Origin of the sequence: Streptomyces sp. NPDC021225 (assembly GCF_044332865.1) — a bacterium.
GTDB lineage: Bacteria > Actinomycetota > Actinomycetes > Streptomycetales > Streptomycetaceae > Streptomyces.
Window position 1 is genome coordinate 57,016 of the sequence record NZ_JBIRPV010000016.1, and the last position, 57,671, is coordinate 114,686.

General features: G+C 73.5%; 43 protein-coding genes and 1 pseudogene (2 of these 44 only partly in view). 23 read left to right on the plus strand and 21 right to left on the minus strand.

Annotated features, from left to right (window positions below):
• Positions 1–404, plus strand: partial view of a nuclear transport factor 2 family protein gene (locus ACH4S9_RS41495; RefSeq protein ID WP_311723031.1) — the 3' portion only. It extends 70 nt beyond the left edge of the window; 404 of the gene's 474 nt are visible here — the last part of the coding sequence; the start codon falls outside the window, past its left edge; it ends in the stop codon at positions 402–404.
• 128 nt (positions 405–532) lie between these two features.
• Positions 533–937, plus strand: coding sequence for a VOC family protein (locus tag ACH4S9_RS41500; RefSeq protein WP_311723030.1), 405 nt, complete (start codon positions 533–535; stop codon positions 935–937).
• Positions 938–996: 59 nt separating this feature from the next.
• On the opposite strand, the gene ACH4S9_RS41505 is transcribed toward ACH4S9_RS41500, so the two are convergent.
• From ACH4S9_RS41505 to ACH4S9_RS41525, 5 genes are read right to left on the minus strand one after another with little or no spacing between them, the layout of a single operon-like run.
• Positions 997–1,755 (minus strand): DUF6182 family protein, encoded by a 759-nt coding sequence (locus tag ACH4S9_RS41505; protein ID WP_398376872.1) that lies wholly within the window; start codon positions 1,753–1,755, stop codon positions 997–999.
• Complete coding sequence (locus tag ACH4S9_RS41510; RefSeq protein WP_398376873.1) at positions 1,752–2,981, minus strand: hypothetical protein; 1,230 nt, start codon at positions 2,979–2,981, stop codon at positions 1,752–1,754. The genes ACH4S9_RS41505 and ACH4S9_RS41510 overlap by 4 nt, the downstream gene beginning before the upstream one ends.
• Positions 2,978–3,838, minus strand: a complete 861-nt coding sequence (locus tag ACH4S9_RS41515; protein ID WP_398376874.1) for an SAM-dependent methyltransferase — start codon at positions 3,836–3,838, stop codon at positions 2,978–2,980. The genes ACH4S9_RS41510 and ACH4S9_RS41515 overlap by 4 nt, the downstream gene beginning before the upstream one ends.
• Positions 3,835–5,586, minus strand: a complete 1,752-nt coding sequence (locus ACH4S9_RS41520) for a GH3 auxin-responsive promoter family protein (protein WP_398376876.1) — start codon at positions 5,584–5,586, stop codon at positions 3,835–3,837. The genes ACH4S9_RS41515 and ACH4S9_RS41520 overlap by 4 nt, the downstream gene beginning before the upstream one ends.
• Complete coding sequence (locus ACH4S9_RS41525) at positions 5,573–6,217, minus strand: hypothetical protein (protein ID WP_398376877.1); 645 nt, start codon at positions 6,215–6,217, stop codon at positions 5,573–5,575. The genes ACH4S9_RS41520 and ACH4S9_RS41525 overlap by 14 nt, the downstream gene beginning before the upstream one ends.
• Positions 6,218–6,842: 625 nt before the next feature.
• Here ACH4S9_RS41525 and ACH4S9_RS41530 point away from each other — a divergent pair.
• The 7 genes and pseudogenes from ACH4S9_RS41530 to ACH4S9_RS41560 all read left to right on the plus strand — a co-directional run.
• Positions 6,843–8,711, plus strand: a pseudogene (locus ACH4S9_RS41530) (BTAD domain-containing putative transcriptional regulator); the annotation flags it as partial.
• An 84-nt stretch (positions 8,712–8,795) separates the two neighbouring features.
• Complete coding sequence (locus ACH4S9_RS41535; protein WP_385349965.1) at positions 8,796–9,917, plus strand: CapA family protein; 1,122 nt, start codon at positions 8,796–8,798, stop codon at positions 9,915–9,917.
• Positions 9,918–9,987: 70 nt separating this feature from the next.
• A complete protein-coding gene (locus ACH4S9_RS41540) occupies positions 9,988–10,782 on the plus strand; it encodes a DUF2127 domain-containing protein (RefSeq protein ID WP_385349968.1) in 795 nt (264 codons plus the stop codon).
• A gap of 148 nt (positions 10,783–10,930) precedes the next feature.
• Complete coding sequence (gene opcA / locus ACH4S9_RS41545; protein WP_311723021.1) at positions 10,931–11,869, plus strand: glucose-6-phosphate dehydrogenase assembly protein OpcA; 939 nt, start codon at positions 10,931–10,933, stop codon at positions 11,867–11,869.
• Positions 11,870–12,023: 154 nt separating this feature from the next.
• On the plus strand, positions 12,024–13,121 hold the full coding sequence (locus ACH4S9_RS41550) for an LLM class flavin-dependent oxidoreductase (protein ID WP_311723020.1): 1,098 nt from the start codon (positions 12,024–12,026) through the stop codon (positions 13,119–13,121).
• A gap of 8 nt (positions 13,122–13,129) precedes the next feature.
• Positions 13,130–13,792, plus strand: a complete 663-nt coding sequence (locus ACH4S9_RS41555) for an FMN reductase (protein ID WP_398376878.1) — start codon at positions 13,130–13,132, stop codon at positions 13,790–13,792.
• A gap of 26 nt (positions 13,793–13,818) precedes the next feature.
• Positions 13,819–14,241 (plus strand): tetratricopeptide repeat protein, encoded by a 423-nt coding sequence (locus ACH4S9_RS41560; RefSeq protein WP_311723018.1) that lies wholly within the window; start codon positions 13,819–13,821, stop codon positions 14,239–14,241.
• 110 nt (positions 14,242–14,351) lie between these two features.
• On the opposite strand, the gene ACH4S9_RS41565 is transcribed toward ACH4S9_RS41560, so the two are convergent.
• Complete coding sequence (locus ACH4S9_RS41565; RefSeq protein WP_398376879.1) at positions 14,352–15,500, minus strand: CapA family protein; 1,149 nt, start codon at positions 15,498–15,500, stop codon at positions 14,352–14,354.
• A gap of 379 nt (positions 15,501–15,879) precedes the next feature.
• Here ACH4S9_RS41565 and ACH4S9_RS41570 point away from each other — a divergent pair, with 379 nt between their 5' ends.
• The 5 genes from ACH4S9_RS41570 to ACH4S9_RS41590 all read left to right on the plus strand — a co-directional run bounded on the left by ACH4S9_RS41570 (position 15,880) and on the right by ACH4S9_RS41590 (position 23,537).
• Positions 15,880–18,420 (plus strand): ATP-dependent Clp protease ATP-binding subunit, encoded by a 2,541-nt coding sequence (locus tag ACH4S9_RS41570; RefSeq protein ID WP_398376880.1) that lies wholly within the window; start codon positions 15,880–15,882, stop codon positions 18,418–18,420.
• A 123-nt stretch (positions 18,421–18,543) separates the two neighbouring features.
• On the plus strand, positions 18,544–20,172 hold the full coding sequence (locus ACH4S9_RS41575) for an AMP-binding protein (RefSeq protein WP_311723015.1): 1,629 nt from the start codon (positions 18,544–18,546) through the stop codon (positions 20,170–20,172).
• A gap of 198 nt (positions 20,173–20,370) precedes the next feature.
• Positions 20,371–21,420: a LacI family DNA-binding transcriptional regulator gene (locus ACH4S9_RS41580; protein ID WP_398376948.1), complete on the plus strand. Its 1,050-nt coding sequence runs from the start codon at positions 20,371–20,373 to the stop codon at positions 21,418–21,420.
• Positions 21,421–21,583: 163 nt separating this feature from the next.
• Entirely contained in the window at positions 21,584–22,252 is a 669-nt protein-coding gene (locus ACH4S9_RS41585; RefSeq protein ID WP_398376881.1) for a ThuA domain-containing protein, read from the plus strand.
• Between the two features lie 55 nt (positions 22,253–22,307).
• The gene (locus ACH4S9_RS41590) at positions 22,308–23,537 is read left to right on the plus strand and encodes an alginate lyase family protein (RefSeq protein ID WP_311723012.1); all 1,230 of its coding nucleotides are present in this window, start codon (positions 22,308–22,310) and stop codon (positions 23,535–23,537) included.
• Between the two features lie 215 nt (positions 23,538–23,752).
• Here ACH4S9_RS41590 and ACH4S9_RS41595 read toward each other — a convergent pair whose 3' ends face one another.
• The 5 genes from ACH4S9_RS41595 to ACH4S9_RS41615 form a co-directional block, all read right to left on the minus strand.
• Entirely contained in the window at positions 23,753–26,272 is a 2,520-nt protein-coding gene (locus ACH4S9_RS41595; RefSeq protein ID WP_385349985.1) for a SpoIIE family protein phosphatase, read from the minus strand.
• A 94-nt stretch (positions 26,273–26,366) separates the two neighbouring features.
• Positions 26,367–27,182, minus strand: coding sequence for a RimK family alpha-L-glutamate ligase (locus ACH4S9_RS41600; protein ID WP_398376883.1), 816 nt, complete (start codon positions 27,180–27,182; stop codon positions 26,367–26,369).
• Positions 27,179–28,081: a RimK family alpha-L-glutamate ligase gene (locus ACH4S9_RS41605; protein WP_398376885.1), complete on the minus strand. Its 903-nt coding sequence runs from the start codon at positions 28,079–28,081 to the stop codon at positions 27,179–27,181. The genes ACH4S9_RS41600 and ACH4S9_RS41605 overlap by 4 nt, the downstream gene beginning before the upstream one ends.
• A 111-nt stretch (positions 28,082–28,192) precedes the next feature.
• On the minus strand, positions 28,193–29,047 hold the full coding sequence (locus ACH4S9_RS41610; RefSeq protein ID WP_398376886.1) for an ABC transporter permease: 855 nt from the start codon (positions 29,045–29,047) through the stop codon (positions 28,193–28,195).
• Between the two features lie 208 nt (positions 29,048–29,255).
• Entirely contained in the window at positions 29,256–31,961 is a 2,706-nt protein-coding gene (locus ACH4S9_RS41615) for a CocE/NonD family hydrolase (RefSeq protein WP_398376887.1), read from the minus strand.
• Between the two features lie 241 nt (positions 31,962–32,202).
• Between ACH4S9_RS41615 and ACH4S9_RS41620 the strand changes: the two genes are divergently transcribed.
• Complete coding sequence (locus ACH4S9_RS41620) at positions 32,203–32,487, plus strand: hypothetical protein (protein WP_385349995.1); 285 nt, start codon at positions 32,203–32,205, stop codon at positions 32,485–32,487.
• Between the two features lie 57 nt (positions 32,488–32,544).
• Here the strand turns inward: ACH4S9_RS41620 and ACH4S9_RS41625 are convergent, their stop codons facing one another.
• Genes ACH4S9_RS41625 through ACH4S9_RS41650 form a run of 6 tightly spaced genes read right to left on the minus strand, consistent with a single transcriptional unit; the run spans position 32,545 to position 48,034 of the window.
• Positions 32,545–33,684: a class I SAM-dependent methyltransferase gene (locus ACH4S9_RS41625; protein WP_398376888.1), complete on the minus strand. Its 1,140-nt coding sequence runs from the start codon at positions 33,682–33,684 to the stop codon at positions 32,545–32,547.
• Complete coding sequence (locus ACH4S9_RS41630) at positions 33,681–34,973, minus strand: glycosyltransferase (protein WP_398376949.1); 1,293 nt, start codon at positions 34,971–34,973, stop codon at positions 33,681–33,683. Before ACH4S9_RS41630 ends, ACH4S9_RS41625 begins: the two co-directional genes overlap by 4 nt.
• A 26-nt stretch (positions 34,974–34,999) precedes the next feature.
• Positions 35,000–35,857 (minus strand): alpha/beta fold hydrolase, encoded by an 858-nt coding sequence (locus tag ACH4S9_RS41635; protein ID WP_398376889.1) that lies wholly within the window; start codon positions 35,855–35,857, stop codon positions 35,000–35,002.
• Positions 35,858–35,860: 3 nt separating this feature from the next.
• Complete coding sequence (locus tag ACH4S9_RS41640) at positions 35,861–36,190, minus strand: phosphopantetheine-binding protein (RefSeq protein ID WP_398376890.1); 330 nt, start codon at positions 36,188–36,190, stop codon at positions 35,861–35,863.
• A 52-nt stretch (positions 36,191–36,242) separates the two neighbouring features.
• Complete coding sequence (locus ACH4S9_RS41645) at positions 36,243–40,739, minus strand: beta-ketoacyl synthase N-terminal-like domain-containing protein (RefSeq protein ID WP_398376951.1); 4,497 nt, start codon at positions 40,737–40,739, stop codon at positions 36,243–36,245.
• Between the two features lie 53 nt (positions 40,740–40,792).
• Positions 40,793–48,034 carry an SDR family NAD(P)-dependent oxidoreductase gene (locus ACH4S9_RS41650; RefSeq protein ID WP_398376891.1) on the minus strand — a complete coding sequence of 2,414 codons (7,242 nt, stop codon included), beginning with the start codon at positions 48,032–48,034 and terminating at the stop codon, positions 40,793–40,795.
• Positions 48,035–48,362: 328 nt separating this feature from the next.
• Between ACH4S9_RS41650 and ACH4S9_RS41655 the strand changes: the two genes are divergently transcribed.
• The 3 genes from ACH4S9_RS41655 to ACH4S9_RS41665 all read left to right on the plus strand — a co-directional run bounded on the left by ACH4S9_RS41655 (position 48,363) and on the right by ACH4S9_RS41665 (position 50,127).
• Entirely contained in the window at positions 48,363–48,740 is a 378-nt protein-coding gene (locus tag ACH4S9_RS41655; RefSeq protein ID WP_358848690.1) for a hypothetical protein, read from the plus strand.
• A gap of 243 nt (positions 48,741–48,983) precedes the next feature.
• The gene (locus ACH4S9_RS41660) at positions 48,984–49,514 is read left to right on the plus strand and encodes a TerD family protein (RefSeq protein ID WP_385342007.1); all 531 of its coding nucleotides are present in this window, start codon (positions 48,984–48,986) and stop codon (positions 49,512–49,514) included.
• Between the two features lie 136 nt (positions 49,515–49,650).
• Positions 49,651–50,127 carry a nucleoside deaminase gene (locus ACH4S9_RS41665; RefSeq protein ID WP_311723000.1) on the plus strand — a complete coding sequence of 159 codons (477 nt, stop codon included), beginning with the start codon at positions 49,651–49,653 and terminating at the stop codon, positions 50,125–50,127.
• A gap of 9 nt (positions 50,128–50,136) precedes the next feature.
• Here the strand turns inward: ACH4S9_RS41665 and ACH4S9_RS41670 are convergent, their stop codons facing one another.
• Positions 50,137–50,763 carry a TetR/AcrR family transcriptional regulator gene (locus tag ACH4S9_RS41670; protein WP_398376892.1) on the minus strand — a complete coding sequence of 209 codons (627 nt, stop codon included), beginning with the start codon at positions 50,761–50,763 and terminating at the stop codon, positions 50,137–50,139.
• 47 nt (positions 50,764–50,810) lie between these two features.
• Here ACH4S9_RS41670 and ACH4S9_RS41675 point away from each other — a divergent pair, with 47 nt between their 5' ends.
• From ACH4S9_RS41675 to ACH4S9_RS41685, 3 genes are all read left to right on the plus strand, one after another.
• Positions 50,811–51,518 carry a 2-oxoglutarate/malate transporter gene (locus ACH4S9_RS41675; protein WP_398376893.1) on the plus strand — a complete coding sequence of 236 codons (708 nt, stop codon included), beginning with the start codon at positions 50,811–50,813 and terminating at the stop codon, positions 51,516–51,518.
• Between the two features lie 56 nt (positions 51,519–51,574).
• A complete protein-coding gene (locus ACH4S9_RS41680; RefSeq protein WP_311722997.1) occupies positions 51,575–51,826 on the plus strand; it encodes a DUF6296 family protein in 252 nt (83 codons plus the stop codon).
• A gap of 169 nt (positions 51,827–51,995) precedes the next feature.
• Positions 51,996–52,994, plus strand: coding sequence for a sigma-70 family RNA polymerase sigma factor (locus ACH4S9_RS41685; protein ID WP_358848695.1), 999 nt, complete (start codon positions 51,996–51,998; stop codon positions 52,992–52,994).
• Here ACH4S9_RS41685 and ACH4S9_RS41690 read toward each other — a convergent pair.
• A complete protein-coding gene (locus tag ACH4S9_RS41690) occupies positions 52,893–53,360 on the minus strand; it encodes an STAS domain-containing protein (RefSeq protein WP_398376894.1) in 468 nt (155 codons plus the stop codon). The two genes, ACH4S9_RS41685 and ACH4S9_RS41690, sit on opposite strands and share 102 nt — an antisense overlap.
• An 82-nt stretch (positions 53,361–53,442) precedes the next feature.
• Between ACH4S9_RS41690 and ACH4S9_RS41695 the strand changes: the two genes are divergently transcribed.
• Both ACH4S9_RS41695 and ACH4S9_RS41700 read left to right on the plus strand, forming a co-directional pair.
• The gene (locus ACH4S9_RS41695; protein WP_311722994.1) at positions 53,443–53,937 is read left to right on the plus strand and encodes a GNAT family N-acetyltransferase; all 495 of its coding nucleotides are present in this window, start codon (positions 53,443–53,445) and stop codon (positions 53,935–53,937) included.
• Positions 53,938–53,955: 18 nt separating this feature from the next.
• Positions 53,956–55,335, plus strand: a complete 1,380-nt coding sequence (locus ACH4S9_RS41700) for a hypothetical protein (RefSeq protein WP_398376895.1) — start codon at positions 53,956–53,958, stop codon at positions 55,333–55,335.
• On the opposite strand, the gene ACH4S9_RS41705 is transcribed toward ACH4S9_RS41700, so the two are convergent.
• Positions 55,268–57,289, minus strand: coding sequence for an AMP-binding protein (locus ACH4S9_RS41705; RefSeq protein WP_398376896.1), 2,022 nt, complete (start codon positions 57,287–57,289; stop codon positions 55,268–55,270). The two genes, ACH4S9_RS41700 and ACH4S9_RS41705, sit on opposite strands and share 68 nt — an antisense overlap.
• A 118-nt stretch (positions 57,290–57,407) precedes the next feature.
• A protein-coding gene (locus tag ACH4S9_RS41710) for a glycoside hydrolase family 75 protein (protein WP_311722991.1) crosses the window boundary here: on the minus strand, positions 57,408–57,671 show its 3' portion. 438 nt of this gene lie beyond the right edge of the window; the window shows 264 of its 702 coding nt (coding positions 439–702); the start codon falls outside the window, past its right edge; it ends in the stop codon at positions 57,408–57,410.

Below are 57,671 nucleotides of genomic sequence, written 5' to 3' on the forward strand. Positions count from 1 at the left end.
CCGAGGACGGATGGAACTCCCGCGACCCCGAAAAGGTCGCTCTCGCCTACACGGTGGACTCACACTGGAGAAACCGGGCCGAGTTCGTCGACGGCCGCGAGGAGATCGTCGCCTTTCTGACCCGAAAGTGGCGCCGGGAGCTGGACTACCGGCTGATCAAGGAGCTGTGGGCGTACGACGGCAACCGCATCGCCGTGCGTTTCGCCTACGAGTGCCACGACGACTCGGGAAACTGGTTCCGGTCGTACGGCAACGAGAACTGGGAGTTCGACGCGAACGGACTGATGGCGCACCGCTACGCCTGCATCAACGACCTGCCGATCAAGGAGTCGGAGCGCATGTTCCACTGGCCGCCGGGCCGCCGCCCGGACGACCACCCGGACCTGAGCGACCTCGGCCTCTGACGCCCCTGACATGCGTTCGACGTGGTGGGCGGGCGCCGACTAAGGTCGTGAGTACGGCATCGCGTGTCGGTCACCGGCCGGGTGAGACATGGAGGTGCCCGGGACATGCCTTCTGGAGGCATTCCACCATGTCAGTCGAGTTGAATCACACCATCGTGTACTCCCAGGACAAGCGGGAGTCCGCTGAGTTCCTGGCGAACATCCTGGATCTTGAGGTCGGGGCCGAATGGGGCCCGTTCATCCCCGTGGCCACCAGTAACGGGGTCACCCTGGACTTCGCCACGATCCCGGCCGAGTCCATCACCATGCAGCACTACGCCTTCCTCATCTCCGACGAGGAGTTCGACGAGGCCTTCGGGCGGATCAGGCAGGCGGGGATCACCTACTACGCCGATCCGCACGGAAAGCAGCCGGGCGAGATCAACCATCACCACGGCGGGCGCGGCCTGTACTTCAAGGATCCGGCCGGCCATGGAATGGAGATCCTCACCCGCCCCTATGACACCGATGAGCAGGGGACATCGGGGGCATGAGCCATTGACCGGCCGGGGCCCGCGCCCCGGCCGGTCGGCCCCGGACACCGCCGACGGGCTCACCCCGTTCCCACGACCAAGGTCTCCTCGGTCAGACAGGCGTAGGCCCGCAGCCGGTCCGGGTGTTCCCGCTCCGCGCCGACCCGCAGGGCCGCGTACGGCCCGGACAGCCCGACCAGACGCGGCACCTGACGGACGACCAGAGTGTCCCCAGGGGCGATCAGGCCGTCCAGGACCGCCTCGACGAGCAGGTGGTTGAGGTGCACCAGACAGTCCGCGACGCTCGTTCCGGCCGTGGCCACATACAGCTCGCGCCGCACGGGCGGCCGGTGGCGCGGGCCGATGGCCTCCGGGATCCGGACCGCTGTGTCCGGGCGGGCAGGCAGGCCGTGGGAGCCGTCGAAGAGCTTGAGCAGCCTGCGCAGCCCGGCGGAGGCACCCGCCGGGGCCGGTCCCGTCCACGCGGCGGAGCCGTCCTCGGCGATGTGGTCGAACCGGACCCGGTCACCGAGGTTGTCCGGGTTTCCGGCCAGGAAGATCGTGCGGGAGAACGAGCGCCGCCACGCCGCCAGCCGCTCCGGCGCCAGGCCGATGGCGAACTCACAGGTGGCACGGGTCCATTCGGCGAGCTCGAAGCGGCGCACCACGGACACGGCGAGCAGGGCGTCGGTGTCCGTGTCCACCGACTCCTGGATCCGGGCGTGCACCCGCGACAGGGCGGCGGCGGTGGAAAGGTCCAGGTCCGCGGCCAGATCGGGGCGGGCGACCCGGACGCGCCGCGCCGCCTCGGCGCGCAGCAGGTCCTGGGAGAGCTTCACAGGAACACCGCCGGGAGCAACTCGTGGACCGGGGCCGGGCGGTGCTTGGCCAGCAGCCCGGAGGTCAGCCGGTACGGGTCGACGTAGGTGTGGTCGCCGCGTTGCCGCTCCAGGAAACCGGTCAGCCCGGCTTCGGCCGCCGCCTCGGCCGGGTCCCCGTACGACGCGAGCATCCGCCCGGCGCGGATCACGCACTGGCGCAGCAGGTCCGGGCGGAACGACTGCCGGTCACCCGGCCCGAGGGTGGCGATGAAGTACAGCCGCATGCCGAGCCGCAGCGCCGGGTCGTCGTGGTCCGCGCCCAGCGCCTCGATCAGCTCACCCGCCGAGTGGCCGCGCCAGTCCCCGTGGCGCGCGGAGCGGATCCGGCCGTCGATCGGCACCCGGCCCACCGGGACGCGGCGTACGACGGGGCCGAGCTCCGACAGCACCCGCTGCAACAGCTGGTAGTCGGGCTCCAGCTCGCGGTCGTAGAGCAGCACCACCTCGTCGTAGCCGGGGACGAGGGGGACCAGCTCGCGCAGCGCGCAGGCCAGGTAGTTGGGCCGTCCCCGCGCCGTGGCGATCTGGCGCAGCGGCAGCCCGAAGCGGGTGGCGTCCAGGTAGACCGGCCCGCCGTACTCGCGCATGTCCAGGCACAGCCCCAGGGGCACCAGCCGGTCCAGCACCTCGTCGAGGGTCATGCCGGGCGGCTGGTGTGCGGTGAGGCCGGGGTCGTGCATCCCGAGCCTCGCGTACTGCGCCGACCAAAGCTCCAGCACCCGGGCGCTGGACGGATGCACCCAGCCGTGGTGTTCGATCGAGTCGAGGTAGGGCCGCAGCGCGGACACCGGTGCCCGGCGGCCGTCCGCGCGGTAGCCGATGTACAGCTCGCCGATCTCCTCCTCGGACAGCCGGGAGTAGTCGGTGTCACCGAGCGTGTGGTCCAGATACTCCCAGAAGCCGAGGGTCTGGTCGGTGGGGTGGTAGGTGGTGGGGCTGTAACGGTAGGTGACATCGGCCAGCCGCGCGGTGGCGCGGTACATCACATCGACCCAGAAGAGCCCCTTGAGGTGGCTGGGGGTCAGCGGCTTGCCGGGGGTGACGGTGACCGGCGCGATCAGGACCCGGGGCCGGCCGTGGCGGGGCGCGGCCGGGCCGCCGGGGCCGCCGGGCAGCGGGGCGGCGCCGTGCGACCGCCCCGCGCCGCCGCGGAGCAGCGGCACCGGTTCCGCGGTGCCGGTCATGCGGCCCGGCCCCCGTGGACCAGGAACACCCTCTCGGTGCCCTCGGCCGTGCGCGGTGGCACGGGGTCCCGCCACCTGCCGTAGTGGGCCGGCGGCTCCCCGGGCTGCACCGCCTGGACGGTGAAGCCGTGCCGCGCGAACAGCGCCTCGGGCTCGTCCGTGCCGAACACCCACGGGCAGCCCCAGTCGGCGAACACCTTCAGCAGGCCCCGCATCCTGGGGGCGGTCAGCGCCGCGTCGTTGACCAGGTCCGCGCCGATACGGCTGCCTGGCGCGGTCACCGCGCCGACCCGGCGCAGCAGCCCGTCGACCTGGCCCTGCGAGAAGTAGTACAGGAGTCCTTCGAAGAGCCAGGTGGAGGGCAGCCCGGGGTCGTACCCCGCCGCCAGGAGGGTGTCCTCCCAGCCGGGGGCGAGCAGGTCGGCCGGGACCGGGCGGCGTTCGGCGCCGGGCCGCTCGGCGGCCAGCAGCTTCTCCTTGACCTCCAGGACCGTCGGCCGGTCGAGCTCGAAGAAGCGGACGTGGTCCGGCCACTCCAGCCGGAAGGCCCGCGAGTCCATGCCCGCTGGGGCCAGCACGATCTGGGTCATCGACGGGTCGGCGGCCGCCCGCTGGAGCCAGTCGTCGAAGAACCGGGTGCGGATGGGGTTGAAGTCGAAGGTGCTCGGCACCGTGCGCGGGACCTCACCGTCCGGGAAGGTCGCCGATCGGATCTCGGCCAGCAGCCCGGGGCCCGCGTCGCCGACGAGCAACTGGGCGTACGGGTCGTCGAAGAGCCGCTCCTCCCGGCGGCTCTCCCCGGCCCTGAGCGCGGCGGTGAGCAGACAGGTGCGCTCGATGGCGTCGAGTTGCGTCATGATCGGTCTCCTTGCCGGGCGACGGCGCCGGTCAGCCGCCGCCAGTTTTCGGGGTCCTGCCGGAAAAGCCGGTCCTTGACCTGGGTGGGGCGCACCCCGCGGCCGACGGAGTCCTGCCACTCCTCGAGAAAGGCGTCCCGGTCGAGCCGGAGCAGCTCGGCGGGGCCCAGCCGCCCCGCGTCGCGGGCCGCCCGGTAGCCGGCCGACTCCCGGGCGAGTTCGGTGTCGAGCGCCGCGGTGAGCCGCCGAGTCTCGTCGGCGCTCCACGCCGACTCACCGGCCAGGGCGAACACATAGCGGGGCGCTTGGCCGTCGGGGGTTTCCGCATGGCACGCGGCGTTGCGCACGGCGAGGCCGGCGCCGCCCAGCGCCGACTCCAGCGCCCGGACGACCTGTGCGTCGCGCAGCCGCTCCCCGGCCACGTCGGAAAGGTTTCTGCGGCCCGCGTACGACACCCGCGGCACACCGCCGGGCTGGGATGGCACGTCGACGACACGGACCACATCGCCGCCCGCGTAGCGGTACAGGCCGCCGACATGGCTGTAGATCGCGTGGTACTCCCGGCCCGGCTCCAGCTCGTGCGGTCCGAGCGTCTCCACATCGGGGCCCAGGTCGCGGTCGGCGTCCACGAACTCGTACACGGAGGCCGTGACGACCAGGCTGCCCGCCGTCGGGTGGCGGTCGAGCGCGACGCCGACCGGGCCCTCGGACGCGGCCACGGGCGCGGGCAGGGCCGTCACCGAGGGGCCGAACTCCTCCCGGAGCCGGGGCAGATAGAGCGTGGCGAGACCGGTGGTCCAGCAGAACAGCAGCCGCATGTTCGGCCAGATGTGGGCGGGCCGTACGGTGCCGAAGTACCGCTCCAGCCGCTCCAGTTCGGCGGCCCGCTCCGGGTTCGGCGAGCGGAACGGGTGGCCGCCGAGCGTGCCGTCGCGGACGTCCTTGACGATCCGCGGCCACCACAGCCTCAGCTGGTACGGCACCGCGGCCACCATCGCCGGGTTGATCCCGATGACGCAGCGGACATCGCTCTCGACGGCCATGCGCAGCCGCAGATACATCTTCTCCACGTGGTCGTCCGCGGCCACCGGCACCGGCAGCACGGCCCAGGGGGCCGAGGTGCCGGGCTCGGCCGACAGGTGCTCGCCGAACATCTTCCCGAAGTCCACCTGGCTGGCCCCGACATGGGGGCGCCCGGAGGCGGTGGTGGCGGGAGCGACGACCGGGTCGTGCTTGAGGTTGAGCACCGCGTCCGGCCGGGTGAGGACGTCCGGGAAGTGTTCGGCCATCGGCGCCCACGCGGCGTAGTAGAACGGGAAGAAGGTGGTGTGCATGAAGCGCGGGGTGACCGGGATCTTCTTGTGCGCACCCGTGCTGCCGCTGCTGGTGAAGAACACCGCGGGCTGGTCGGCGGTCAGGACGCCTGGCTCGCCCTCGGCCATGCGCTCGATCCACGGCGAGAGCGCCGCGTAGTCCTGCACCGGAACGGCCTTGCGGAGGTCGTCCAGGGTGCGCAGCCGGTCGAAGTCGTGGGCCTTGCCGTAGGCGGTGCCCGCGTTGAACGCCAGCAGGTCGGTGAGGACCTCGCGCTGCCGGGCCGCCGGGTCGGAGAAGGCGCGCCGCAGCCGGTTCCGCTCCTCGAACACCCGCGCCCGGTACTGGCCGAGCCGGTCCTCGGCGTGCGGAGGCTCGGTGTTCGAGGACCCGGTGTTCGCGGGCTCGGCGGCCGAGGGTTCAGCGGTCTGCATCTGACAACACCTTTCGTATGGCCTGAGCGGTCTGCGCGACATCGCCCTGCGCCCGGATCACCGTGACCGGCAGATGGCTGATTTCGTCGAGCATCAGACCCCGCAACGTGGTCTGGTAGGCCGCGAAGGCCTCCTCGTCGGGGTGGTCGCCGTAGTACTCCAGCCGGTTGGTGTCCGCGCCGTTGCCGGAGCGCCGCCAGGCCGTGGTGGTGGACACGTCCAGGAACACCACGCGCCGCGGCTGCGGAAAGGAACGCCACCACGTGAACATCGGGTTGTCCCACAGCCCGGCGAGCCTGCACTTGGCCAAGATCTTGTAGTAGTACGAGTCGACGAGCGTGGGCGACGACGTGTCGCTCTCCTCAATGCGGTCCCGCAGATGGACCACCGCCGTCTGAAGCATGCTGGCCGTGAACTCCGGCGAATAGTCCCTCCCCAGGGAAGGCAGCACATCCACCGCCACATCCCTGCGCAGCCGGCCGATCAGCGCGTGGGCGGGCTGAAGAAAACGCTCGTCCGTGGAAATCAGCCGCCAGGACGGGGACGACCTGGCGAACTCGGGCATCACCGAAGACTTTCCGGCGTAGTCCGGCCCCAGGAGGACGGAAAAGCCGGATTGAGTCGTCCGCACGATCGGCACTCCTCACATAGTTCCAGTGCTCGCCACCTCGATCCGGGCCGCGTCGCGACCCGCCGATCGGCTGCCGGGGGTGCCGTCCCGGCTGGGTGAGGGAAAGTCAACATCGCCGAGATGGCCATCCGGTCAGGACGAGCTGGGACACGGGGGAGGGTCCGGAAGCCGGGAGCCGGAAAGCGGAGCGGCGGCCATCGGATCGCTTCTGGCCTCGGATGATGTGCCGTACGCCCGGTCCCACCGGGCGCAGGTCGATGTCCATATCCTGGTCCGCCCCCCGGCACGGACATTCGGAAGGCCGGAAAACCGGACTTCTCCCCGGACTTTTCCTGTTGCGCGGAACACCGCGGCCCGCGAGCCCCCGGCCACTACAGTGATCCACGAGCGTCGGGGGACAGCGCGTCGGGGGACAGGGCTCGGAGGCGAGGGAATGCGGGGGACGGCCTTTTCGCGCGCGTGCGAGGAGCGGCGGTGGGCACGGCCGGCGGTCTTTCTCATGGTCTACGCGACGGTGGCCACGCGGCTGGGAGAACCACAGGAGGTGACCGCCCGCCAGTTCCACCGGTGGCGGCAACCCGGGCCGCCCTGCCCTCAGCCATCCGCACAGCGGGTCCTGGAGGAGATGTTCGACACCCCGCTGTACCGCCTCGGCTTCGATGTGCCCGAACACCGCCGACGGGACACCGCCGCCCCTCCGGCGGGCGCGGCCGAGCCGCCCCCGGCCGCCCTGCGGTTCGCGGTCCTGGGGCCGGTGCGGGTGCGGCGCGGCGAAGAGACACTGGCCGCGGGGCGGCCGCAGGAACGCGCCCTGCTGTGCGCACTGCTGCTGCGCCGCGGCCACACCGCCACCGCGCAGGAGCTGATGGACGCGGTGTGGGGCGGCAAACCGCCACGGAGCGCCCTCGCGACCCTGCGGACGTACGCCTTCCAACTGCGCAGGACACTGGGGCGCGCCCTCGTCTCCGACTCCGGCGGATACGCCCTGCACGTGCCGCCCGAGGCGCTGGACCTGGTGGTGTGCGAGGGCTACGAGGCGCAGGCCAGGAGCGCCCGGGCCGCGGGCGATCCGCCGCGCGCCCGGAAACTGCTCCGCAAAGCCCTGGCCCTGTGGGACGGCGAACCCCTCGGCGGCGTCCCCGGGCTCTACGCGCAGGCACAGCGCGCCCGCCTGGCCGAGTGGCGGCTCACCCTGGTGCAGACCCGGCTGGAACTCGACCTGGAACTGGGCCACCACACCGAGGCCCTCGCGGAGCTCACCGCCCTGTCCGTCGAACACCCGCTGCGGGAGCGGCTGCGCGCCCTCCAGATGCTCGCGCTGTACCGCGCCGGGCGACAGGCCGAGGCGCTGCGGGTGTACACCGACACCCGCCATCTGCTCGCCGAGGAGCTCGGCGTGGACCCCGGTCCCGAGCTGACCGAGCTCTACCAGAACGTGCTGTGCGCCTCCCCGGCCGTCGCCCGCCCCCCGGCCCCGCGACGACACCCACCCGCCGGGGACACTGCCCCGTATGTCTCACCGCGCCCCGCCCAACTCCCGGCGCAGCTCGCCGACTTCACCGGACGCACCACTCTGGTGCACCGCCTCACCGAGCAACTGTCGTGCGCCCAGGGCGCGGTGATGCCCGTCCTCGCCGTCCGGGGGCTCGGCGGAGTGGGCAAGACCGCGCTGGCGTTACGGGTCGCCCACGCGGCCCGCGGGCACTTCCCCGACGGGCAGCTCTACACGGACCTGCTCGGCCCCGGCCCCGGTGCCGCCCACCCCGGAGCCGTCCTCGGCGCGTTTCTGCGCGCCCTGGGCATCCCCGCCGCCGCCGTCCCCGCAGGGACATCCGAACGGGCCGCGCTCTACCGGTCCACCCTCGCCGGCCGCCGGGTGCTGGTTCTGCTCGACAACGCCCACGACGGAACGCAGATCCGCCCCCTGCTCCCCGGCGCCCCCGGCTGCGCCGCCCTGGTCACCAGCCGCGCCCGGCTCGCCGACCTCGACGGCACCCGCCCGCTGGACCTCGAGGTCATGAGCCCCGAGGAAGCCCTCACCCTGTTCGGCCACGCCATCGGCGAGGAGCGCGCCGAGGCCGAGCCCGCGGCCTGCCGCGACACCGTCGCCGCCTGCGGCTTCCTCCCGCTGGCCATCCGGATCGCCGCGGCCCGCCTGTCCGCCCGCCCCGCCTGGACCGTCTCCGCCGTGGCCGCCCGGCTGGCCGACGAGCGCGGCAGGCTCGACGAACTGCGCATGGGCGACCTCACCGTCACCTCCTGCTTCGCGCCCGCGTACGGGCGGCTGCGGCCGGACCAGGCCCGCGCCTTCCGGCTGCTGGCGCTCGCGGACGGCCCCGACCTGTCCCTGGCCACGGCCGCCGCGCTGCTCGGCCTCGACCGGTGCGACCCTGCCGTCGAACCCCTCCTGGATTCCCTCGTCGACAGCGCACTCCTGGAGTCGCCCGCCCCGGGCCGCTACCGCTACCACGACCTGGTCCGGCTCTACGCCCGCCAGGAACACGGCGCGCTCATCGGCAAGGCGCCGGGGGCGATGCGAGGGCTGGGGCGGGCCTCGGCCACGGGCTAGTTTGGGGGTGTGGGCGGCGATGCGACGACGCTGTTCCTGTGCGGCGATGTGATGCTCGGGCGCGGCGTCGACCAGATCCTCCCGCACCCCGGGGACCCGGAGCTGCGGGAGCCGTACATCCGGGACTCCAGCGCCTACGTCGAGCTGACGGAGGAGGCACACGGCCGGGTGCCGCGCCCGGTGGACTACGGGTGGCCGTGGGGGGACGCGCTGCGGGTGCTGGAGGAGACCGCGCCCGACGTCCGGGTGGTGAACCTGGAGACCAGCGTCACGCGGAGCGACGAGTTCGCGCCGGGGAAGAGCGTGCACTACCGGATGAGCCCGGCCAATCTGCCGTGCCTGGCCGCCGCCCGGCCCGACGTGTGCGTCCTGGCCAACAACCACGTGCTGGACTTCGGGCGGAGGGGGCTCGCGGAGACGCTGGACGCCCTGGCCGGGGCGGGGCTGCGGGTGGCGGGCGCGGGGCGGGACGCCGACGCCGCACGGCGGCCCGCGGCCGTCCCGGTCGGGGGCGGGCGGCGCGTGCTGGTGTTCTCCTGCGGCACCGGGTCCAGCGGCATCCCGTACGAGTGGGCCGCGGCCGAGCACCGCTCCGGCGTCGACTTCCTCCCCGAGCTGTCGGAGGCCCGCGCGGCCCGGTTCGCCCGCCGGATCCGGCAGCTCAAGCGGCCGGGCGACATCGCCGTCGTCTCCATCCACTGGGGCGGCAACTGGGGGTACGACATCTCCGACGACCAGATCCGCTTCGCGCACACGCTGATCGACGGTGGCGCCGATGTGGTGCACGGCCACTCCTCGCACCACCCCCGCCCCCTGGAGGTGTACCGGGGCAAGCTCGTCCTCTACGGTTGCGGCGACTTCATCGACGACTACGAGGGCATCACCGGTTATGAGGAGTACCGGGACGATCTGCGGCTGCTGTACTTCGTCGCGGTGGCCCCGGACACCGGCGAACTCACCGGAATCCGGATGGTGCCCATGCGCGCCCGGCGGATGCGGCTGCGCCACGCCACCCTCGGCGACTCCCGCTGGCTGCGGGGGGTGCTCGACCGGGTCAGCTCCGCCCACGGCTCCCGCGTCGTCCTCGGCCGGGACGGCGCGCTCTCCCTCCACGGCCCCCCGGCTCGGTGAGCGCCGCCGGAGCGCCTACCATCGCGCACATGTCCGACACGCCGGCCATCACTGGAACGGAGCGCTGAGCGTGAAGATCGACTGGAATCGGCGTACCTGCGCCCGTCGCGGCCATGTCACCTACTCGCCCGCGGAGGACGAGCTGCGCGAGCGGCTGCACGCCGCGACCGCCCTGGGCGACGCCTGGCGCTGTCTGCGCTGCGGCGACTTCGCCCTCGGCGCGCCCCACGGCTCCGGGCCCGCGGCCGACGCCCCGCTGGTGCTGCGCGGAAAGGCCCTGCGGGACCTGATCGTGATGCGCTTCATCGCCGCCGAGCGGTTTCTGCGCGGTCTCTTCGTGCTGCTGGCGGCCGTCGCGGTCTACCGGTTCAGCAACAGCCGGGCCGCGGTGCGCCGGCTCTTCCAGGAGAACCTCACCGTCTTCCGGCCGGTGGCCCGCCACTTCCACTACGACCTCGACCACTCGCCGGTGGTCGACACCATCCGCAAGACCTTCGAGTACCGGCACTCCACCCTCGTGATCGTGGCGGCCGCGCTGGCCGCCTACGCGGCCATCGAGCTCGTCGAGGGCGTGGGGCTGTGGCTGCTCAAGCGGTGGGCCGAGTATCTGGCGGTGGTGGCCACCGCCGCGTTTCTGCCGCTGGAGATCTACGAGCTGACCGAGAAGGTCAGCTGGCTGAAGATCGCCACCTTGGTGATCAACATCCTCGCCGTGCTCTACATCCTGCTCTCCAAGCGGCTCTTCGGGCTGCGCGGCGGCCGTGCGGCGTTCGAGGCGGAGCGGCACAGCGCCTCGCTGCTGGAGGTGGAGGCCGCGGCCGGGACGGCCACCCTCGGCGGCGGGCAGCACGGCGGGCGGCCATAGCGCCGAAGGCACCGGACAGCCGGCACCGATCAGCCACGGCCTCGACCGTTCGGTATTGATCATTCGCCCCGGCCCGGCGGGGGAGTGACGATACGCTCGGGCCGCGGACGAACCGCTCGAACGAGAACGGCAGGAGCTGGCGCCGGCCATGAACACCGACCTGACCAACACCACATCGAGCAAGATCAACGCGGCCCTGGTACAGGCCCGCAGGGCGATCGGCAGTCCGGCGGTCGGCATGGTGCTGACCCTGGTCATCGTCACCGACGAGGCCAACCACTACGACGCCCTCAAGGCCGCCGCCGACGCCTCCCAGGAGCACCCCTCCCGGATCCTTGTGGTGATCAAGCGGCCCGGACGCTCCCCGCGCGAGCGCGGCCAGTCCCGGCTGGACGCCGAGGTGCGCGTCGGCGGCGCCGACGGCAGCGGCGAGACCGTACTGCTGCGGCTGCGCGGCGAGCTCGCCCAGCACGCCGAGTCGGTGGTGCTGCCGCTGCTGCTGCCGGACGCCCCGGTTGTGGTCTGGTGGCCGGTCGACGCCCCCGACCATCCGGTCAGGGATCCGCTGGGCGCGCTGGCGCAGCGGCGGATCACCGACACGTACGCCGTCGAGCGCCCGCTGCGGGAGCTGGCGGCCCGCGCCGCCTCGTACGCCCCCGGCGACACCGACCTGGCCTGGACCCGGCTCACGCCCTGGCGGTCCATGCTGGCTGCAGCGCTCGACCAGGCGCGGGCCTCCGTGACCTCGGCGGTGGTGGAGAGCGAGGCGGACAACCCGAGCGCGGAGCTGCTGGCCCGCTGGTTCGCGGACCGGCTGAAGGTGCCCGTCGAGCAGGTCGTCACGGAGGGCCCGGTGGTCACCGCGGTCCGGCTGCGCACCGCCGCCGGGGACATTCACATCGACCGGCCGGAGGGGCCGGTGGCCACGCTGTCCATCCCGGGGCAGCCCACCCGCACCCTCGCGCTGAAGGTGCGCAGCACCGCCGAGCTGATCGCCGAGGAACTGCGCCGGCTCGACCCCGACGAGGCGTACGCCGCCGCCCTCCGCGCCACGATTCCGTCCGCCGGGCCCGTCCGGCTCGGCTGACCCGCTCACCTGCCACGACAGCCGATCCGAACCGACGCCCTTCCCCTGCTCGCGCCCTGTTCACGGGACCACCGCGGGCGGGGGAATAGTGGCGACAGCTGCCACGTTCCGGGGATATAGTTGAACCGTAAACATCCTAGGAGGGGTGAGACCGGTGCAGTTCGGTATCTTCACGGTCGGCGATGTCACGATGGACCCGACCACGGGCCGGGAGCCGACCGAGCACGAGCGGATCAAGGCGATGGTCACCATCGCGCAGAAGGTCGAAGAGGTCGGTCTCGACGTCTTCGCGACCGGTGAGCACCATAACCGACCGTTCGTCCCCTCGTCGCCGACCACCATGCTGGGCTGGATAGCGGCCCGTACCGAGCGGCTGATCCTGTCCACCTCCACCACGCTGATCACCACCAACGACCCGGTGAAGATCGCCGAGGACTACGCGATGCTCCAGCACCTGGCCGACGGCCGGGTGGACCTGATGATGGGCCGCGGCAACACCGGCCCGGTCTACCCCTGGTTCGGGCAGGACATCCGCCAGGGCATCCCGCTCGCGATCGAGAACTACGCGCTGCTGCGCAAGCTGTGGCGCGAGGACGTCGTCGACTGGGAGGGGAAGTTCCGCACCCCGCTGCAGGGCTTCACCTCCACGCCGCGGCCGCTGGACGGTGTGCCGCCGTTCGTCTGGCACGGCTCCATCCGTTCGCCGGAGATCGCCGAGCAGGCCGCGTACTACGGCGACGGCTTCTTCGCCAACAACATCTTCTGGCCCAAGAACCACTTCCAGAAGCTGGTGAACCTCTACCGGGAGCGGTACGCGCACTACGGGCACGGCACGCCGGAGCAGGCCATCGTCGGCCTCGGCGGGCAGGTGTTCATGCGCCGCAACTCGCAGGACGCGGTGCGTGAGTTCCGCCCGTACTTCGACAACGCGCCCGTTTACGGCCACGGCCCCTCCCTGGAGGAGTTCACGGCCGAGACCCCGCTGACCGTCGGCAGCCCCCAGGAGGTCATCGAAAAGACGCTGACCTTCCGGGACACCTTCGGCGACTACCAGCGCCAGCTGTTCCTCGTCGACCACGCGGGCCTGCCGCTGAAGACGGTGCTGGAACAGCTCGACCTGCTCGGCGAGGTCGTGGAGGTGCTGCGCAAGGAGTTCGCCCACAACCGCCCGGCCGATGTGCCGGACGCCCCCACCCACGCGTCGCTGGTGGCCCAGCGCGACGCCAAGGCCCTCGAGGAGGTGGCCCAATGAGTACGGTCATGCGACACATTCCCCAGCAGCACGGTGCCCCGCGGCCGGTGACGCTCGCCGTGGTCTCGGCCGGGCTGAGCGTGCCCTCGTCCACCCGGCTGCTGGCCGACCGGCTGGCGGAGGCCACCCGGCGGCTGCTGGCGGAGGGCGGGCACGAGGTCGAGGTGCAGGTGATCGAGTTGCGCGACCTGGCCGGCGACATCGCGAACAACCTGGTCACCGGCTTCCCGTCGGCCGCCCTGGAGGAGGCCGTGGAGAAGGTCACCGGCGCGGACGGGCTGATCGCCGTCACCCCGGTCTTCTCCGCCTCCTACAGCGGGCTGTTCAAGTCGTTCTTCGATGTGATCGACAACACGGCCCTGACCGGCAAGCCGGTGCTCGCCGGCGCGACCGGCGGCACCGCGCGGCACTCGCTCGCGCTGGAGCACGCCCTGCGGCCGCTGTTCGCCTATCTGCGTGCGATCGTGGTTCCCACGGCCGTGTACGCCGCGTCCGAGGACTGGGGTGGCTCCGGTGACCCCCTCACCGACACCCTGCCCACCCGCATCGACCGGGCGGCGGGCGAGCTGGCGGAGCTGATCGGCGGCCGCCGGGGCGCCGCCGCCCCCGAGCCCGAGGCCGAAGCCGTGGTGCCGTTCGAGCAGCAGCTCGCGGCCCTGCGGCCCGAATGACCCCTCACCTCAGGGAGGAGCCTGACATGATCGACAACTTCAACAGCTTCCGGCCCGACGGTGAGCCCACCGCCGACCGCTGGGTCACCGCGCTGAGCCTGTTCGACGACAAGGAGCGGGAGGAGACCACGGCGGACCGCTGGGAGCGGGCCGGGCTGTACTTCGAGGCGAAGCAGTACACGGAGGCCGCCCAGCTCCTCGTCCAGGTCGTCGAGGAGGCCCCCGAGCAGACCGCCCCCCGGCTGCTGCTGGCCCGCGCCTACTACCACTCGGCGCAGCTGGGCCGGGCCGAGGAGCAGCTGCGCGAGGTGATCGCGCGCGACCCGGTCGAGCACTACGCCCATCTGATGCTGGGCCGCACGCTCCAGCGGCAGGGGCGTGCCGAGGAGGCGGAGCCATGGCTGCGCATGGCCGCGGCCTTCTCCGGTCACGCCCCCGCGGCGGAGTGACGGGCCGGCCGTACTGACGGGCCGCGCCCGGCGGGCCGTATCCGACGGGCCGGGACGGAAGGGCGGAGTGGACGGGCGGCACCGATGGGCCGGGCTGACGCTGCCGGGCGTCAGCGGCCCATCGTGAGCCCGTCCCGCCCGGCTCCCCGGCTGAGGACGGCTCGGCGGATGGTGTCCAGGGCCTCGGTGTGCCCGCCGGCGCGCGGGAGGTTGACCACCCTGATCGGGTCGTTGTCGACGCCGTGGGGGATGAACTCCGCCTTCTTCACGGTCCACGGCTTGTCCGTGGTGGCGGGCGGGGCGAAGGTGAAGCGGGCGGCCGAGCCCATCTGGCCGCGCGGGTCGTTCATGACGCCCGCGACCTGGTCGCCCATGCCGTAGACCACCCAGGTGCCGTTGACCTTCTCGTACGCCTGCGGGATATGGGCGTGGGTGCCGAGGATGAGATCGATGTCGCGGCGCCCGTGGTCGGCCGAGGCGGTGAGCTTTTTGGCGACCGAGAGCTGGAGCTGGTCCGGCGCCTCCTGCCACTCGGTGCCCCAGTGCAGGCTCACCACGACCACATCGGCCCCGGCCCGGCGCGCGGCGCGGGCGTCCTCGACGATCTGCGCCGGGTCGATGAGGTTGACCAGCCACGCCTGTCCCTTGGGTACGGGGATGCCGTTGGTGCCGTAGCTGTAGGCGAGATGGGCGACCGTGGCGTCGCCGGCCTTCAGCAGGGTCGGCATGCGCTGCTCGTCGGAGGAGCGGGCCGATCCGGCGTGGCGGAGCCCGGCCCGGTCCATCGCGTCGAGTGTGCGGGTCACTCCTTCCGCACCCGCGTCCAGCGTGTGGTTGGAGGCGGTGGAGCAGGAGTCGTAGCCGAGCTCCTTGGCCGCCTCGGCGACCTCCGGCGGGCTCTTGAACGTCGGGTAGCCGGTGAACGGGCCGCCCGCGGCGCCGTAGACCGTCTCCATGTGGCAGATCGCCAGGTCGGCCTGGGAGGCCACGGACTTGGCCCCGGCGAGCATGGGCCCGAAGTTGTAGCCGTTGCCGCCCGCGTCCGCGCGCGCCTGGCGGATCACCGAGTCATGGATCAGCAGGTCGCCGGTGGCCGCCAGAGTGAACCCTTTGGTGGGCCCGGGTTTCGCCGCGGCCGCGGTCCTCGAGGACTTCTCCCCCGGATCGGGGGTGGCGGGTATGCCTGCGGTGCACGCGGTCGCCGCACCGAACAGCGCGGAGACCACGAGCGCGATCCTTTGGCGGGTCTGGAGAGACAAAGGGGTTCACCTCACGCTCACATGGGCCAAATAGGCGGATAGTCGTATTTATGTGCGTGAGGGAGTCCGCTCTTGCGGGGCCGCGCCGTACTTCACCGGAACGGCCGACGAAACGCACCCGATGGGTCCAGGCCACTGCGCCGTCCGGCCCAGCACCCCGGCGTGTCGCCGGGCGCGGGGTCGGGCCGGGTGAGCGGGGGGCGCGAGCCGCCGCAATGTCGGATAAAATCACTCAAACAATTAAAATTGACCTAAATGAGCTTCCTCGCGGGTGCTCGTGCCGGGCCGACCGGCTCGCACGCCACCCGAGCACCCGCACGCCACCGGAGCACCGATGACAACGGGGCCCGCGTCCGCCGGGCCACCGGGACGGATGCCTATGAACAGCGGGTACGAGGGACGGGACGAATTCGGCCCGGACCCCCTCGGAGACTTCCTGGCACGCTTTCTCGGCGTCGGACCGGCTGGGCAGCGACCCGGCTCCCGGCACGTCGACTTCGGCCGCCTGATGAGCGAGCCCGCACGGCAGCTCGTCTCCTCCGCGGCCTCGTACGCCGCCGACCGCGGATCCACCGACCTCGACACCGAGCACCTGCTCCGCGCGGCGCTCACGGCCGAGCCGACCCGCACCATGGTCGCCCGGGCCGGGGCGGACCCCGAGAGCCTGGTCGCCGAGATCGACCGGCAGACGGGGGAGGGGGCGCCGCGCGGCTCGGTCGCGGTCACGCCCGCCGTCAAGCGGGCACTGCTCGACGCCCACGACATCGCCCGGTCCGCGGGCGCCTCGTACATCGGCCCCGAGCACGTCCTGATCGCCCTCGCCGCCAACCGTGACTCCACGGCCGGGCAACTGCTGCACGCGGCCCGGTTCGAACCGCGCCCCGGCCCGCCGGGCGGACTCGCGGCGGCCCCAGGCACCGCCGAACAGCGCCCGGGCCCCGGGCGGCGGGAGACCCCCAATCTCGACAAGTTCGGCCGCGACCTGACCGAGATGGCACGCGAGGGCCGGATCGACCCGGTGATCGGGCGCGACGAGGAGATCGAGCAGACCATCGAGGTGCTCGCCCGGCGCGGCAAGAACAACCCCGTCCTCATCGGCGAGGCCGGCGTGGGCAAGACCGCCGTCGTCGAGGGGCTGGCCCAGCGCATCGCCGAGGCCGATGTCCCCGACATCCTCCTCGGCCGCCGCGTCCTACAGCTCGACTTCGCGGGCGTCGTGGCCGGGACCCGCTACCGCGGCGACTTCGAGGAGCGGCTCACCGGCATCATCGACGAGATCCGCGCCCACTCCGAGGAACTGATCGTCTTCATCGACGAGCTGCACACCGTCGTGGGCACCGGCGGCTCCGAGGGCGGCCCGATGGACGCGAGCAACATCCTCAAGCCCGCCCTGGCCCGCGGGGAACTGCATGTCATCGGCGCCAGCACCCTCCAGGAATACCGCCGCAACATCGAGAAGGACGCGGCCCTCGCACGCCGCTTCCAGCCCATCATGGTGCCCGAGCCCGCCCCCACCGACGCCCTGGAGATCCTCCGCGGCCTGCGCGACCGCTACGAGGCCCACCACCAGGTCCGCTACACCGACGAGGCGCTGCTGGCCGCCGTCGAACTCTCCGACCGCTATCTCACCGACCGCTTCCTGCCCGACAAGGCCATCGACCTGATGGACCAGGCCGGCGCCCGCGTACGGCTGCGCTCCAGCACCCGGGGCACCGACGTCCGCGCGCTGGAACGCGAGGTCGAGCAGCTCACCCGGGACAAGGACCAGGCCGTCGCCGCCGAGCAGTACGAGCGGGCCACCGCCCTGCGCGACCGGGTCAACGACCTGAACCGGCGCATCGAGGAGGGGTCCGGCAAACTGCACCCGCCCGGCCGGGTCTCCGAGGTCACCGTCGAGGACATCGCCGACATCGTCTCCCGGCAGACCGGCATCCCCATCAGCAGCCTCACCCAGGAGGAGCGGGACCGACTGCTCGGCCTCGAGGAACACCTGCACAAGCGGGTCATCGGCCAGGAGGAGGCCGTCGCCGCCGTCGCCGACGCCGTACTGCGCTCCCGCGCCGGCCTCGCCGACCCCAGCCGTCCCATCGGCAGCTTCCTGTTCCTCGGCCCCACCGGCGTCGGCAAGACCGAGCTGGCCCGCGCCCTGGCCGAGGCGCTGTTCGGCAGCGAGGACCGCATGGTCCGCCTGGACATGAGCGAATACCAGGAGAAACACACCGTCAGCCGGCTGATCGGCGCCCCGCCCGGATACGTCGGCCACGAGGAGGCCGGGCAGCTCACCGAGGCGGTGCGCCGCCAGCCGTACTCGCTGCTGCTGCTGGACGAGATCGAAAAGGGCCACCCCGACGTCTTCAACATCCTCCTCCAGGTCCTCGAGGACGGACGGCTCACCGACGCCCAGGGCCGCACCATCGACTTCAAGAACACCGTCATCGTCATGACCAGCAACCTCGGCTCCGAAGAGATCACCGGGCGTGGCGCGGTCCTGGGCTTCGGCGGCGGCGCGGAGGCCGATGAGGAGGCCCGCCGGGACCGCGTGCTGCGCCCGCTGCGCGAGCACTTCCGGCCGGAATTCCTCAACCGCATCGACGAGATCGTCATCTTCCGGCGGCTCGCAGACGAACAGCTGCGGCAGATCACCGATGTGCTCCTGGAGGAGACCCGGCGCCGGCTGCGCGCCCAGGACGTGCCCGTCGACTTCACCCCCGCCGCCGTCGACTGGCTGGCCCACCAGGGCTACCAGCCCGAGTACGGGGCCCGGCCGCTGCGCCGCACCATCCAGCGGGAGGTCGACAACCCGCTGTCCCGGATGCTGCTCAACGGCAAACTGTCGCCGCACAGCCATGTGGAAGTCGATGTCGAGGACGGGAAGCTGACCTTCAGAAAGGAGGGGAACCCCACCGCCGCGGTCGGCTGACAAAGGTCTTGCGAACACGGGGTGACAAGCTCGCGAGCGGGCGCGATAGCGTGTCCAAGCCAACGGGGACACCACCGGCCCCTGGATTTGGATTCCGCTCGCCTGCACGCACGAGGAGCCCACTTGACCAGCCCGGAACAGCGCATGGCCGACCTGCTCAAGACCTTTGGAGATCCGGGCGCGTCCACCGCCCAGCTGCTGTGCGACCGGCACCCGGCCGACGCCGTCGCCTTCACGGTGGTCGGGGCCGACCTCAGCGGGCACGACATGACCTACGGCGAACTCCGCGACGCCTCCGCGCGGATGGCCGGCGCACTCACGGACCTCGGGGTGGGCCCCGGCGACCGGGTCGCCACGCTGATGGGCAAGTCCACCGAACTCCTCGTCGCGACGCTCGCGATATGGCGGATCGGGGCCGTCCAGGTGCCCCTGTTCACGGCGTTCGCGCCCCCGGCCATCGCGCTGCGGATCACCGGCAACGGTACCAAGATCGTGATCACGGACGCCGGGCAGCGCCCCAAGCTGGCCGCCGGCCCCGACCTCCCCGCCGACCAGCCGTGGCGGATCGTCACCACCGGGCCCACCGACGAGGGCGACCTGTCGTTCGCGGAACTGCTCCAGGGACACGCCCCGCTGGAGGAGCCGGCCGCCCTCGGCGGGGACGCGACCATCGTGGAGCTGTTCACCTCCGGCACCTCCGGCCCGCCCAAGGCGGTGCCGATCCCGCTGCGGGCCGTCGCGGGCTTCGCCATGTACCAGGAGTTCGGCCTCGACCACCGGCCCACCGACGTGTTCTGGAACGCCGCCGACCCCGGCTGGGCCTACGGGCTGTACTACGCGATCATCGGCCCGCTCGCCCTCGGGCAGCGGAGCCTGCTGCTGGGCGGCCTGTTCTCCGCCGAATCGACATGGCGGGTGCTGTCCCGCTTCGGCGTCACCAACTTCACCGCGGGCCCCACCGTCTACCGCAAGCTGCGCACCACCCCCGCCCCCGACGGGGTGCGGCTGCGGTGCGCCTCCGCGGCCGGCGAGCCGCTCCCGGCCGACGTGATCACCTGGGCGGAGCAGGCCCTCGGCATCCCGGTGCGCGACCACTACGGCTCCACCGAACTGGGCATGGCCATCGCCAACGGCTGGCACCCCGCGCTGCACGCCGAGCTCAAGCCCGGCTCCATGGGCCGGCCCCTGCCCGGCTGGAGCGTGACCGTTCTGCGCGAGGACACCAACTCCGCCGTCGCCGAGACCGGCCGGCCCGGCCGGGTGGCCGTGGACATCGCCAAGAGCCCGCTGATGTGGTTCGAGGGCTACCGCGACGCCCCGGAGCGCACCGCCGAGAAGTTCAGCCCCGACGGACACTGGTTCTACACCGGCGACACCGCCTCGCGGGACGATGAAGGCCACCTGTACTTCTCCGGGCGCAGCGACGACGTGATCCTGATGGCCGGATACCGCATCGGCCCGTTCGAGGTGGAGAGCGTGCTGCTGGAGCACGAGGCCGTGGCGGAGGCGGCCGCGGTCGGTGTGCCCCACCCGGAACACGGCGAGATCATGGAGGCCTTCGTGGTGCTGCGCGCGGGCACCGAGGGCGATGACACCCTCGCCGCCGAGCTCCAGCAGCTGGTCAAGGACCGGCTCGCCAAGCACGCCTATCCCCGCAGCGTGCGCTTCGTCGCCGAGCTTCCCAAGACGTCGAGCGGGAAGACCCAGCGCTTCCTGCTGCGCCCGCGGCAGGTCAGCTCCCGCGCTCGCTGAGAGACAGGTCCGGGGCGGCCCGGCTCGACTATCGTGAGCGGTTACGCGACGGCGGGGGTACCTCCCAGCGGTAGCTGGGGGAAACTGAGCCGAAGGCGCGCGAGGGGAAAGGCCTACGTGAACGAGGCAGCAGAGGCGACCGGCGCGGGCACACCGGGCAAGGCGGGCAGGCGGACGGAGAACACCACGGGCAAGGACGTGTCCACGGTCAGGGACGTCGCCAGGCGCGCCGGGGTCTCCGCGTCCACCGTCTCGCGTGTCATGGGCGGCACCTATCCGGTGGCCACGGCCACCCGGGCCAAGGTGCTCAAGGCGATGCGCGAACTGGACTACGTGGTCAACGCGCATGCCCGCGCGCTCGGCGGGTCCACCAACAAGACGGTGGCCTTCGTCGTGGACGATGTGACCGGCCCCTTCTACGCCCACATCGCGCGCGGTGTGGAGGAGCAGGCGTCCGCCGAGGGGCGGCTGTGCATGCTGTGCACCACCCACGGCGATCCGCAGCGCGTCCTCGCCGTGGTGGAGATGATGCGCGAGCAGCGGGCCGACGCGGTGATCGTGGTGGGCGGCGCCTGGGAGGACAAGGCCTACCAGGACCGGATGGCCCACTTCGCGCACGCCCTGGACCGGGTGGGGTCGCGGCTGGCGCTGGTCGGCAGGCCACCGCTGGGCGAGGGCGTGCCCGCCACCGTCGTGGACTACGACAACGAGGCCGGCGCCTTCGCGATGACCACCCACCTGCTCAGCGCCGGACACCGGCGCATCGCCTATCTGGGCCGGGTCCCGGGGCTGTCCACGAGCACCCAGCGGATCAGCGGCTTCACCCGGGCCCATGAGCTGATGGGGCTGAGCCCCGACCCCGCCCTGATCCTGGACGGAAACTTCACCCGCGCCCACGGCTATCGCGCCGCCCAGGAGCTGCTGGCCTCAGGAGCCGACTTCAGCGCGGTGTTCGCCGGGACGGACATGGTGGCGGCGGGGGCGCTCCAGGCGCTGCGCGAGGGTGGCGTACGGGTGCCCGAGGACGTTTCGGTGGCGGGCTACGACGACATTCCGGTGGCGATCGACGTCTTCCCCGCGCTGACCACCGTGCATGTGCCGCACGAGGAGCTGGGCCGCACCGCGGTGCGGCTGGCCCTGCACCGCGACGAGCTCCCCGAGAGCCAGCACCAGGTGCTCGGCACCCATATCGTCATCCGGTCCTCGACCAAGAGCCCGGGCCGGCCCCAGAGCCGGGAAGCCGGCTAGAAAACGGTCTCTGCCGAGCGCTCCCGGACCTCGGGAGCCGCGGCGGAGACCGTCGAAAATTTTCGCGTCTGGTAGCGGTGGAAGACGGCACGGCGAGGGACGCCCATGATGGGCACCGGTTTCCTTGAACCCCCACCCGCACGCCTTCCGGGAGCGACCCACCATGACGCAGAGCCGGCCGAGGTTCCTCGTCTACACCCGCACCACCGCCTATCGGCACGACTCCATACCCGAGGGCGTCCGCGCCTTCCGCGAGCTCGGCGCCGAGCACGGCTTCGAGATCGAGGCGACGGAGGATCCGCGGGCCCTCGAAGGCGACCTCGACCGCTTCGCGGCCGTGCTGTTCCTCTCCACCAGCGGCGATGTCCTCACCCCCGAGGGGCGGACGGCGCTGCGTGCCTACTGCGGGAGGGGCGGCGGGTTCATGGGGGTGCACGCCGCCGCGTGCACCGAGTACGGCTGGCCGTACTACGGCGAGCTGCTCGGGGCCCGCTTCGCCCGCCACCCCGCGCTCCAGCCGGGCGTGCTCACGGTCGAGGACCGGGACCATCCGGCGACCGGCCATCTGGGCGCCACCTGGTCGTTCACCGACGAGTGGTACGACTTCGAGGCCAGCCCGCGCGGTGCGGTGCGGGTGCTGGCCTCCGCCGACGAGACCTCGTACGAGGGCGGGGGGATGGGGGACGACCATCCACTCGTCTGGTGCCATGAGCACGGCGGCGCGCGGGTCTTCTACACCGCGCTCGGACACGCCCCCGAGGCGTATGACGACCCCGCCTTCCGCGCCCATCTCCTCGGCGGGCTCCGCCATGTGGCCCGATCGCAGCCCTGACCACATCCCGCACCCCCCACACACACAATCCCCCCACGATGGGAGTGACTTCTCGATGAGCCGCGAGAACACACACAAGCTCAGCCGCCGCGGAGTGCTGAAGGCCGCCGGAGGGCTCGCCCTCGCCGGCGCCGCCGGCGGCATCACCTCCGCCGTCACCGCGGGCTCCGCGGGCGCCGCCCCGGCCACCTTCACCCACCCGGGCATGCTGCACGCCTACGGTGAACTCAACCGGGCCAAGGTGCGGGTGGCCGCCGGGAACGACCCCTGGCTGGCCGGCTGGAACCGGCTGATCGCCAACTCGCACGCCCAGTCCGGTTGGAAGGCCAACCCGCAGGCCACCGTCGTCCGCGGCGGCACCGGCGAAAACTACGGCATCCTCTACAACGACATCCACGCCGCCTACCAGAACGCCCTGCGCTGGAAGATCGCCGGGACCACCGCCCACGGCGACACCGCCCGGGACATCCTCAACGCCTGGTCCGCCACGCTCACCACGGTCACCGGAAACGCCGACCGGTTCCTGGCCGCCGGGATCTACGGCTACCAGTTCGCCAACGCCGGCGAGCTGATGCGCGGTTACTCCGGCTTCGACCTCGACCGGTTCAAGCGGATGATGCTCAATGTCTTCTACCCGCTGAACAACCAGTTCCTCACCGGTCACAACGACGCCTGCATCACCAACTACTGGGCCAACTGGGACCTGTGCAACATGAACTCGATCCTGGCCATCGGCATCCTGTGCGATGACGGGGCCAAGTACGACCAGGCCGTGAACTACTTCAAGAACGGCGCGGGCAACGGCTCGATCAAGCACGCCGTGCCCTTCGTCTACGACGACCAGGGCCTCGCCCAGTGGCAGGAGTCCGGCCGGGACCAGGGCCACACCATGATGGGCATGGGCCAGATGGGCGCCTTCTGCGAGATGGCCTGGTCCCAGGGCGAGGACCTGTACGGCTACGACAACAACCGTTTCATGAAGGCCGCCCAGTACGTGGCCAAGTACAACCTCGGCCAGGACGTCCCCTTCACCACCTACACCTGGGGCACCGGCCAGAACTGCGCCCAGCAGTCCCAGACCGTGATCTCCTCCGCGAGCCGCGGCCAGACCCGGCCGGTTTGGGACATCCTGCACTACCACTACGCCAGGCGCCGGGGCCTGTCCGTCCCGCACATCACGGCCATGGCGGAGAAGGGCCGCCCCGAGGGCGGCGGTGGAGACTACGGCTCCACCAGCGGCGGCTTCGACCAACTGGGCTTCGGCACCCTGCTGTACGCCAAGTAGGGCATGCCCGCCGCGCGGGGCGCGCTGCCCCCGTGAGGTGGTACGACGGTCTTCGTCCGACGTCGGTCATCCCGAGGCTCCGCAGTTGTTGCAACTCCAACCGCCGCTCGGCCCCTGGATGACCGGCGCTCCGCACTGACTGCAGTTCACAGCGGTCCCCCTCCTCATCCTCTACCCAAGAAGACGCCGTATCTCTGTCCAAGGCTGCCCGGAATTCAGGCGGAGATCGAAACGGCGGCGTCCGGGCGGCCCGCGGGGAGGCTCTGCTCGGCCCAGATCACCTTGCCGTGCGCGGTCTGGCGGGTGCCCCAGCGCTGGGTGAGCTGGGCGACGAGCAGCAGTCCGCGACCGCCCTCGTCGAAGCTGCGCGCCCGGCGCATATGCGGAGCGGTGCTGCTGGCGTCGGAGACCTCGCAGATCAGCCCGGTGTCATGGATCAGTCGCAGCTGGATGGGGCTGCTGGCGTGCCGGATGGCGTTGGTGACCAGCTCGCTCACCACCAGCTCGGTGGTGAAGACGGCCTCCTCCAGCCCCCAGGCCATCAGCTGCCGCGAGGCCCACCGGCGCGCCTCGGCGACGGTCGCCGGGGTGGCCGGCACATCCCGGCTGGCGACGCACCCGGCATCCAGGGTGCGGGTCCGGGCGACCAGCAGGGCGATGTCGTCACCGCCCCGCTCCGGGGTGAGCGCGTCCAGCACGGACTGGCACACCCGCTCGGGCGACTCGGCCCGCCCGGCCAGCGCCCGGCACAGCAGCGCCAGGCCCTCGTCGGGGTCGCGGGCGGCGGACCGCAGCAGACCGTCGGTGTACAGGACGAGCGTGCTGTCCTCGGGCAGCTCCAGATCGACGGTCTCGAACGGCAGGCCCCCCACGCCCAGCGGCGGCCCCGGAGGCACCCTCGGCAGCGTGACCGCGCCGCCGGGGGTGACCACGACGGGCGCGGGGTGGCCGGCGCTGGCGAAGGAGGCCGTGCGGGTGATCGGGTCATAGACCCCGTACAGACAGGTGGCGCCCAGCTCCCCGGCGGTGCCCTTCCCCTCCCCGGCGGTGTGGGCCTCCTCCTCGTCCAGCCGGATGACCAGATCGTCCAGGTGGGTGAGCAGCTCGTCCGGGGGCAGGCCGATGTCGGCGAGCGTGCGCACCGCGGTCCGCAGCCGCCCCATCGTCGCCACCGCGTGCACCCCGTGACCCACCACGTCGCCCACCACCAGGCCGATCCGGGCGCCGGAGAGCCTGATGACATCGAACCAGTCGCCGCCGAGCCCGGCCGCGGTGCCCGCCGGCAGATAGCGGGATGCGATCGAGGCGGCCGCCTGCCGCATCCCGTGCCGCGGCAGCATGCTGCGCTGGATGGCCAGCGACACAGCGCGCTCCCGCGTATACCTGCGGGCGTTGTCCACGCACACCGCGGCCCGTGCCGTGATCTCCTCGGCGAGGAGCAGATCGTCGTCGTCGAAGGGCTCCCGCGTCCGGTGGCGGTAGAACATGGCGACCCCGAGCGTCGTGCCCCGGGCGCTCATCGGCACCGCCATCACCGAGTGCATCCCGTACCGGCGCACCGCCTCGGCACGGCGGGGCACCTCATCGGTCCAGCGCCGGAACTCCGGGTCCCGGACGGTGTGGCGCACACCGCGGCCGGTGGTCAGGGCCTGGGCCGGAGGCGAGTACTCCGGCCAGGAATCCGCGCCCCCGGCCTCCAGCGACGCCTCCGGGCAGCCCGGCAGCACGGACTGCTGCGCGATCCGGCGGAAGTCCACGGCGCGGCTCGCCGGGCCCACGGTCGGCTCCTGCCCGTGGTAGATCGAATCCAGCAGATCGACCGTGACGAAGTCGGCGAACCGGCCGACGGCCACGTCCGCCAGCTCCTGCGCCGTCCGGGTCACGTCCAAGGTGGTGCCGATCCGGACGCTGGCCTCGTTGACGATGGTCAGCCGGCGGCGGGCCCAGTGCTGCTCGGTGTCGTCGAAGACCAGCGCGGACATGCCCCGCACCCGGCCGGCCGCGTCCTTGATCGGGATCAGATAGCAGGCCCGGGCGCGCTTGCCGGGCACGCCGGACATGCCCCGGCCGTACGACTCGTGCCGCACGCCCTCTCCGGTGCGCAGCACCTGCTCCTGGAGGCGGTCGAGCTCCTGGAAGACGGGGCGCGGGTCCATCTCGCGCAGCCGCAGCCCGCGTATCTCCTCCAGCCTCCGGCCGGTGATGCGGGTCATGGCCGCATTGGCGTCCACCAGGCGCACCCGCGTGTCGTAGATGGCCACGGGCACCGGCATCTGGTCCAGCGTCCAGTCCGACAGCAGCCGCGCCTCCTCGGACTGCCCGGCCTCCTCGGGCTCCTCGGACCGCCCGGACTCCATGGCGGCCGCCGCCTCCGGGCCCGCTGCCACCAGCCAGTGGGTCACGCCCCCGACGTCGGTCAGCAGATATGCCTGCACCGCCAGCTCCACGCGGTGACCGTCCCGGTGCCTGGTCCCGATCCGGCCGCTCCAGCCGTCGCCCGGCCGCGCGTGCAGATGGCTCCGGGCCCCCGCAGGAAGATCCCCGGCGAGCAGATCCCGCACCGGATGCCCCAGCATCTCGCCGGGCTGGTACCCGAGCACCCGCACCGCGTCGGGCCCCCACGCCGTGATGAATCCGCGGGTGTCGACCTCGATCGCGGCGGAGAGCGGTCCGGCACCGGTGTGTCCGAGCCCTGCGGTCCCGCCCCGGCGCGTCGGAATGTCGTTCTTGCGCATCGGCGTCTCTCTCGCTGGGCCATGCTCCGTGCCCGGGCTCCGCGGCCCGGACGCCACGGCTCCTCAACTCAATGATCCCCGGGCCCGGGCCCGCTCAATCGACCCCCGTCCCGGCGGTGCGCACCGCCAGCTCGGCCAGCGCCTCCGGGGCCCCGGCCTGGCCGCGCACCCCCGGAAAGGCGTTGATGTCCACGATCAGCGGCTTCCCGCCGCCCGCGTCGATCACATCCACGCCGTACACCCGCAGCCCGAAGACCGACCCCGCCTCCAGCGCCAGCCGCGCCCAGCCCTCCGGCAGCTCCCCGGGGCCGAGCGACAGCGCCGGGCCGCGGCCGGGATCCGCCAGCTCCGACCGGCGGACGGCCGCGAACAGCCGGTCCTCGATCACCCACAGCTTGTGGTCCCAGCCGCTGTTCTCGGTGAACCGCTGCACCACCACCGGCTCGTCCGGCCAGACGGCGCGCAGGGCCCGCAGCCCGGCGGCATCGTCGACCCTGGCCACCAGATCGTGCCGCCTGCTGTGCCGGCTCTTGATCACCACCGGATACGCGAGCTCCTCGGCGGAGAGCCGGGCGAGGGCCGACACCGTCCGGGTGCGCGCGAACGGCATCCCCGCCCGGAGCGCCAGCGCGGCCATCGCCGTACGGTCCTGGCACAGCTCGGTCGCCCCCGCCGCGTTCAGCACCGGAGCGCCACGCTGCTCCAGGTAGCGGGCCAGGCCGAGGGCGCGCGGCGTCCGCGCCTTGAGCAGATAGACGTCGGCGAGCGCGCCGAAGGAGTCCGGTTCGTCCGGCGCGCCGTCCCAGGCGCCCGGATCCACCGCCTCCACCCGATGCCGGGGCGTGAGCAGCGCGGTCGCGGCGGCCAGCAGCGGATGCCCCGGCTCCGCGGTGATCAGACCGATCCTCATCGGCCCTCGACGGCGCTCGCGGGAACCTGTTCCGCCACCCGCGCCCGCGCCGGGGCGGGCACCACGGCCGCCGCCCCCGCCCCGCCCGCGCCCCGGCGGGCCAGCTCCAGCACGGCCCGCCCCACCCGCGCCGCCGCATCCGGCACCTGACGGAAGCTCGGGAAGTCGTTCACATCGACGATCACCGGGCCGTCCGGGCCCAGCAGCACATCCACCCCGTACAGATCCAGGCCGAAGGCCGCCCCGGCCTCGGCGACGATCCGGGCCACCTCGGCGGACAGCGGCACCCGCCGCTCGCGCACCGGCCCGTCGGGGTGCAGCGGCGAGCTCCGCTCGGTCGCGTACAGCTCGCCGTCCACGCAGTACACCTTGAGGTCGACCCCGGAGTTGGCCACATACGGCTGGGCGATCAGCATCCCTTCTCCCGCCAGCTCCGCCCGCAGCGCGGCCAGCCGCTCGGGGGAGGAGACCAGCCGCACCGCCCGCCCGGAGCTCCCGTCGGCGGGCTTGACCACCAGCGGGAACTCCGCCGCGGGGATCTCGGTCAACGACTCCGGCCGGGCCGCGGCGTAGGTCAGGGGCATCGGCAGCCCCCGGGCCCGCCCGATCGCCGCCGCCAGCACCTTGTCCCGCACCCCGCGGATCGACCGCGCGTCATTGACCGTGGTCAGCCCCACGGCCGCCGCGGCCTCCAGCAGCGTCAGGCCCGGCCCCCCAGAGACCGTCTTGAGCACCCAGGCGTCGTGGCTGCCCGCCCCGACCGTCTCCGACACGCTCACCAAGGAACTCCCGGGCCACAGCACATCCACCCGGTGTCCCCAGGCGGTGAGCTGCCGGATCACCTCCAACGGCATGCCGTCGTAGCGGTAGTGCTCCTCCACCAGAAAGCAGAGCCTCATCGACCATCCCTGTCACGCCGGACGTTCGCCGACCGATCCGGCGCGCCACAACGTCTCAGCATGTCATGACGGCCCGGCAGACTCGCGGGCGGGAACCGAACGGCCGTCCGCTCAGGAGACGATGTCCTTGCGGTTGAACCCGCGGAAGGCCAGCGCGATCAGCACCAGCGCGTAGGCGACGGAGACCGCCACACCCTCCACCATGCCGCTCCACTCCGCCTGTGGCTGTAGCGCGTCGAGCCAGGCGAACTGCCAGTGGGCGGGCAGGAAGTCACGCCAGGATCCGAGCGCGGTCACCGCGTCCAGCACATTGCCCACGATGGTCAGCCCGACCGCTCCGCCGACCGCGCCCAGCGGGGCGTCGGTGACCGTCGAGAGCCAGAACGCCAGTGCCGCGGTGACCAGTTGGGACAGGAAGATGTACGCGACCACCACGCCGAGCCGGCCCAGCGCCTCGCCCGTGGGCAGCGACCCGCCGGTGGGCAGCCGCAGCGGGTCCCAGCCGTACGCGACGGTCCCCACCACCAGCGCCACCAGCGGCAGCAGGACGATCGCGGCCGCGCTGAACCCGAGCGCCACCGTGAGCTTGCTCAGCAGCAGCCGGGTCCTGGGCACGGGCGCGGCCAGCAGATAACGCAGCGAGGACCAGTTGGCCTCGGCCGCGACGGTGTCCCCGCAGAACAGCGCCACCGGCACGACCAGAAGAAACGCCGCCGAGACGAACAGCGCGGTGGCGGCGAAGTTGGCCCCGGAGGCCGTCGCGGTGACCATCAGCGTGGTCCGGTTCTCGCGCCCTTCCGGGGTGCCGCCCAGCGCGAAGGCCGCGACGAGCACGAACGGCAGCGCCGCCAGCACCGTCGCCATCACCAGGGTCCGGCGCCGGCGCAGCTGCCGGACCGCCTCGACCCGCAGCGGCAGGGTCCGGCCCGGGCGGTGTCCGGGCGCCGCCTCCGTCAGCGAGCTCATGCCCCTGCCTCCCGCTCGGTCTCGCCGCGCTTCCCTGCGCGGGCTTCCCTTGTCACTGCTCGCTCCTCCGACACTGCGCCCCAAGACACGCGCCCCTCCGCCCGCTCAGTCCTGGCGCGCTCCAACGCGCGGGCTTCCTTCGTCACTGCTCGCTCCTCCGTCGCTGCGCGGCTCCTCAGTCCAGCCCGCGCAGCGCGCCATGACACGCTCACGCTGCCCCTCCTCCGATCAGGGTCAAGAACGCGTCCTCCAGGCGTCGGTTGGGCCCGAAGCTGGTCACCGGGATCTCCAGCCGCACCAGTTCCGTGAGCAGCCGCGCGGGACCGGTGCCGTCCAGGCGCACCAGCAGCCCGTCGCCGGTGCGCACCGCCGAGGCGACCCCGGGCAGCGCGCCCACCTTCTCCACCAGGGCGTCGCTCAGCTCGCCCTCGTGGCCCACCAGCAGGCTGTTCCCGGTGCCGGCGATCTCCTCGACCGGGCCCGCCTCGACGAGCCGGCCGCGGTCCATGACGACCAGATGGGTGCAGGACTGCTCGACCTCGGCGAGCAGATGGCTGGAGACGATCACGGTGCGGCCCGCCGCCGCGTACCGGATCATCACCTCGCGCATCTCGCGGATCTGCGGCGGGTCGAGGCCGTTGGTCGGCTCGTCCAGGATCAGCAGATCGGGCAGCCCCAGCATGGCCTGGGCGATGGCCAGCCGCTGCCGCATGCCCTGCGAGTAGGTGCGCACCGCGCGCTCCAGCGCGTCGCCGAGCCCCGCGATCTCCAGCGCCTCGTCCAGACGGGCGTCCTTGGCGGGGCGGCCGGTGGCCTGCCAGTACAGCTCCAGGTTGGCCCGGCCGGTCAGATGCGGCAGGAACCCCGCCCCCTCGACGAAGGCGCCCACGCGGGAGAGCACCGAGGCGCCGGGCCTGATGGCGTGGCCGAACACCCGGATCTCACCGCTGTCGGGGGTGATCAGCCCCATCAGCATGCGCAGGGTGGTGGTCTTGCCCGCGCCGTTGGGCCCGAGCAGCCCCAGGACCTGTCCCTTCTCCACGGTGAAGGAGAGGTCCTGCACCGCGTACCGGTCGACCGACTTCGCGTACCGCTTGCTCAGGTCCGTGATCCGCAGCGGCACCTCGGCCAGCTCGGGGTCGGGTGCCGGGGCGGCGGTGCGCCGCCTGCCGGTGAGCAGCAGGACCAGCGCCACCGCGGCGGCCCCCAGCGGCAGCCCCCACACCCACCAGGGCAGCGGGGCGGCCTGGGTGCGCACCTCGGGCGCGGTGGGGACCGTCAGACCGCCGTCCGCGAGGGCGACGGTGTACGTGGCGGGCTCGGCCGGCGAGGCGTAGCCGAGGTCGGTCGCCGCGAGCACCAGCCGCAGTCGGTGGCCCGACTCGACCTCGTGGTCGACGGCGGGCAGCCGGAGCTCGACGGTCCTGCCGCGCTCGGCGCCGGTGACCCGCACGGGGGAGACCAGCTGGGAGGGCAGCACCTGCGCCCCGTCCGGCCCCACGTCGTACACCTTCGCGAACAGCACCGCGTCGGGCGCGTCCGCCTTCACCCGCACCTTGACCGAGGGCGAGCCGGTGATCCGCAGCGACCGATCCAGCGGCGCCGAGTCGAAGCGGGCGTACTGCCCGGGGAAGTCGAGGGAGACCCCGACGCCCAGGGACGAGGCCTGGGACAGACCCGCGATGCCCGGCACCGAGGAGACCGCCGACGGCCCGCCACCTGGCGGGTTGGCGAACGACTGCTCGCGGCCGCTCAGCCGCACGGTCCGCCCGTGGCCGGTCAGCCCCGGATAGCTGTCGCCCGTCGCGCCGCGCAGCCGGGCGGCGCCGTTGGTGGAGTCGAACCCGCCGGTGCGGGTGATCCGGAAGGCGGGCCCGGTGTCCGTGCCCTTGTCGCCCTTGAGATAGCGGTCGAACCACGCCCGGGTGCGGTCGGTGACGCGCGCGGTCTCGGGGTCGCCCCCGTCGTGTCCGCCGGCGATCCAGTCGACGGCGACCGGCGCCCCGTTGGCCTTGATGGCCTTGGCCATCGCGTCCGACTGGCCGAGCGGGAAGAGCGAGTCCGTCTGGCCCTGGAGGATCAGCGTCGGAACCTTGATCCGGTCGGCCACGGCGGACGGGCTGCGTTCCTCCAGCATCCGGCGGGCGGCGGCGTCCGGCTTGCCGGACACCGCGACCCGCTCGTACATCTCGCACAGCCGCTGCTCGAACCGGCCGCAGCCCTGGCCGCGGTCCCGGTTCAGGCCTTCGCGACCCTGGCCCTGGCCTCCGCGTCCCTGGGCGGCGGTGGGGTCCGCCGATCCGGTGGTGAAGAAGATCCCCGTCCAGAGCTTCTTGAACACGCCGTCGGGGAAGAGCGAGTCGGCCAGGTTCCAGTAGGTGATCGCGGGAGCGATGGCGTCGACGCGGCGGTCGTACCCCGCGGCGAGCAGCGAGACGGCCCCGCCGTACGAGGCGCCCGCCACCCCCACCCGGGGGTCGCCCGCGGCGTCGAGCCGCACCTCGGGCCGCTTGGCCAGCCAGTCGACCAGCCGCCGGACATCGGCCACCTCGTGGTCCGGGTCGTTCAGCCCGATCTTCCCCGTGGACGCGCCGAAGCCGCGCGCCGACCAGGTCAGCACCGCGTACCCGTCCCGGGCCAGCTCCTCGGCCTGTGCGCGCACATCGTCCTTGCTGCCCCCGAAGCCATGGGCCAGCAGCACCGCGGGCCTGCGGCCGGAGCCCGAGGTGAAGTAGGAGGTGTCGATGCGCGTCCCCGGCATGCGCAGCACCTGGTCCTCGCGGTGGACGGATGGGCGACCATCGGACGCGGCGGCGACGGCCGCCCAGGTGCCCGCGCCCGCGAGCACGGCGACCGCGGCCACCGCCGATACCAGCAGCCGTCTGCCGCGCAGCCGGGTTTTTCGCAGAATCATGTCTGCACCCTAAGCGGGCGGTCTGAGCACGGCAGCTGACACCGGGTGGATTCCGCAACCCTCCCAGGGGAGTATTCCGTCCGCCGGATGTACGACGGGCGCGGTATGGCGAGCGAGGTGGGGAGGCGCGGCGAAAACGGCCATCCGGACGCCCTCAAACCGCCTGTGGCCAGGGTCTTTTGTCAGTGCCCGGCAGTAGAATGGAGGGGTAAGAACAAGGGTCCCCGACCTCCTTTGGAGGATGCCGATGGCCACTGCCGCCACACCTCTTCCGAACCTGCCGAACTACGCGACCCTCCCGACGAAACGAGTGCCCGCCGGACGTCCGCGCGAGTGGTACGAGAACCACCACCGCCGGCTGAAGGCCATGCGCCTGGCCATCGCCCTGCTCAACTCAGGGGTGTACCGCCCCGAGCAGGCGCCCAACCGCAAGATACGCACCACGGCGGCCCGGATCGGGGTGCACCCGCCCTCCAACACCACCTGCCGCATGGTGCGGTCCCTCATCCGCTACGAGCACCGCTGACTCCGGTCCCCGCCGGGCCGTCTTTCCCGACGGCCCGGCGGGGCCTTCCGGCCCTTGTCAGTCGCGCCGGGCGACCACCCGGTAGGCGTTGGACAGATGACGGCGGCCGGCCAGCGGCCTGATCACCAGGTGGTCCAGCGCGGCCGTCGCCAGCAGGACGGGGACGCCCGCCAGCACGGTCGCCGTGCGCAGCGCCCGGCGGAACCGGCCCGGCGGGGACGACAGCCAGGGCTGCTCCTCACGCGGGGCGATGGCGTTCAGCAGCAGCCACACCGCCCCGAGCAGATCGACCGGGTCGTGCGGCCCCGCGTGCTCCTCGGCCACGACGGTGAAGCCGAGCCCGGACAGCTCCCGGCGCAGGTTGGCCACGGGCACGAAGTGGAGGTGCTGTGGCTGGAGCCATGGCAGCCACCAGCGGCCCAGCAGCCGGGAGAAGCGGCTCTCCGGGTCGGGCACGTCGATCAGCAGATGTCCGCCCGGGCGCAGCGCGCGCCGAGCCGCGCGCAGCTCGCCCCGGGGGTCCGTGCTGTGCTCGAGATAGTGGAACATGCTCACCACGTCGTACCCGTCGGCCAGTTCCGCCACCCGCTCGACGAAGCCGCCGCGGATCCCCCGTGCCACCCGGCCCGCCCGCTCGGCCAGCTCCACCCCCGCGCTCAGGTCAAGACCGTCGAAGAGGGTCCCGGGGAAGACCGCGCGGGCCGCCTCGCAGAAGTGGCCGTGGCCGGTGCCGACGTCCAGCCAGTTCTCCGGTGCCTTGGCGAACGGGCGCAGCGACTCGGCGCGCCGGACGTAGGTCTTCCGCCGGCCGGCGAAGAGGCCCGCCATGTCCTTCTCGCCCAGGCCGTCGTAGAAGTCCCGGTAGTAGAACTCCAGGCCCTCGCCGCTCAGCCGCGGGTTCTGGAACACATGGCCGCAGTCCCGGCACCGGTCCAGCCCGAAACCGCCCGGCTTGTGCTGGAAGAGGTCCGTGGTGCGCAGCCGCTCCTCCAGCCGGTCCGAGCCGCACCACGGGCAGTCGGTCCGGCGCGGCTCGAAGAGCCGCTCGGTGCCCCGCGCGAGATCGTCCGCATAGCGCGGGCGCAGCGCGGCGACGGCCGCGGCGCGCGCGGCGCCTTTCTTCAGGGCCTGGTTGGCCGGGCCGTGCGCGTCGCTTGCCGGGCCTGGCGTGGTGGGTGGTTCGACGCTGCTGCTCATCCCTCCTCCAAGGGGGTTGTCCGGGGTGTTCGCGCAGGTACCGTGCGGATGGCCCGCGCGGCCAGCCGTTCCAAGTGGTCGGCGGCCGCCGCGGCGCCGCCGGCCGCGCGGAAGGACGCCTTGACGCGCTCGGCCGCCGCGCGATGGCCCGGCTCGTACAGGACGGCGTCCAGCGCCTCGCCGAGCCCGGCCGCCGTCACCCGGCCGAACCGCACCCGCACCCCCGCCCCGGCGGCCACCACCTGCCCGGCGACCACCGGCTGGTCGTCGCGGATGGGCGCCACCACCAGCGGAACGCCGTGCCACAGCGCCTCGCACACGGTGTTGTGCCCCGCGTGGCACACGACGGCCGCGACCCGCGCCAGCAGGGGCAGCTGCGGGACCTCGCGCACCACCAGCACGTCCTGATCCACAGACGTGCCGGGCCAGGGCCGGGTGTCCAGCGCGCCCGCGGGGTCGACGAGCACCGCCTGGAGGCGGCCGGCGCGGGCGCGCACGGCCTCCCGGCAGACGGCGAGGAAGCGCGCCCCGGAGTCGGCGTTGACGGTGCCCAGGGTGACCAGGACCGCCGGGCGGGCGGGGTCCAGCCAGTCCCAGGGGAACTCCGGCGCGCCCGGGCGCGCGGCGATCGACGGGCCCACGAAGCGGATCCGCTCCGCGGCCCGCACGGGCCGGCCCGCCAGCTCCTCGGTGGTGAAGGCCAGCACGAGATGCGGCGAGAAGCGGGGATCCGCGGTGCCGGCCGGGTCGCCGACCCGGTCGCGCAACTCCTCCAGCAGCCCTTCCAGCCACGCGCCGACCCTCGGCATGCCGTCCAGCGCGCCGGTGAACTCGGCCGAGGTGGTGGCGGAGGTGGCCCACGGCACGCCCAGCCGCTCGGCGACCAGAGCGCCCGCGACGGCCTGCTGGTCGGCGACCACCACATCGGGCCGGAACTCCTCGACCGCCGCCCGCACCCCCGGGGCCATCGCCTCGGCCAGTGGCACCAGAAAGCGCTCCCACAGGAACTTCAGCGCGCCGGGCCCCCGCACATCCGCGGGGCGTGCGGCGCCGCCCGCGCCCAGGGACGGCCCGGCACAGCGGAAGACGGTCGCCCCGGCCACGGGCGGCCGCCCTATCGACTCCGGCAGTCCGGCCCAGGCCACCTGGTGGCCGCGGGCGGCGAGTTCGGCGCCGACGCCGAGCGTGGGGTTGATGTGTCCGACGAGCGGCGGTACGACGAACAGGAAGCGGCGCCCGGCGCGCGGCTCGTCGCCTTCGCGGGCGTCGCTCATCGAGCCGTCGCTCATCGAGCCGTCGCTCAGGGAGCCGTCGCTCATGAGGCGGCCTCCACCTCGGCGAGAGCCGCCACCGGAGGCCGCCCGCCGGGATCGTGGATCCAGCCCAGGACGTGATCGAGCACCAGGGCGGGCACCTCGACCAGGACGGAGTGCTCATGGCCCGGCACGATGACGGTCCGGCAGCCGGTCAGCAGCGACTCCAGCCACGGCGCCTGGGCGGCCATGTCCGAATCGGCGCCGTAGAGCGCGAGCACCGGACCGGACACGGCACGGATCCGGTCCTCGTCCAGCACCGCGCTCGACGGGATGTTTTGGGCGATGGTGGTGGTCCGCACCAGCCGGGCCGCCGAGCGCGCCAGCCGCGCGGTGTGCCCGCCGTGGTGGGTGTCGATCCAGGCCAGGGCGTCGGCCTCGTGCTCCGACAGCTGGGTCTCGGTGTCGCCGAGCATCCTGTCGAGTTTGGCCGCCCACGCGGGGGTGGCCGGTTCGGACTCGATCAGCGACAGGCCGGCCACCCGCTCCGGGTGGCGGACCGCGTACTGGAAGGCGACCGTTCCGCCGAAGCAGTTGCCGACCAGGTGCACCGGGCCGTGGATCCCCAGCCGGTCCAGCAGCCGCTCCAGGTCTCCGACGAAGGTGTCCAGCCGGTAGCCGCGGGCCGGGCGCTCGCTGCGGCCGTGGCCCCGCTGGTCGTACATGACGACGTCGATCCCGGCCGCGGCCAGCCCGGGGCCCACGGTGAAGTAGTAGGAGGCCAGGCTGTCGGTGAGCAGGCCGTGCAGCAGCACGGCGGTGGGGGCCGCGCCGCTGCCACCGGGCCCGGCGCGGCCGGGGCCGAGCCGTTGCACATGGAGCCTGACGCCGTCCGGTCCGCCGGTGTGGACCATGGCCATCGGTCAGCTCCCCTCGGCGGCCTTCAGGCATCCGACGACGTACTCGACGAGGCGTCCCACACTGAGCTCGATGATCTCGTCGAGCTCAAGACCGGCCACGAACTCGGCGAAGTTGACCCGTCTTCCGTACCGGGCCTGAAGGCTTCCCGCCAGGGTGACCAGGTCGATGCTCTCCAGCTCGAGATCCTCCATGAACCGGCTCTCCACGGCGATCTCGAGATCATCCAGGCCGTACTCGTCGAGCATGGTCCGGAGCATTCCGGAGATCTCCGCGAGGACGGTCTCCTCGTCGTCCGCCGCGGGTGCCGCGGTGGTCTGCTTGGCGGTGCTCACGGTGTCTCCTTCACGGTTTGTGTTCCGGCGGGTCGCCGACCGGTCGGTTTCCTCACTCGTCGTCCGCCGGGCCGGTGGTCCAGGCCACGACGTAGTCCCTGCGCGGCAGCCCGGGAGGGTTGGCCGTACGCGCGCTGCGCACCCGGTAGCGGTGCGGCGGCCGCCCGGCGGCCGTGGCCGCCTCGACCAGGAGCCGCTCCGGGTCCGCCGCGTCGAGCACGGTGACGTCCGGCCCATGGCCCCTGCTGTCGACGCCCTCGGCCTTGGCGACCGCCTCCTTCGCCGCGCGCAGGGCCGCGGCCTCTTGCGCGGCGGCGTTCTGTCCGGCGATCTCCTCGATATGGATGCCGGGGCCCGGCCCGCCCGCGCGTCCCGGCGGGCGCGGCACCACCAGGGCCACCCCGGCCTCCGCCCGGCCGGCCAGCGACACCTCCAGCGCGGGCAGCGTCCGGCCGTGCGCCCCGACGACGTACGGGCGGCCGTGCGCGTCCTCGTGCACCTGGATCTCGGCTGGGAAGACCGGCCCCTCTCCGCGCGCCCAGAGCCACTGCCGCACCGCGTCCTTGGCGGCGATCCGGCCCAGCAGCCACTGCCGGCGGCTGCGCGGGGCCTGTCGCTCGTACTCCAGGCGCTCGGCGCCGCCCAGGTGGTTACGCATGATCAGGTCACGGGACGCCAGGTCGGGCCAGCGCTCGTGGAGCAGCACCCAGCCACCGGGCCGCGCCTGCGAGAGCGCGTTGAGTTCCGGGAAGCGCTCCACCGGCCGGGTGCTCGGATGGTTGTCGAAGCGGCGGTCCTGCCAGCCGTCGATCCGGGCCCACACCTGTCCGTCGACGAGCAGCTGGACATCCGCCTCCAGCGTGGTGTCGGTGAGCGAGACGATCCGGATCACGCACTCCACCGGGGTACCGGGGCGCGGATGTGGTCCGAAGAGGCGTATGTGGCGCATGCCGACGGGGAAGACCACGGTCCGCTCGGTGCGGGTGGCCATGAGCCAGTAGCCGAGGAGCTGGCCCACATTGTCCAGCAGCGCGCCGGGCGCGGCGGGCGTGGTGATCGTGCCGCGTACGCGCGAGGCGCCGATCGCCGTGATCTCGCTGACGCCTTGGAACGCCGGGCCGTGGAACATCCAGCGCTCGCCGTAGAGCTCGGCCGCCGTGTGTGCGGGGGCGTGTTCGGCGGCCGGGTCGGCGGGCCAGGGGGCGGGGCGCGGGCGCGGGTGGCGGGGCGCGAGCTCCACCGTGGCGTGGGCGCTGTGGCCGAAGTCCACGGCGAGCCGGTCCGGTCCTTCGGGCGACGGTGTCACGGTGATGGGGACCTCGGCGGGCGGCGCGGCGGTCACCCACCGGCCGAACCGCGCGCCGTGCACCGCGACCGCCCGCCGCCCGGGGGCGGCCCGCTCCGCCGCGTCCATGAGGTGGCCGACGATCGTGGTCGCCGGGACGACCGGCCACCGGTCGGATTCGTCGGGCCAGCCCGGGCGTTGCCGGAAGAAGCAGTGGTCGCGCAGGTACGGCATGGTGGCGGTGGACACCCGCAGCACGGTGCGCCAGGTGTCCGGGGTGGGGAGTGTCGGCGGTGTCGGGGCCGGTGGCGGCGGGGGCGGAGTCGGTGGTCTGCCCGCGCGGCCCGCGACGGCGATGAGCTCGGCGGCGGCACCGGCCGTCTCCCGGAGCAGCGCGCCGAGCTCCGCCGCCATCGGGAGCCGCCCTGCCATCGCGTCCAGCGCGGATACGGCGTCCGCGCGGACTGACGGCTGCGGACCGGGGGCGGCGGAGGCCAACTCGCGGCGCAGCCCGGTGAGGCGCCCCTCGTCCAGGGAGATCAGCGCGCCGCCCAAGTCGAGCCGTACCGGCTTTGCCGCCGAGGCGGACGGCGCGGTGGCGGGGCGCGGCAGGGACGGGTCCACCCGGGCGCCCTCCACCCACAGGGCGGTGGCGACCCGGCGCAGTTGGGCGACGCCGTCGCGGTGCGGCGAGCCGGCGGCCACCGCGAGATGTTCCGACCCGTGCAGCGTGTCGCCGATGAGCGAGGCCAGCTGTCCCGGGCCGACCTGCACGAAAGCCCGGAAGCCCGCCTCGTACAGAGCCTTCGTCAGCAGCCGGAAGCGGACCGGTTCGAGCAGATGCCGGACGAACAGCTCACGCACGTCGGCCTCGTCGGGCGGATAGGGCGCCGCGGTCGTCCCCGACCAGATGGGCACGCTCGGCGGGAACAGTTCGAACCGCTCCGCGGCCGCTCTGATCGGCCTCAGGTACGGCGCCAGCATTGGGGTGTGGAAGCCCGACTGAAAGGGCAGGACGTGCCCGATCACCCCCTCGGCGCGCAGCCGTCGCACGAACACGTCGACATCGGCGTGCGGCCCGCACACCATCGACTGGCTCGGCGCGTTGTCGTGGGAGAGCACGACCCGGCCGTCCCTGCCGCCCACACCCTCCGCGAGCGCGGCCAGCACCCGCCCGGCGGGAGCGCCCAGCACGCCGAAGGCCAGTCCGGGCACGCGCAGCGCGTCGGGGTCGAACGAGCCGAGGAACTCATCGACCGCGGCGCCGGAGTACAGTCCGGCGGACACCATCGCGGTCCATTCGCCGACGCTGTGTCCTGCCACCGCGTCCGGCACGACACCCATCCGCCGCAGCGCACGGTCCAGCAGCCGGCCGACGGCGAAGACGCCGACGCCGTGGCGGCCGATGTCACCGACCGCCGCGCGGCCGTCGGCCGCTCCGACGGTGGCGGGGGAGAGGCTGAAGTACTCGGCGACGCCGTCCACCCGTGGCGCGAACTCGGCTTCCAGGCCGGGGAAGACGAACACAACCCGCCCCTCGCTCAGGAGCGGAGCGGGCGTGAACCACACGTCGTTGCGCCCACGCCACGAACCGCCCTTCGCCACCACGCGCCGCGCCAGCGCCAGCCGCTTGGCGGTCGGCCCGACGATCCCGAGCCTCGCCCGGCCCGCCGCGGGCGCGGTGGCCCGCAGCGTCGCGTCGTCCGACGCCAGCCACGCGGCCAGCCGCTCCGGCGTCTCGGCCGCCAGCGCGAGTACGCGCTCCGGCTCGGTGACCTCGACCCTGGACGTGCCGGGCGCGGCGGGGCCGGTGGTCACCGCCTCGGCCACCGCCGACGGCCTGGGCCCTCGGCCCGCCGGGAGCGGCTGAGCGGCCCCCAAAGGGGCCTGCTCCAGCACCACATGCGCGTTGATCCCGCCGAAGCCGAACGCGTTCACCGCCGCGCGGCGCACCCCCGCCCCCGGGCCGGTCTCCCACGGCTCCGCCGTGGCGATCGTACGGAAGCGCGTCGCGGCCAGGGACGGGTGCGGGTCGTCGCAGTGCAGGGTGGGCGGCAGCAGTCCGTGGTGGAGCGCGAGGGCGGCCTTGACCAGGCCCGCCACACCGGCCGCCGGCATGGTGTGGCCGATCATCGACTTCACCGACCCGATCACGGCGCGGCCGGCGCCGCCGTCGGCCGCGGGGCCGAAGACCTCCGCCAACGTGGCCAGTTCGGCCGCGTCACCCGCGGGGGTCGCGGTGCCGTGCGCCTCCAGCAGGCCGAGCGAGCCGGGCTCGCGCGGATCGAGCCCGGCCGCGCGCCACGCCTGTCGTACCGCCCGCGCCTGGCCGCCCGGGTCCGGGTTGACCAGGCCCGCGGCGCGTCCGTCGCCGGCCACCCCGGTGCCCCTGATGACGGCGTACACCCGGTCGCCGTCCCGTCGCGCGTCGGCCAGCCGTTTGAGCATCACGACGCCGGTGCCCTCGCCGATCAGGATGCCGTCGGCCTCGCGGTGGAAGGGGCGGATGCGCTCGCTCGGCGAGAGCGCGCGCAGTTGCGCGAAGACGCTCCACAGGGTGATGTCGTGGCAGTGGTGCACCCCGCCCGCCAGCACCGCGTCGCACCGGCCGGAGGCCAGCTCGCCCACCGCTTGGTCGACGGCGACGAGCGAGGACGCGCAGGCGGCGTCCACGGTGTAGGCGGGGCCGCGCAGATCGAGCCGGTTGGCGACCCGCGAGGCGGCGAGGTTGGGCACCAGGCCGATGGCGGCCTCGGGGCGGTCGGGGCCCAGGCGCTCGGTGAACGCGGTCCGCACTCGCTCCAACTGGTCGGCGCCGAGGCCGGGCAGCAGCTCGCCGAGCGTGCGCACCAGCTGGTGGGCGGTGCGTACCCGCTGGTCGAGGCGGACCAGGCCGGGCGTGAGATAGCCGCCGCGGCCCAGCACCACCCCGACCCGCCCCCGGTCGGGCAGCCGCTCCTCGCCGCCCGCGTCGGCGACGGCCGCGGCCGCGACACGCAGGGCGATCAGCTGGTCGGGCTCGGTGCCCGGTACGGAGGCGGGCATGATCCCGAAACGGGTGACCTCCACCTCGGCCAGCCCGTCGACGAACCCGCCGCGGCGGCAGTACACCCGGTCGGCGGCGGCCGGGCCGCGCCCGCTCCCGGGTGCGTAGAACTCGGCGTCCCACCGCTGCGCCGGGACCTCGGTGATCGCGTCGACACCGGCCGCGAGGTTGCGCCAGTACGCGGGCAGATCCGGCGCGCCGGGCAGCAGGACGGCCATCCCGACGATCGCGACGGGCGGTCTGCGGCCACCGCCCTCGTCGTACGCCACGGTCACCAGCCCGACGCCGTGTAGACGACGGCCCGGTCGGACTCCTCGCCCCAGGCGAGTTCGCGCAGCAGCGCCAGCGCTCCTTCGTCGGGGTCGATGAGTTCGACGCCACGCCTCGCGTAGTCGCGGGCGAGCGCGGGGCTGACCATCCCGGCGTGTGCGCCGGTGGGCGCCCAGGGGCCCCAGTGGACGGTCAGGGCCCGGCGGCCGGTGCGGGCCGCCCACCGCGCGCCGATGGCCTCCAGCGCGTCGTTGGCCGCCGCGTAGTCGGCCTGGCCGCGGTTGCCGAGCACGGCGGAGACGCTGCCGAAGAGCACCACGAACGACGGCCCTCCGTGTCCTCCGTGTTCTCCGTGTCCTCCGGCCGGTCCAGCCGTCGACAGCTCCTCCAGCGCGTCCAGGAGCGTACGCGCGCCGCCCGCCTTCGTGTCGAACACCCGCTGGAAGGACTCGGCGGACTTCTCCTCGATCAGCCGGTCCTCGATCACCCCCGCCGCGTAGACGACACCGTCCAGGCGGCCGTGGTCGGCGTGGATCTCCTTGACGGCCTGGCGCACCGCGTCGGGGTCGCGGAAGTCGACCGACCGGTAGCGGGCCCGGGCCCCGAGATCGGTCAGCTCCCGCAGCGTGGCGGACACTTCCCGCCGCGCCAGGATCCCGGCCGCCTCTCGCTGGATCTCGGCGGGTCCGCGGCCGCCCTGGGCGGCGAGCGCCGCGCGCAGGGCGGCCTCGTCCCGGGCTCCGGCGGTGGCCGGGTCCTCGGGCCCGGCGGGTACGGGGGTGCGGCCGAGCAGTTCGATACGGCAGCGGGCGGCCGCCGCGAGGGTCGCCGCGCACCGGGCGGTGATCCCTCGCGCCCCGCCGACCAGCACGATCACCGAGTCGCGGCCGAGGCCGAGGGCCGCCGCCTCGGCCGCCCCGTCCCCGGCGGGCCCCGCGCCCGAGGTGCCGAGGACGCCCAGCCCGCTCTCCGTGAGCTCCAGCCCATCGCGTCCGTCGGCGGTGCGCAGGACGACGGGTGGGTGGTCGGGGGCGAGCACCTCGTCCAGCAGCGCGTCGGCGACGGCGTCGGGAGAGGCCGCGGCGGGGAGGTCCACGACCGTGGCGGCCGTCTGCGGATGCTCCCTGGCGACGGTGCGGAACAGGCCGTGGAGTCCGGCTGTTCCGACGTCGAGCGGCTCCGCTCGCCGCGCGGCCAGCAGCCACCGCGGCCCGCGCGCCAGGGCGGCCCGCAGCGCCGGGAACGCGGCGGGCAGTACGGGCGCGCCGGTGCCGGCGGACGGCGGGAGCAGGATCACCCCGTCAGGGGGCACGTCCCACGGGTGGCCGGGGGACGGTCCGTCGCCCTCGGTGAGAAGCGGGTCGCCCGAGAGGGCCAGGGCCTCGGCCCCGTAGGCCCGCAGCCGCCCGCCGACCGCCTCGGCCACGGCCTCGTCACCGCCCAGCAGCACGAACCGCTTGCCGGACAGGACGGCCGAGAGCTCGCCGACCGGCACGGTCCCGGTCAGAGGCACGGCCCGCATCCGCATCCGCTTCGGCGCCACGCCCCTGACGGAGTCCGTGGTCCCGGCTGTGCGGCCGATGGCCCTCGGAGCGGTGTCCACGGGCGGCTCGCCGAACGAGACCGTGGCGGCGGCCGGTTCGGCGGTCTCATCGCGCGCGGTGCCGGGGGCACCGGTTGCCGCCGGGCTCCCCGGCGCCGCTCCGGTGGTCAGCCGGGGGGTGAGCCAGGCGGTGACCGCGGCGGTGGTACGGGCCTTCGTCAGCTCCTCCAGCTCCTCGTCCGCGAGCGCGGCGGCGCCGTCGCCGCCGGTGCCGCCCACACCCAGGCGCCCCGCCAACTCGCCCGCGATCTCGGCCCGTTTGATCGAGTCGATGCTCAGATCGGCTTCGAGGTCGAGATCCGGCTCGATCATGTCGACCGGGTATCCGGTGCGTTCGCTGATGATCTGCGCGACCATCCGCGCCACCTCCGCCTCGGTGACCGCCACCGGCTCGGCGGGCGCGGGCGCGGTCGGCATCGGCCCCACGGCCTCGGGCGCCGCGACCCCCGTGGCCGGCACCGGCACGGACGACGTTGCGGGGGCCGGGGGCGCGGCAGGCCTGGCGTCCGGCGTGGCTCCGAGATGGGTGAGGAGCACATCGCGCTGGGCCGCGACCATCTCCCGGCTGGTTCTGAGGAACTCCAGGATCAGTGCGTCCCGGTCCGTCTGGCTCACCGTCGCCTCCACGACACGTCGGGCCGGCGCCAGCGCGCCGGGCAGGAGTTCCCCCGCGGCGGTACGGACCAGCTGGCCGTCCACCGTCCAGCCGGGCCGCTTCGGCGGTGTGGCGCGCCCGGCGTCCACGGCGTCACGGCCGCGGAACATCCAGCCGGTGCGCACCGGCAGCCCGGCGACGGCGAGTTGGGCCAGGGCATCGAGAAAGCCGTACAGCCCGCGCGGACCGCCGCCGACGCCGCCGCGGTCGACGCCGGGTGCGCCGCCGTGCCGTCCCTCGAAGGCGACGGCGCGGTGCGGGCGGTCGCCGAGGATCTCCCCGACCAGCCGGGTGAGCACGCCCCCCGGCCCCGCCTCGACGAAGACCCTGGCCCCCGCCTCGTACATGGCCTCGATCTGCTCGACGAAGCGGACCGGCGCGCCGATCTGGGCCGCGAGTTCCGCGCGGATCGCGTCCGGTTCGGCGCCGTGCGGGGCGGCGGTGCGGTTCGCCCAGACCGGGTACTCGGGCGGGCGCAGCGGCTGCCGGCCGAGGGCCTCGGCGACCCGGTCGCCTGCCGCGGCCACCAGCGGGCTGTGGAAGGCGCAGGCCACCGGGAGCCGCTTCACCGGATGCCCGGCCTCCCGCAGCAGCCCGACCGCGGCGTCCACCTCCCGCCGCGGGCCCGAGATCGCGGTCTGGGCGGGCGCGTTGTGATTGGCGGCCACGACCCGGTCCGCGAGACCGCCCCGGCGCAGCACGCGCTCGACGTCCTCGCGGCTCGCGGCCACCGCCGCCATAGTGCCCGGCTCCGGCCCGGCGGCCCGGGCGGCGTCCAGGATCGCGGACGCCCGCTCGGCGCTCAGCTCCAGCAGCGCGGGCGGGTCGAGCACACCAGCCGCGCACAGCGCGACCAGCTCCCCGTAGCTGTGCCCGGCGGCCATGTCGGGGCGGACTCCGGCCGCGGTGAGCAGCGAGTGGGCGGCCAGGCCGACGACGCCGAGCGCCGGCTGGGCCACCCGGGTGTCGGTGATCCTGGCCCGCTGCGCGTCCCGTTCCGGCTCGTCGAAGGCGGCCGGCGGGTGGAGGACGGCGGTGTGGGTCCGGGCGAGCCGCGCATGGCTGTGGAGTTCGGGGAAGGCGACGAAGAGGCCGGCCAGCATGCCGGGCCGCTGGCTGCCTTGCCCCGGGAACAGAAAGGCCACCTTGCCGGGGACGGGGACGGGGTCTCGCCCCGCGCCGTCGTCGACGGATGGGTCACCACCGCCCTCCGCGTCGGCCCGCCCGGCCGGGCCGTCACCGCCCTCCGGATCGCCTGGACTCTCCTGGCCGGTCAGACCCTCCCGATCGGCCGTGTCGGCCGGCCCGGCCAGATAGATCCCCGCGGCCGGGTCGTGTTCCCCCGCCAGCACCCGGCGCAGCAGCGCCGCCAGCCCGGCGGGCCCGTCCGAGGCGGTGGCCACCACTGCCGCCCGGACCGGGCCCTGACCGGCTTCGGCGCGGTTGGCGGCGGCGAGGGCGAGGTCGCGCAGCCGCCAGGGCGACGTCCCCGTGCCCTCGTACGCCTCGGCGAGCGCCAGCGTCTCCTCGACGGCGCGGAGGGCGGCCGCCCGGTCGGCGCCGCGGAAGGTGAACAGCTCGGCGGGCCAGGCGTCCAGGCCGTGGGCCGGGGGCGGCCCGGCGTCGTGGGCGGCCAGGACGACATGGAAGTTGGTGCCGCCGAAGCCGAACGCGCTGAGCCCGGCGATCCGCTCCGCGGGTGGCGTCACCCAGGGGCTCGCCTCGGTGTGGAAGGCGAAGGGGCTGCTCTTGGCGTCCCAGGAGGCGTTGGGGTGGCGGAGTTGCGAGGTGGGCGGCTTGACGCCGGTGTACAGGGCGAGCGCGGTCTTGACCAGCCCGGCCAGCCCCGCGGCACATTTCGTGTGCCCGATCTGGGACTTGACGGAGCCCAGCGCGCAACCGCCGGCCGGGGCCCCGGCGGCGGTGAACACCTCGGTGAGGATGGTCAGCTCGGTGCGGTCGCCGACGACCGTGCCGGTGCCGTGCGCCTCGACGAGACCGACGTCGGCGGGGGAGACCCGGGCGTTGCGGTAGGCGCGCTCCAGGGCGGCCCGCTGGCCCTCGGGCCGGGGCGCGGTGAGCCCGAGCGACCGCCCGTCGCTGGAGCTGCCCACGCCCTTGATCACACCGTAGACGCGGTCGCCGTCGCGCTCGGCGTCCGCCAGCCGCTTGAGCACCACGCACGCGACGCCCTCGCCGAGCGCGATGCCGTCCGCCGAGGCGTCGAAGGTGCGGGAGCGTCCCGTCGGGGACAGCGCGTGCACGGAGGAGAAGAGCATGTAGTCGTTGATGCCGTTGTGCAGGTCGGCGCCGCCGCACAGCACGAGGTCGCTGGTGCCGGTCAGCAGCTCCTTGCAGGCCACGTCGACCGCGGCCAGCGAGGAGGCACAGGCCGCGTCCACCGTGTAGTTGGCACCGCCGAGGTCGAGCCGGTTGGCGATCCGCCCGGCGATGACGTTGGCGAGCATCCCGGGGAAGGAGTCCTCGGTCAGCTCGGGCAGCTGCTCGGCCAGTGCCGGGGGCACGGTGTCGAGGTAGGACGGCAGCACGGCGCGCAACGTCTGGGCGTTGGACAGATCGCTGCCCGCCTCGGCGCCGAAGACGACCGACGTACGGGACCGGTCGAAGGCCCGGCCACCCGTACCGCCGGGGCCGCCCCGGTCGCCCCCGGGGCCCGGCTCGTATCCGGCGTCCTCCAGGGCGCGCCGCGCCGCCTCCAGCGCCAGCAGCTGCACCGGCTCGATGCTGCCGAGGGAGGCGGGCGGGATGCCGTAGCGCAGCGGGTCGAAGGGGATCGGGGGCAGAAAGCCGCCCCACTTGGACGCGGTGGCGCCGTCCTGGTCGGGGGAGTAGTGGACGGCGGGGTCCCAACGCCCGGCGGGGACTTCGGTGACGGCGTCGACGCCGCCGACCACATGGGCCCAGAAGGTGGCGAGGTCGGGGGCGCGCGGGAACATGCACGCCATCCCGACCACGGCCACGTCCAGCGGCGCGGGGGCCTCCCGCTCCGCCCGCCCGGACGGGACCACGCCCAAGCGCTCGCGCAGCGCGGCCGCGGAGCGGTGGAAGAAGTCCGCGGCGGCCGGGGCGACGGAGTGGTGCAGGGCTGCGACGGTGGTGACGGCCGAGCGCAGCACCGCCACATCACCAGCCATGAACATGCCATCCCGGTATTGGCGCTCCTCACCGACCGCCACCAACTCGCCGCCCGGGTCGCGTTCGACACCCTTGCCGGCGATCCGCAGCCGGCCGACGTTGAGCCGCTCCAGCCGCTCCCACACCTGCCGCTGCGGAACGCCCTCCTCGCGCAACCGTTCCCTGACGGCGCCGAACTCCTCGGTGAACGGGCTGGGGACACAGCGGGTGGCGTGCCCCGGAGCGGTCTCCAGCAGCGCGGTGCCCCTCGCCGCGACCACCTGGCGCTGGAACAGCGGCTGGACGGCGCCGTGGGCGACCGCCTCCTCGGTGAACAGATACGCCGTGCCCATCAGAAGGCCGACGCGGACGCCGCGCCGGGTCAGCGGGGCGGCGAGGGCGGCCACCATCGCCGCGGACCGCTCGTCGTGGACGCCGCCCGCGAAGAAGACCTCGACCGGGGCCGCCCCGGCACCGCCCGCTTCGTCGCGTTCCGTCTCGTCCAGGAAGTCCTCGATCACCGAGATCTGGGCCTCCCACAGCGGGAAGCTGTTCCGCGGGCCGACGTGCCCGCCGCACTCGGACCCCTCGAACACGAACCGGCGGGCGCCGGACCGCAGGAACTGCCCCAGCAGCCCCGGCGAGGGGGCATGCAGAAAGGTGGCGATCCCCGCCCGTTCCAACGCCTCCGCCTGGGCGGGCCGCCCGCCCGCGATGATCGCGTGGCTGGGACGGATCTCCCGCACGGCCTCGAGCTGGGCCTGTCGGATCTCCTCGGGGGCGAAGCCGAGCACCCCCACCCCCCACGGCCGCCCCGGCAGGGCAGCCGCCGTCTCCGCCAGCATGGCGCGCGCCCGCTCGCCCTCGGCGAGGGCGAGCGCGAGAAACGGCAGAGCGCCCTCGGCGGCGACCGCCGAGGCGAACCCGGCCCGATCGCTGACCCGGGTCATCGGCCCCTGAGCCAGCGGCAGCCGGGTGCCGAGCGCCGCGCTCATCGGGGAGCCCGGCCGCAGCGCGGAGGCGGCGTCGTCGTCGCGTACGGCATCCCGCACGGCCTCGGCCACGGCGCGCACGGCCCGGCCCACGTCGCCGTGGCGCTCGGCGAACCGCGCCGCCAGAAAGCCGTCCTGGCCCACCGGCAGCGGCCGGGCGCGCGGATCGCGGCCCCGGTGGCGCAGCACGCGATGGCCGTCGACCACGATCGTTTCCGAGCCGTCCAGGGAACGGAGCGCGGCCGCCGTCTCCTCCGGTACCCCCGACTCGGCCAGCAGCGCGAGTTGGATGTCCAGCACCACGCCCGCCGCCCCGCCGACGGCCGCCGCCGCGGCCGTGTGGGTGCCGATGCCGCCACAGGCCCACACGGGGAGGGACACCGCCGGCTCGGCGAGCAGTTGTTGGAGCAGGACGAACGTGCCGAGCGCCCCGACCCGGCCACCGCTCTCCCCACCCCGGGCGATCAGGCCATGCGCCCCGGCCCGTACGGCATCCAGAGCCTCGTCCAGGTCCGTGACCTCGACGAGGACGCGTTGGCGGCCCGCGCAGTCGGCCACCGCCCAGGGGGAGTCCGCGGCGAGTACCACCGTGTCCGGGCCCGCGCCGCCACCGGTCCGGAGTGCCGACAGGTCCGCGGGCGTCAGCCGGCAGCCGGGGTTGATCCGCACCCCGTACCGGCCGTCGGGGGCCCAGCCCCGGAGGCGTTCCAGCGCCTCGCGGGCCCGCCGGTCCCCGGCTCCGAGATCCAGGACCCCGAGCCCCCCGGCGCGGCCGACCGCCGCGGCGAGCCTGGCGTCCGGGCGCCCGAGGGGAGTGACGCCGATGACGAGGTCGCCGAGCCGGGCAGCAGATCTCATGGCTTCTCCGAAAGCATCGGCGGAGCTGGGTAAAGGGAGATCGTTTCCGGCAGGTGCATCGAAGGTACGGCTTCGGATTTCCGCCGGGTGCGACGCGAGGGATGAATTACACGACGCCTCTGATGGAACGTCAAGAGCGAAGCTACTGCCGGGTTCGTGATCGAGCCGAATCGGTCGGCGTGGGCAAACCGTTCGCTCACGACAAACAAGGACAGAATCCCCATCCGTGTGTCAATCATCGATTTCCATTCGATGAACGGGCCGATTCGGCCACATGGCGAGGCGCCCCGGCCGCGGCGCCGCCGAACGGGGGATATAGGGTGCCCGGGTGCGCTGGAAAGATGAATCCGGAACCAAGTGGCGGCTGCGACAGCAGAGGTTGGCCTGGCCGCGCCGGGTCAAACCGGAGGCGGCGTTCGAGCACGCCCCGAATCTGGGCGACGACCCGATCTCCGGCATCATCGCCCTGCCCTTCCTGCTCGTCTTCGTCGTGCTGCTGCCCTTCTGGCTGGCCGAGCTCCTGCTGCGGCTGTTGCTGGCCCCCTTGGTCGCCGTGCTCCGGCTGGCCGGCGTCGTCCCCTACCGGCTCAAGCTCTACAAGGCGGGGCGGAGGACCGGGTCATATTCGGCGCATGGCCACGGCGAGCTGGTGCGGCTGCGTTGGCAGCTCGCCGAGACATGGGGCCGGCCCGGGGGCGGTCGCTGACTTCCGGTACGGGGGCGTCCCGTCCGGCACGGGAGCCGGCCGCCGGTACGGGAGCGAGCCGCGGTGCCGGTGGGCCGGGCAGGGCGCGTGGGCAGCGGCCCGGCCGTGGGGGCTCGCCGTGTTCCGCCGTTCGCCGCGAGACACCGCTGATAAAATCCCAACTCCGTTGCTAGGCGCGGGATTGAGGTGGCGGGTTTCCATCGCAAGGGAATTCCGTCGTCCCAATTCCGGGAAGGGGATTCAGTGACCGGTCTCAACAAGGGCCCGAGTAAAGTCCAGGTGTCGCTCCGGTGGGACCCCAGCCCGTTGGGGGAGCCGCCGCACGATCTCGACATCGTCGCGGCGACCTACAACGCGGCGGACCCGTACGGGGAGCCGGCGTACCTGGTGCACTTCGACCGCCGGTCGCCCGACGGCACCATCACCCTGAACAGGGACAGCCAGACCGGGCAGGGCTACGGCGCCGACGAGGTCATGACCCTGGAGCTGGAGCGGCTGTCCACCTCCTACACCCGGGTGGTGGTGGGCGTGGCCATCCAGCAGAGCGGCGGCCCGAAGACCTTCGGTGATGTGGCCAACTGTAGCTTCCGGATAGCCGAGGGGATCACCGAACTGGTGAACAGCGGTTTCGTCGGCGCGCTGGGCGCCAAGGCCGCGACGATCGCCGAATTCACCCGGCACGACTCGGGGGAGTGGGAATTCCGTGAGGGGATCCGCGGATTCGACGCAGACCCGGAGGAATACTCCGCGCTGATGGGCAAGGACTATTCCTGACCGACGGCTCCCCGCCGACCGTGCGTGGCGGGAGCTCCCGGCCGACGGTCCCTGACGGGGCGGCCCCTTCCCGGATGCGTTCGGGCGCGGTCGGGTTCTATCCTGCCGCTGAAGATCACTTCCTGGGGAGGCCACCATGGCGAACGACGCGGACCTGCGCCATCTGCACCGCTGTGTGGAGCTGGCGACCGAGGCGCTGGAAGCGGGCGACGAGCCGTTCGGTTCGGTGCTCGTCGCCGCGGACGGGGCGGTCCTGTTCGAGGACCACAACCATGTGGCGTCCGGTGACCACACCCGTCACCCCGAGTTCGAGATCGCGCGCTGGGCCGCGGCCAACATGACCCCCGAGGAGCGGGTCGCGGCCACGGTCTACACATCGGGCGAGCACTGCCCGATGTGCGCCGCGGCCCATGGCTGGGTCGGGCTGGGCCGCATCGTGTACGTGAGCTCCTCCGAGCAGCTGGCGGGCTGGCTCGCCGGCCTCGGGGTCCCCGCGCCTCCCGTGCGGACCCTGTCCATCCGGGAGGTCGTCCCGGGCGCCGTGGTGGAGGGCCCGTTCCCCGCCCTCGCCGAGCGCGTACACGAACTGCACCGCCGCTTCCACGGCTCCTGAAACAACTCCTCAGCCGAGGAGTTCGCGGGCCAGCGCCTCGCCCCACCACCGCTCGACCCGCTCGGGTGACCAGCCGCGTTCCACGGTGAGCACGGTGTAGACGTCGATGTTGCACACGGCCGCGTAGACATCGACCGCGGACCGCACGTCCAGGCCGTGCCGGAGCACTCCGGCCGGCCAGGACGAGAACACCTGCACACGGGTCTCGTCCCCCCGCGCGCGGCCGTCGCGGTAGACCGCCGCCAGCTCCGGCTCGGCGCGGCCCGCTTCGCGCACCAGCGCGATGACGTCGCCCGCGCGCTCGAACAGCCGCCGGTCATAGGCGGCCATCGCCGCCAGCTGGCGCGCCGGGTCGGCCGCCGGGTCCTCCAGCTCCGCGAGCATCCGCGACGCGTCGGCCGACAGGTCGGCCGCGTCGGCCAGGGCCCGGGTGAGCCCCGCCTTGTTGCCGTACGCCGCGTAGACCGTCGGCACGGAGACCCCCGCCTCGCGCGCCACGTCCCGCACGGTGGTCGCCGCCCACCCCTGGGAGACGAACAGCCCACGGGCGGCGCGGGCGATGTCCGCCCGGGTCTGCTGGGCCTGTGTCGTCCGGCGCACCGAGTCATAGCGACGCCGGTCCGGCTCTGTGCTCATGGGGTGCTCCTTGCCGCCTTTGACTTTACGCTACTTATAATCAATACATGATACGTCAATCACGCCTGGGGACAGGCATGGCCTTCTCCCGGATCAGCGGCATCGCCGCCCTCGGCTTCGCCTTCCTGATCGTGCTCGGCAATGTGATCACGGTCCCCGCCGGGATGCCGCTCACCGGCGCCGATGTGGGGGAGGTCGATGCCTTCTTCGGCGCGGAGGGCGACGCCGTCGCCGCCGGGTCCGTGCTCACCCCCGCCGCCTGGGTGCTGGCCACGCTCTTCGGCGCGGGCGCGGTGTCCGCGCTGCGCCGGTCCGAGCGGGACCGGGGCGAGGCCTGGTCGCTGCTCGGCTTCGCCGGGCTGGTCCTCCAGAACGCCGCCTTCGCCGCGGTCATAGCGCTGCGCCTCGCCCTCGTCTCGGTGGCCGGGGGCCACGGCGGCGCGACCTCGGCGCTGTGGGCGCTGCACGACGCGCTGTTCACTCTCAACGGCACCTTCCTGGCGCTCGCGCTCGTCGGCCTGTCCGTGGGCGGCCTGCGTGCCGGGCTGATCCGGCCCTGGCACGGCACCCTGGGGCTGCTGTCGGCCGCGCTGCTGTTCTCCTCGGCCACCCTCACCCCCTGGATCATCGACGAGGCCGGGCCGCTCGGCCGCCTCGGTCTCGTCGGCTGGCTGATGTGGGTCGTCTGGCTCCTGGCGTATGGCGCCGCCCTGATTCGAAGCCCGCGCTCTTGCGCGACCGAGCCCGTTCGATAGTGTTGAATGTCCCGGTTTGGGGAGTGGGGCGGGATGGCGTGGCAGGAGGGCGTGTCATGGCGCGTCGTGAGAGATACGAACTGATATTCGTGCATCCGGACGCTTCGGCCCCAGCGGCCGAGGACATCACCGAGGACATCGTGGTGGTGCACCGCACGGACAGCAGCGGGCCGGGCGGACACCCGGTGTACGCGGACGACACCGGCATCGTGCGGGCCGAGATCAGCGACCGCGCCGAGGTCCGGATGCTGGCCAGCGGCGGACACCAGGTGCACTCCTCGACGGTCCACGCCCGTCCGGTGACCTGAGCGCCGCGCACCCCGCGGGCCCGCGCCGTACACCCGTCGGCGGGGGCCCGGTGGGCTCGGCGTGGGCTCGGCGCCGGGGGATTGTCGTACCCAGCCGCTACCTTGCGTCCATGGGATACCGGAGCGCGGTCGTGGACAAGGCGGTCAACGGTCGACAAGGGGTTTTGCGATGAGTGAAGTGCTGGCGACGAAGGGCGCGGCCGAGGCCGAGCCACAGCTGGAGCGGCACCGGGTGGAGCTCACCGGGTACTGCTATCGGATGCTGGGCTCGGCGTTCGAGGCCGAGGACGCCGTCCAGGAGACCATGGTGCGGGCCTGGCGCGGCCTCGACCGGTTCGAGGGCCGGTCGGCGCTGCGGTCCTGGCTGTACCGCATCGCGACCAATGTGTGTCTGGACATGCTGGGCGGCAGCCAGCGCCGCGCCCGGCCCATGGACCTGACATCGGTGGCCACGGCCTCCTCACCTCTGGGCCCGCCCCTGCCGGAGACCGCGTGGGTCGGGCCGGCCCCCGACGGCCGGATCGTGACGGAGGACGGCGACCCGGCCGAGCTGGCCGCCCAGCGGGAGTCGGTGCGGCTCGCGTTCGTCGCCGCGCTTCAGCACCTGGCCCCCCGGCAGCGGGCGGTGCTCATCCTGCGGGAGGTGCTGGCCTGGAAGGCGAGCGAGGTGGCCGAGCTGCTGGACACCACGGTCGCGTCGGTCAACAGCGCACTTCAGCGGGCGCGGGCCACCATCGCCGCGAGCGGTATCAGCGCCACCGACCCCGTCCAGCCGCTCGACGAGGAGCAGCGCGCCCTGCTGGCCCGGTATGTCGACGCCTTCGAGCGCTACGACCTCGACTCCCTCACCTCACTGCTGCACGAGGACGCCACGCTGTCGATGCCGCCCTACTCGCTGTGGATGCGCGGCCACGCCGACATCCGCCAGTGGATGCTGGGCCCCGGCATAGGCTGCTGCGGGTCACGCCTGATCCCGACGGTGGCGAACGGCTCGCCCGCCTTCGGCCAGTACCGCCCCGCCCCGGACGGCGGCCATGAGCCCTGGGCGCTCCAGATCCTCGAAGTGTCAGCCGGCCGGGTCACCGCGCTCAACGCCTTCCTGGACACCCCCCGGCTCTTTCCGCTCTTCGGTCTCCCCGCCCGGCTCGACCCCGCCGCCCCCCGGTAGGTCCGCCGTCGGCAGCACGGTGTCCAGCCCGGACCGGGCGAGCAGGGCCCGCAGCTCGCCGCCCGCGCCGCGGAGCAGCAGCCCGCGGCCCAGGCGCCGGGCGGTGAGCCCCAGCCGGGCCAGCGCCTCGAGCACGGCCAGATCCGGCGCGCGCACCGCGCTCACGTCCACGACGACCGGACCGGCCTCCGGGCCGTGGCGCGCCGCCAGTGTGCCCAGGCGCGCGCACATCCCGGGCACGTCGGCGCGGCCGACCGCGGGGCCGAGGACCAGCACGGCCGGGGCGCTCCCCGCCCGGCCGGCGGGGCCGTCGGCGGCCTCCGGCCCCGGGCCATGGCGCGACGGCGTCTCGTCATGAGCGGTCAACGTCCACCTCCTCTCGCTGCGTTCACCCTGGAAGACCGGCCGGCGTACGGAAACTCATCGACCGAGGTGGCAGGATCTGTACATGACGAATGATCGGCCGGGGAGGGCGTCCGCCGGGCCTGCGGAGCGGCGACTGCGGGCGGGGCGGGAGGACGAGGCCGAGGCGCTGAGCGAGCTGGCGCTCAGGTCGAAGGGTCACTGGGGGTACGACGCGGCGTTCCTGGCCGCGTGCCGGGAGGAACTGCGGCTGCGCCCGGGCGAGGTGGCGGCCCGTCGGACCACGGTCGCGGAGCAGGCCGGGCGGATCCTGGGCTTCGCCACACTGGAGGGGGCCGGCCCCGAGGGCGAGCTGGGAATGCTGTTCGTGGACCCGGAGGCGATCGGCGGGGGAGTGGGGCGGCTGCTGTACCGGCATGTGCTGCGGGAGGCGGGCCGGCTCGGCTTCACCCGGCTGACCATCGAGGCCGATCCCCACGCCGAGGCCTTCTATCTGGCCATGGGCGCCGAGCGGGTCGGCGACGCACCGTCCGGATCCATACCTGACCGGGCGCTGCCGCTGCTGGCCGCCTGGCCCTGACTGCCGGAGCTCTCCTGGGTGGCGGCGTGGACCGGCGGGGCACCGGCCGTGCACATCGGAAACGTCGGCGACTTCAACGCCCAGTTCGCCGACGGCTCGCCCGCGGTGCGGCGGGCCGGGGGCCACTACGCCTGCCTGGCCGCCTTCCACAGCCCGAACCCCCGCATCCTCGTCCTCCCCCGGCAGGTCGAGGACTTCTGGGCGCGGGAGCTGGCGCGCGTGCTGGAGTGGCAGGACGTAGAGGTGTACGGCGCGGTCGCGGGCGAGGACGGCGGCGTGATCGAGGGGCTTCGGTCCCGTCCGGCGCTGCTGGAGCGGATCCGGGAGTCCGGTCTGCCGGTGATCTCCTGGGGCCGTACGCCGGAGTCCGAGCGGATGACGGCTCGGCCCGGATCGGATTCCGGCCCCGGCGAGGCGCTGTGCGTGACGCGTCGTTATGAGTCCAAGGCGACCGCCCACCGGCTGTTCCAGGCCCTGGCCCCGGCCCATCCCGGCATCGTCGTCCCCGCCCAGGAGCGTGTGACATCGCGTCGGCGGGCCGCCCGGGCGCTCGCCGCCCGAGCCGCCGCCGGTGCGTCGGTGGTGGTCAAGGCGGAGTACGGGGTGGGCGGCTTCGGCACCACCGTGGTGACGCCCCGCCAGGTCGCCGAGGCTGGGGGCGCCCGGGCCGTCGCCTCACGGGTGGCGCGGGGCGCCGTGCTGATCGAGGAGTACGTCGATGGATCCGGCTCCGACCCCTTCCGCAATCTGACCTTCGACGCCCTGGTCGACGACGAGGGTGAAGTCCACCCCGTGGGTGCGGGCGTGATGGACATCGACGGGACCAGCTACCAGGGGGTCACCATCGGCCCCGGCGTCGTCCCCGACGCGCCCGCCGAGGTCGCCGGGCGGTTCGCGGCGGCCGTGGGCCGAGCCTTGGCCGTCGAGGGCTATCGGGGCTGGTACGACGTCGACTTCGTCAGGGACCGGGCGGGCCGGCTCGCCCCTGTCGAGATCAACCTCCGGCTCACCGGCCCGGCCGTGGCGTTCATGATCCAGGCCAGGCTGGCCCGGCTCCGGGGCGGCCGGCCCGTCGTACGGACTCTGGACCGGCTGCCGCTGGGCGCCCGGCTCCCGGCCGCGGTACTGGCCGGCCACCTCGACGAGTTGTCCCGCCGGTGCCGCGTGCTCGGGGTGACGCTGCTGCCGACGGTGGTGACGGCGGCCTTCGAGCCGGACCCTTACGTGGGCGTGGCCCTCGCGGCCCGAACCCCGGGCGCCCTCGACGCGGCGGAGGCGGTGGTGCGCTCGGCCAACGACGCCTTGGGCCGGATGTTCCTGGACACCGGCGTCAGCTCCGGTCCGTCTTCCCGGGCCGCGCCGCGACGAACGCGACGACCACGGCGGCGGCGATCATGAGCGTGACGTTGAAGGCGTAGACGAGGGCGGCCTGCCGCGCCCAGTCCGTCTTGGCCGCGAGCCGGTAGTAGTTGTCCTGCGGCCACCACGCGATCAGCAGCCAGACCACGGCGAGGTGCGCGGCGCTCGTCAGGGCGGGGGAGCGCCCGTGGCGGGCCACCAACGGCCGCCCGGCGAACAGGAATCCCATCCCCAGCCCGAAGGCCAGCGACTCACAGACGTACAGCCCGGTGAACAGCGCCGCCCAGGGGTTGGGAACGAGCGACAGATCGGTCGAATACGGCCACAGGGCGTCGGTGAGCATCAAGGACAGGAAGGAGAAGAGCGCCGCGATCCCCGCGATGGCGCCCCATAGGTTGCCCCCTTCACCTCCGTCGACCGACAGCGTCCCCTTCCCGCCCGACGCGCGCCGTTTTGAATCGCGCCGCGCCGGCTGCGGAAGGGCGCTCCGGTCGAGCTTGCCGGCCCGGGTGCGGGGCAGCGAGGCCACCCGTACCACCGTGCGCGGGGTCCGGGTGGACGGCAGCCGGGTGGCCAGAAACAGCCTGAGCTCGCTCGGGTCGACCTCGCCGCCGTCCACCGGGGTGACGTAGGCGGTCAGGGTCTTGTGGCCCTCGGCGTTCTCGACGCTGGTGACCAGGCACTCCCCGACCGAGGGATGCCCGCGCAGCACCGCCTCGGCGTCGGCGTGCGAGGCCACTCGCCCGAGGTGTTCGAGCCCTCCGTCGTCGCGCACCCGGCCGCGGTCGCCGGTGCGCAGGTAGCGACTGGCGGTGAAGGCCGGGCCGTTGAGATAGCCGCGGCCCACGACCGTTCCCTTGATGCCCAGTTCACCCCGTGCGCCCCACGCGGCGGGCGCCCCGCCCCGGCCGAGCACGGCGACGGCGGCGCCGGGGAACGCCGTGCCGATCGGCGAGACGCGCTCCGGGTGGTCGGTGACCGTGGGCCGGTCCGGCAGCTCGAAGTACGTCCCCGACCCGGCGGCCTCGGTCACGCCGTAGACGTTCAGGAGCCGCACATGCGGCCCCAGGGTCCGGCGCAGGGCCTGGAGTTCGTCCAGATACCAGCTGTCGCCCGAGACCGCGATCAGCCGGACGTCCCCGAGGTCCGCGCCCCGCGAGCGCAGATGCCGGTGCAGACCCCGGGCGGTGGGCACGTCGCACGCCAAGACGGTCACCGACTGGTCGACGATCAGCCGGTGCAGCGGGGCGGCGTCGCCCGCCCGGTCCAGGTCCTCGTCCCGGCCCGCCGACACCAGCGCGCCGCCCGAGCACAGCGCACGGACCCAGTCGCCCGTGAATCCGGCGAACTCCGAAGGGGTCGTCTGGAGATGCCGGTCCTCGGGGGAGAGCCGGTACACCACTCGCCACCCCTCGTAGGCGCTCACCAGATGGCGGTGTTCGAGCAGTACGCCCCTGGGCATCCGCCCGGCCGCGCCGGAGGTGTACAGCACGCAGGCCAGGTCCGAGGCGCCGGCCCGGGCGTCGAGGGGCTCCGCGGACCGGCGGGCGACGGCCTCGGCCTGGGTGTCCAGGCAGATCACCGGCCGGCCCGAGCGGACCGTGTCGGACACCATGACCCGCAGCGACTCCCGGGTGATGGCGGCGAACAGCCCCGCGTCCGCGAGCACGTGCCGCAGCAACGACGGCGGCGCGCTCGGCTCCACGGGCACATAAGCCCCGCCCGCCTTGAGTACCGCGAGCATCGCGGTCAGGACCTCGGCGTCGCGGCCCAGGCAGACCGCCACCAGCCCGCCCTTGGGCAGGCCCGCCTCCCGCAGATGCCGCGCCAGCCGGTTGGCACGCTCGTCCAGTTCACGGTACGTCAGCCGGTCCCGGCCGTGGACGACGGCGACCGCGTCCGGGGCGCGGCGCACATGGGCCTCGTACAGCTGGTGGACGCACCTCGGCCCGCTGGCGGCGGAATTCGTGGATGTGGGCGGCTCCTGCGGCATGACGTGTCCCCCGGCGTCGTCGGTTCGGCCCTGGGCCCGACCTGTGATCATGCCCAGGGCCGCGCTTCCGCACAATGGCACGCCGTACCGGCGCCGGGTGGTTGCGCCGGGGGATGGGTCAGTTGTTCTGGATGAACTGCTTGGCCAGGCCGTCGCCGACGGAGACCGCCTTGTCGTGGTTCTCGATGGGCGACACCGAGGAGTTCTTGAAGAGGATGTACGTCACCCCCGAGTCCGTGCCGCCGGTCTCCGGGTCGGGGTCGATCCCCAGCGCGTTGGCCGTCGCGTAGGACGCCTCGCCGATGATCTTGGTGGGTCCGGTGTCGCCGACCACGGCGTACTGCACCTTGTTGTTGTAGATGACGGCGACCACGCCGCCGCC

Coding starts and splice junctions, on each gene's coding strand:
- ACH4S9_RS41510 (WP_398376873.1), bottom strand. CDS start 2,981: ATGACCGGCACCGCGGAACCGGTGCCGCTGCTCCGCGGCGGCGCGGGG.
- ACH4S9_RS41520 (WP_398376876.1), bottom strand. CDS start 5,586: ATGCAGACCGCTGAACCCTCGGCCGCCGAGCCCGCGAACACCGGGTCC.
- ACH4S9_RS41560 (WP_311723018.1), top strand. CDS start 13,819: ATGATCGACAACTTCAACAGCTTCCGGCCCGACGGTGAGCCCACCGCC.
- ACH4S9_RS41555 (WP_398376878.1), top strand. CDS start 13,130: ATGCGACACATTCCCCAGCAGCACGGTGCCCCGCGGCCGGTGACGCTC.
- ACH4S9_RS41595 (WP_385349985.1), bottom strand. CDS start 26,272: ATGCGCAAGAACGACATTCCGACGCGCCGGGGCGGGACCGCAGGGCTC.
- ACH4S9_RS41650 (WP_398376891.1), bottom strand. CDS start 48,034: ATGAGATCTGCTGCCCGGCTCGGCGACCTCGTCATCGGCGTCACTCCC.
- ACH4S9_RS41635 (WP_398376889.1), bottom strand. CDS start 35,857: ATGGCCATGGTCCACACCGGCGGACCGGACGGCGTCAGGCTCCATGTG.
- ACH4S9_RS41570 (WP_398376880.1), top strand. CDS start 15,880: ATGAACAGCGGGTACGAGGGACGGGACGAATTCGGCCCGGACCCCCTC.
- ACH4S9_RS41625 (WP_398376888.1), bottom strand. CDS start 33,684: ATGAGCAGCAGCGTCGAACCACCCACCACGCCAGGCCCGGCAAGCGAC.
- ACH4S9_RS41620 (WP_385349995.1), top strand. CDS start 32,203: ATGCCGATGGCCACTGCCGCCACACCTCTTCCGAACCTGCCGAACTAC.
- ACH4S9_RS41600 (WP_398376883.1), bottom strand. CDS start 27,182: ATGAGGATCGGTCTGATCACCGCGGAGCCGGGGCATCCGCTGCTGGCC.
- opcA (WP_311723021.1), top strand. CDS start 10,931: ATGAACACCGACCTGACCAACACCACATCGAGCAAGATCAACGCGGCC.
- ACH4S9_RS41615 (WP_398376887.1), bottom strand. CDS start 31,961: ATGATTCTGCGAAAAACCCGGCTGCGCGGCAGACGGCTGCTGGTATCG.
- ACH4S9_RS41515 (WP_398376874.1), bottom strand. CDS start 3,838: ATGACGCAACTCGACGCCATCGAGCGCACCTGTCTGCTCACCGCCGCG.
- ACH4S9_RS41630 (WP_398376949.1), bottom strand. CDS start 34,973: ATGAGCGACGGCTCGATGAGCGACGCCCGCGAAGGCGACGAGCCGCGC.
- ACH4S9_RS41695 (WP_311722994.1), top strand. CDS start 53,443: ATGACGAATGATCGGCCGGGGAGGGCGTCCGCCGGGCCTGCGGAGCGG.
- ACH4S9_RS41675 (WP_398376893.1), top strand. CDS start 50,811: ATGATACGTCAATCACGCCTGGGGACAGGCATGGCCTTCTCCCGGATC.
- ACH4S9_RS41610 (WP_398376886.1), bottom strand. CDS start 29,047: ATGAGCTCGCTGACGGAGGCGGCGCCCGGACACCGCCCGGGCCGGACC.
- ACH4S9_RS41585 (WP_398376881.1), top strand. CDS start 21,584: ATGACGCAGAGCCGGCCGAGGTTCCTCGTCTACACCCGCACCACCGCC.
- ACH4S9_RS41670 (WP_398376892.1), bottom strand. CDS start 50,763: ATGAGCACAGAGCCGGACCGGCGTCGCTATGACTCGGTGCGCCGGACG.
- ACH4S9_RS41705 (WP_398376896.1), bottom strand. CDS start 57,289: ATGCCGCAGGAGCCGCCCACATCCACGAATTCCGCCGCCAGCGGGCCG.
- ACH4S9_RS41500 (WP_311723030.1), top strand. CDS start 533: ATGTCAGTCGAGTTGAATCACACCATCGTGTACTCCCAGGACAAGCGG.
- ACH4S9_RS41590 (WP_311723012.1), top strand. CDS start 22,308: ATGAGCCGCGAGAACACACACAAGCTCAGCCGCCGCGGAGTGCTGAAG.
- ACH4S9_RS41680 (WP_311722997.1), top strand. CDS start 51,575: ATGGCGCGTCGTGAGAGATACGAACTGATATTCGTGCATCCGGACGCT.
- ACH4S9_RS41665 (WP_311723000.1), top strand. CDS start 49,651: ATGGCGAACGACGCGGACCTGCGCCATCTGCACCGCTGTGTGGAGCTG.
- ACH4S9_RS41605 (WP_398376885.1), bottom strand. CDS start 28,081: ATGAGGCTCTGCTTTCTGGTGGAGGAGCACTACCGCTACGACGGCATG.
- ACH4S9_RS41685 (WP_358848695.1), top strand. CDS start 51,996: ATGAGTGAAGTGCTGGCGACGAAGGGCGCGGCCGAGGCCGAGCCACAG.
- ACH4S9_RS41645 (WP_398376951.1), bottom strand. CDS start 40,739: ATGGCCGTCCTGCTGCCCGGCGCGCCGGATCTGCCCGCGTACTGGCGC.